Annotated in this window: 61 protein-coding genes (2 of these 61 only partly in view); 6 read left to right on the forward strand and 55 right to left on the reverse strand. The window is 40.9% G+C overall.

Going from position 1 to position 57,671, the window contains the following annotated elements; translation table 11 throughout:
- A protein-coding gene (gene scfB / locus ABN764_RS20085; protein ID WP_446672880.1) for a thioether cross-link-forming SCIFF peptide maturase crosses the window boundary here: on the forward strand, positions 1-1,327 show its 3' portion. Its footprint begins 53 nt before the window's first position; only the last 1,327 of its 1,380 coding nucleotides appear in the window; its start codon lies off the left edge, out of view; the stop codon is at positions 1,325-1,327.
- A gap of 110 nt (positions 1,328-1,437) precedes the next feature.
- On the opposite strand, the gene ABN764_RS20090 is transcribed toward scfB, so the two are convergent.
- The 30 genes from ABN764_RS20090 to ABN764_RS20235 all read right to left on the reverse strand — a co-directional run bounded on the left by ABN764_RS20090 (position 1,438) and on the right by ABN764_RS20235 (position 29,476).
- Positions 1,438-1,974 carry an SMI1/KNR4 family protein gene (locus ABN764_RS20090; RefSeq protein ID WP_446672881.1) on the reverse strand — a complete coding sequence of 179 codons (537 nt, stop codon included), beginning with the start codon at positions 1,972-1,974 and terminating at the stop codon, positions 1,438-1,440.
- A 29-nt stretch (positions 1,975-2,003) separates the two neighbouring features.
- Positions 2,004-2,486: an SMI1/KNR4 family protein gene (locus ABN764_RS20095; protein ID WP_446672882.1), complete on the reverse strand. Its 483-nt coding sequence runs from the start codon at positions 2,484-2,486 to the stop codon at positions 2,004-2,006.
- A gap of 18 nt (positions 2,487-2,504) precedes the next feature.
- Entirely contained in the window at positions 2,505-3,593 is a 1,089-nt protein-coding gene (locus tag ABN764_RS20100) for a serine hydrolase domain-containing protein (RefSeq protein WP_446672883.1), read from the reverse strand.
- A 45-nt stretch (positions 3,594-3,638) separates the two neighbouring features.
- Entirely contained in the window at positions 3,639-4,262 is a 624-nt protein-coding gene (locus tag ABN764_RS20105) for a DUF8309 domain-containing protein (RefSeq protein ID WP_174807925.1), read from the reverse strand.
- 173 nt (positions 4,263-4,435) lie between these two features.
- Positions 4,436-5,299, reverse strand: coding sequence for a hypothetical protein (locus tag ABN764_RS20110; protein WP_446672884.1), 864 nt, complete (start codon positions 5,297-5,299; stop codon positions 4,436-4,438).
- 29 nt (positions 5,300-5,328) lie between these two features.
- Positions 5,329-5,982: a DUF1963 domain-containing protein gene (locus tag ABN764_RS20115; protein ID WP_446672885.1), complete on the reverse strand. Its 654-nt coding sequence runs from the start codon at positions 5,980-5,982 to the stop codon at positions 5,329-5,331.
- A gap of 274 nt (positions 5,983-6,256) precedes the next feature.
- The gene (locus ABN764_RS20120; RefSeq protein WP_446672886.1) at positions 6,257-6,640 is read right to left on the reverse strand and encodes a hypothetical protein; all 384 of its coding nucleotides are present in this window, start codon (positions 6,638-6,640) and stop codon (positions 6,257-6,259) included.
- Between the two features lie 298 nt (positions 6,641-6,938).
- Positions 6,939-7,196, reverse strand: coding sequence for a hypothetical protein (locus ABN764_RS20125; RefSeq protein WP_446672887.1), 258 nt, complete (start codon positions 7,194-7,196; stop codon positions 6,939-6,941).
- A gap of 60 nt (positions 7,197-7,256) precedes the next feature.
- On the reverse strand, positions 7,257-8,000 hold the full coding sequence (locus ABN764_RS20130; protein WP_446672888.1) for a hypothetical protein: 744 nt from the start codon (positions 7,998-8,000) through the stop codon (positions 7,257-7,259).
- Positions 8,001-8,038: 38 nt separating this feature from the next.
- Entirely contained in the window at positions 8,039-8,449 is a 411-nt protein-coding gene (locus ABN764_RS20135) for a hypothetical protein (RefSeq protein WP_446672889.1), read from the reverse strand.
- A 40-nt stretch (positions 8,450-8,489) separates the two neighbouring features.
- Positions 8,490-8,870, reverse strand: coding sequence for a hypothetical protein (locus ABN764_RS20140; protein ID WP_446672890.1), 381 nt, complete (start codon positions 8,868-8,870; stop codon positions 8,490-8,492).
- A 39-nt stretch (positions 8,871-8,909) separates the two neighbouring features.
- Complete coding sequence (locus tag ABN764_RS20145; protein ID WP_446672891.1) at positions 8,910-9,599, reverse strand: hypothetical protein; 690 nt, start codon at positions 9,597-9,599, stop codon at positions 8,910-8,912.
- Positions 9,600-9,704: 105 nt separating this feature from the next.
- Complete coding sequence (locus ABN764_RS20150; protein ID WP_446672892.1) at positions 9,705-10,274, reverse strand: SMI1/KNR4 family protein; 570 nt, start codon at positions 10,272-10,274, stop codon at positions 9,705-9,707.
- A 314-nt stretch (positions 10,275-10,588) separates the two neighbouring features.
- Complete coding sequence (locus ABN764_RS20155) at positions 10,589-11,449, reverse strand: MurR/RpiR family transcriptional regulator (RefSeq protein ID WP_021252872.1); 861 nt, start codon at positions 11,447-11,449, stop codon at positions 10,589-10,591.
- Between the two features lie 132 nt (positions 11,450-11,581).
- Positions 11,582-12,523, reverse strand: a complete 942-nt coding sequence (locus ABN764_RS20160) for an ROK family protein (RefSeq protein ID WP_446672893.1) — start codon at positions 12,521-12,523, stop codon at positions 11,582-11,584.
- 47 nt (positions 12,524-12,570) lie between these two features.
- The gene (locus ABN764_RS20165; RefSeq protein ID WP_446672894.1) at positions 12,571-13,275 is read right to left on the reverse strand and encodes an N-acetylmannosamine-6-phosphate 2-epimerase; all 705 of its coding nucleotides are present in this window, start codon (positions 13,273-13,275) and stop codon (positions 12,571-12,573) included.
- A gap of 142 nt (positions 13,276-13,417) precedes the next feature.
- Positions 13,418-15,013 (reverse strand): FAD-dependent oxidoreductase, encoded by a 1,596-nt coding sequence (locus tag ABN764_RS20170; RefSeq protein ID WP_446672895.1) that lies wholly within the window; start codon positions 15,011-15,013, stop codon positions 13,418-13,420.
- Positions 15,014-15,089: 76 nt separating this feature from the next.
- Complete coding sequence (locus tag ABN764_RS20175) at positions 15,090-16,628, reverse strand: DUF4127 family protein (protein WP_446672896.1); 1,539 nt, start codon at positions 16,626-16,628, stop codon at positions 15,090-15,092.
- A gap of 15 nt (positions 16,629-16,643) precedes the next feature.
- A complete protein-coding gene (locus ABN764_RS20180) occupies positions 16,644-17,474 on the reverse strand; it encodes a carbohydrate ABC transporter permease (protein ID WP_065292848.1) in 831 nt (276 codons plus the stop codon).
- A gap of 12 nt (positions 17,475-17,486) precedes the next feature.
- Positions 17,487-18,392 carry a carbohydrate ABC transporter permease gene (locus ABN764_RS20185; RefSeq protein ID WP_446672897.1) on the reverse strand — a complete coding sequence of 302 codons (906 nt, stop codon included), beginning with the start codon at positions 18,390-18,392 and terminating at the stop codon, positions 17,487-17,489.
- A gap of 84 nt (positions 18,393-18,476) precedes the next feature.
- Positions 18,477-19,781 carry an ABC transporter substrate-binding protein gene (locus ABN764_RS20190; protein ID WP_268624950.1) on the reverse strand — a complete coding sequence of 435 codons (1,305 nt, stop codon included), beginning with the start codon at positions 19,779-19,781 and terminating at the stop codon, positions 18,477-18,479.
- Positions 19,782-20,154: 373 nt separating this feature from the next.
- Positions 20,155-23,490 (reverse strand): family 10 glycosylhydrolase, encoded by a 3,336-nt coding sequence (locus ABN764_RS20195; protein WP_446672898.1) that lies wholly within the window; start codon positions 23,488-23,490, stop codon positions 20,155-20,157.
- Positions 23,491-23,837: 347 nt separating this feature from the next.
- Positions 23,838-24,341, reverse strand: coding sequence for an SMI1/KNR4 family protein (locus ABN764_RS20200; protein ID WP_268624948.1), 504 nt, complete (start codon positions 24,339-24,341; stop codon positions 23,838-23,840).
- 83 nt (positions 24,342-24,424) lie between these two features.
- The gene (locus tag ABN764_RS20205) at positions 24,425-25,159 is read right to left on the reverse strand and encodes a leucine-rich repeat domain-containing protein (RefSeq protein ID WP_268624947.1); all 735 of its coding nucleotides are present in this window, start codon (positions 25,157-25,159) and stop codon (positions 24,425-24,427) included.
- Positions 25,160-25,264: 105 nt separating this feature from the next.
- Complete coding sequence (locus ABN764_RS20210) at positions 25,265-26,119, reverse strand: hypothetical protein (RefSeq protein ID WP_446672899.1); 855 nt, start codon at positions 26,117-26,119, stop codon at positions 25,265-25,267.
- A 53-nt stretch (positions 26,120-26,172) separates the two neighbouring features.
- Positions 26,173-26,574 carry a DUF2750 domain-containing protein gene (locus ABN764_RS20215; RefSeq protein WP_446672900.1) on the reverse strand — a complete coding sequence of 134 codons (402 nt, stop codon included), beginning with the start codon at positions 26,572-26,574 and terminating at the stop codon, positions 26,173-26,175.
- A gap of 46 nt (positions 26,575-26,620) precedes the next feature.
- A complete protein-coding gene (locus tag ABN764_RS20220; RefSeq protein ID WP_446672901.1) occupies positions 26,621-27,079 on the reverse strand; it encodes an Imm44 family immunity protein in 459 nt (152 codons plus the stop codon).
- A gap of 38 nt (positions 27,080-27,117) precedes the next feature.
- Positions 27,118-27,666, reverse strand: a complete 549-nt coding sequence (locus ABN764_RS20225) for a DUF6630 family protein (RefSeq protein ID WP_446672902.1) — start codon at positions 27,664-27,666, stop codon at positions 27,118-27,120.
- Between the two features lie 35 nt (positions 27,667-27,701).
- On the reverse strand, positions 27,702-28,556 hold the full coding sequence (locus tag ABN764_RS20230) for a hypothetical protein (protein WP_446672903.1): 855 nt from the start codon (positions 28,554-28,556) through the stop codon (positions 27,702-27,704).
- 182 nt (positions 28,557-28,738) lie between these two features.
- The gene (locus tag ABN764_RS20235; RefSeq protein WP_090513406.1) at positions 28,739-29,476 is read right to left on the reverse strand and encodes an intradiol ring-cleavage dioxygenase; all 738 of its coding nucleotides are present in this window, start codon (positions 29,474-29,476) and stop codon (positions 28,739-28,741) included.
- 253 nt (positions 29,477-29,729) lie between these two features.
- Here ABN764_RS20235 and ABN764_RS20240 point away from each other — a divergent pair, with 253 nt between their 5' ends.
- A complete protein-coding gene (locus ABN764_RS20240) occupies positions 29,730-30,017 on the forward strand; it encodes a hypothetical protein (RefSeq protein ID WP_446672904.1) in 288 nt (95 codons plus the stop codon).
- Between the two features lie 70 nt (positions 30,018-30,087).
- On the opposite strand, the gene ABN764_RS20245 is transcribed toward ABN764_RS20240, so the two are convergent.
- The 5 genes from ABN764_RS20245 to ABN764_RS20265 form a co-directional block, all read right to left on the reverse strand.
- Complete coding sequence (locus tag ABN764_RS20245) at positions 30,088-30,936, reverse strand: GIY-YIG nuclease family protein (protein WP_446672905.1); 849 nt, start codon at positions 30,934-30,936, stop codon at positions 30,088-30,090.
- A 52-nt stretch (positions 30,937-30,988) separates the two neighbouring features.
- Positions 30,989-31,621 (reverse strand): hypothetical protein, encoded by a 633-nt coding sequence (locus ABN764_RS20250; protein WP_446672906.1) that lies wholly within the window; start codon positions 31,619-31,621, stop codon positions 30,989-30,991.
- A gap of 205 nt (positions 31,622-31,826) precedes the next feature.
- Positions 31,827-33,047 (reverse strand): amidohydrolase, encoded by a 1,221-nt coding sequence (locus tag ABN764_RS20255; RefSeq protein ID WP_446672907.1) that lies wholly within the window; start codon positions 33,045-33,047, stop codon positions 31,827-31,829.
- A gap of 36 nt (positions 33,048-33,083) precedes the next feature.
- A complete protein-coding gene (locus ABN764_RS20260) occupies positions 33,084-34,307 on the reverse strand; it encodes an amidohydrolase (protein ID WP_446672958.1) in 1,224 nt (407 codons plus the stop codon).
- A 35-nt stretch (positions 34,308-34,342) separates the two neighbouring features.
- Positions 34,343-34,807, reverse strand: a complete 465-nt coding sequence (locus ABN764_RS20265; protein WP_446672908.1) for a nucleoside deaminase — start codon at positions 34,805-34,807, stop codon at positions 34,343-34,345.
- Positions 34,808-35,006: 199 nt separating this feature from the next.
- Between ABN764_RS20265 and ABN764_RS20270 the strand changes: the two genes are divergently transcribed.
- Positions 35,007-35,921: a LysR family transcriptional regulator gene (locus ABN764_RS20270; RefSeq protein WP_315746919.1), complete on the forward strand. Its 915-nt coding sequence runs from the start codon at positions 35,007-35,009 to the stop codon at positions 35,919-35,921.
- Positions 35,922-36,073: 152 nt separating this feature from the next.
- Here ABN764_RS20270 and ABN764_RS20275 read toward each other — a convergent pair whose 3' ends face one another.
- Positions 36,074-37,261: an MFS transporter gene (locus tag ABN764_RS20275; RefSeq protein ID WP_446672909.1), complete on the reverse strand. Its 1,188-nt coding sequence runs from the start codon at positions 37,259-37,261 to the stop codon at positions 36,074-36,076.
- A 409-nt stretch (positions 37,262-37,670) separates the two neighbouring features.
- On the opposite strand from ABN764_RS20275, the gene ABN764_RS20280 reads away from it, so the two are divergent.
- Positions 37,671-38,534 (forward strand): alpha/beta fold hydrolase, encoded by an 864-nt coding sequence (locus ABN764_RS20280; protein ID WP_446672910.1) that lies wholly within the window; start codon positions 37,671-37,673, stop codon positions 38,532-38,534.
- A 153-nt stretch (positions 38,535-38,687) separates the two neighbouring features.
- Here the strand turns inward: ABN764_RS20280 and ABN764_RS20285 are convergent, their stop codons facing one another.
- The 13 genes from ABN764_RS20285 to ABN764_RS20345 all read right to left on the reverse strand — a co-directional run bounded on the left by ABN764_RS20285 (position 38,688) and on the right by ABN764_RS20345 (position 50,943).
- Positions 38,688-39,362, reverse strand: coding sequence for a hypothetical protein (locus ABN764_RS20285; protein WP_446672911.1), 675 nt, complete (start codon positions 39,360-39,362; stop codon positions 38,688-38,690).
- A gap of 273 nt (positions 39,363-39,635) precedes the next feature.
- Positions 39,636-40,223, reverse strand: coding sequence for an ATPase (locus ABN764_RS20290; RefSeq protein ID WP_446672912.1), 588 nt, complete (start codon positions 40,221-40,223; stop codon positions 39,636-39,638).
- The gene (locus tag ABN764_RS20295) at positions 40,216-40,392 is read right to left on the reverse strand and encodes a hypothetical protein (protein ID WP_197035287.1); all 177 of its coding nucleotides are present in this window, start codon (positions 40,390-40,392) and stop codon (positions 40,216-40,218) included. The genes ABN764_RS20290 and ABN764_RS20295 overlap by 8 nt, the downstream gene beginning before the upstream one ends.
- 218 nt (positions 40,393-40,610) lie before the next feature.
- Complete coding sequence (locus ABN764_RS20300; RefSeq protein WP_446672913.1) at positions 40,611-41,675, reverse strand: DUF8371 domain-containing protein; 1,065 nt, start codon at positions 41,673-41,675, stop codon at positions 40,611-40,613.
- A gap of 107 nt (positions 41,676-41,782) precedes the next feature.
- Positions 41,783-42,298 (reverse strand): HNH endonuclease, encoded by a 516-nt coding sequence (locus tag ABN764_RS20305; protein WP_446672914.1) that lies wholly within the window; start codon positions 42,296-42,298, stop codon positions 41,783-41,785.
- Positions 42,299-42,679: 381 nt separating this feature from the next.
- A complete protein-coding gene (locus tag ABN764_RS20310) occupies positions 42,680-44,014 on the reverse strand; it encodes a hypothetical protein (RefSeq protein WP_446672915.1) in 1,335 nt (444 codons plus the stop codon).
- A complete protein-coding gene (locus ABN764_RS20315; protein ID WP_446672959.1) occupies positions 44,015-44,320 on the reverse strand; it encodes a hypothetical protein in 306 nt (101 codons plus the stop codon).
- A gap of 518 nt (positions 44,321-44,838) precedes the next feature.
- Positions 44,839-45,405 (reverse strand): SF0329 family protein, encoded by a 567-nt coding sequence (locus tag ABN764_RS20320; protein ID WP_446672916.1) that lies wholly within the window; start codon positions 45,403-45,405, stop codon positions 44,839-44,841.
- A 175-nt stretch (positions 45,406-45,580) separates the two neighbouring features.
- The gene (gene phnX / locus ABN764_RS20325) at positions 45,581-46,399 is read right to left on the reverse strand and encodes a phosphonoacetaldehyde hydrolase (RefSeq protein ID WP_446672917.1); all 819 of its coding nucleotides are present in this window, start codon (positions 46,397-46,399) and stop codon (positions 45,581-45,583) included.
- The gene (gene phnW, locus ABN764_RS20330; RefSeq protein WP_446672960.1) at positions 46,392-47,492 is read right to left on the reverse strand and encodes a 2-aminoethylphosphonate--pyruvate transaminase; all 1,101 of its coding nucleotides are present in this window, start codon (positions 47,490-47,492) and stop codon (positions 46,392-46,394) included. The genes phnX and phnW overlap by 8 nt, the downstream gene beginning before the upstream one ends.
- A gap of 27 nt (positions 47,493-47,519) precedes the next feature.
- A complete protein-coding gene (locus tag ABN764_RS20335) occupies positions 47,520-48,512 on the reverse strand; it encodes an extracellular solute-binding protein (RefSeq protein WP_446672961.1) in 993 nt (330 codons plus the stop codon).
- Positions 48,513-48,578: 66 nt separating this feature from the next.
- A complete protein-coding gene (locus ABN764_RS20340) occupies positions 48,579-50,198 on the reverse strand; it encodes an ABC transporter permease subunit (protein ID WP_446672918.1) in 1,620 nt (539 codons plus the stop codon).
- Complete coding sequence (locus ABN764_RS20345) at positions 50,191-50,943, reverse strand: ABC transporter ATP-binding protein (protein WP_005543084.1); 753 nt, start codon at positions 50,941-50,943, stop codon at positions 50,191-50,193. The genes ABN764_RS20340 and ABN764_RS20345 overlap by 8 nt, the downstream gene beginning before the upstream one ends.
- Before the next feature lie 226 nt (positions 50,944-51,169).
- On the opposite strand from ABN764_RS20345, the gene ABN764_RS20350 reads away from it, so the two are divergent.
- Positions 51,170-51,931: a DeoR/GlpR family DNA-binding transcription regulator gene (locus ABN764_RS20350; RefSeq protein WP_446672919.1), complete on the forward strand. Its 762-nt coding sequence runs from the start codon at positions 51,170-51,172 to the stop codon at positions 51,929-51,931.
- A gap of 124 nt (positions 51,932-52,055) precedes the next feature.
- Here the strand turns inward: ABN764_RS20350 and ABN764_RS20355 are convergent, their stop codons facing one another.
- The 3 genes from ABN764_RS20355 to ABN764_RS20365 are packed head-to-tail and all read right to left on the reverse strand — an operon-like array spanning position 52,056 to position 53,662.
- Positions 52,056-52,691 carry a GAP family protein gene (locus ABN764_RS20355; protein ID WP_446672962.1) on the reverse strand — a complete coding sequence of 212 codons (636 nt, stop codon included), beginning with the start codon at positions 52,689-52,691 and terminating at the stop codon, positions 52,056-52,058.
- Between the two features lie 17 nt (positions 52,692-52,708).
- Entirely contained in the window at positions 52,709-53,482 is a 774-nt protein-coding gene (locus ABN764_RS20360; protein ID WP_446672920.1) for a MerR family transcriptional regulator, read from the reverse strand.
- Between the two features lie 30 nt (positions 53,483-53,512).
- The gene (locus tag ABN764_RS20365; protein WP_021254963.1) at positions 53,513-53,662 is read right to left on the reverse strand and encodes a hypothetical protein; all 150 of its coding nucleotides are present in this window, start codon (positions 53,660-53,662) and stop codon (positions 53,513-53,515) included.
- Between the two features lie 225 nt (positions 53,663-53,887).
- On the opposite strand from ABN764_RS20365, the gene ABN764_RS20370 reads away from it, so the two are divergent.
- Positions 53,888-54,538, forward strand: a complete 651-nt coding sequence (locus ABN764_RS20370; RefSeq protein ID WP_446672921.1) for a DUF4097 family beta strand repeat-containing protein — start codon at positions 53,888-53,890, stop codon at positions 54,536-54,538.
- A gap of 251 nt (positions 54,539-54,789) precedes the next feature.
- Here the strand turns inward: ABN764_RS20370 and ABN764_RS20375 are convergent, their stop codons facing one another.
- The 3 genes from ABN764_RS20375 to ABN764_RS20385 all read right to left on the reverse strand — a co-directional run.
- Positions 54,790-56,091: a DUF4261 domain-containing protein gene (locus ABN764_RS20375; protein ID WP_446672922.1), complete on the reverse strand. Its 1,302-nt coding sequence runs from the start codon at positions 56,089-56,091 to the stop codon at positions 54,790-54,792.
- Between the two features lie 522 nt (positions 56,092-56,613).
- Entirely contained in the window at positions 56,614-56,763 is a 150-nt protein-coding gene (locus tag ABN764_RS20380) for a hypothetical protein (protein ID WP_446672923.1), read from the reverse strand.
- Between the two features lie 561 nt (positions 56,764-57,324).
- Positions 57,325-57,671, reverse strand: partial view of a hypothetical protein gene (locus ABN764_RS20385; RefSeq protein WP_446672924.1) — the 3' portion only. It continues 118 nt past the right edge of the window; only the last 347 of its 465 coding nucleotides appear in the window; the start codon falls outside the window, past its right edge; it ends in the stop codon at positions 57,325-57,327.

Genomic DNA, 57,671 nt, shown 5'->3' on the forward strand with positions numbered 1-57,671 from the left:
TGGCTCTGTGCATGTTGTTGATGACCTGGCGTATGAGATCATTGCGCTGTATGAACAGGAAACACCCGAACAAATCCTATCATTAATGAAGGAAAAACAATATTCAGAAAAAATTATTCGAGAAACGATCTTAGAGGTCGAGGAACTTATTAAGAATGAGCAGCTTTTTACCGAGGATGCGTATGAGGAGCTGTCTATTCATTTAAAAACACGTAAAACGTATGTAAAGGCGCTCTGTCTCAATGTCGCACATACTTGCAATTTGTCGTGCGAGTATTGCTTCGCCAGTCAAGGGAAATACAATGGTGATCGAGCAATTATGAGCGTAGAGGTTGGACAAAGAGCTATTGATTATCTGCTCGAAAATTCTGGCCATCACCGAAACCTCGATATCGACTTCTTCGGCGGGGAGCCGCTTATGGCTTGGAAAGTTGTCAAAGAGATTGTAAAGTACGCACGAAGCAAAGAGAAGGAATGGAAGAAAAAATTCCGCTTCACCTTCACAACCAACGGCATGCTGCTCAACGATGAAGTTACTGAGTTTTTAAATCAGGAAATGTACAATGTCGTCTTAAGTCTGGATGGAAGAAAAGAGGTTCATGATCGGCTGCGCACCACCGTTACCGGCAAGGGCAGCTATGATTCTATCGTACCGAAGTTCCAAGAATTCATCCAAAAGCGCGGAGATCAGGAATACTATGTACGGGGAACGTATACGCGGAACAATGTCGATTTCACCAATGACATCTTCCATATCGCAGATCTTGGTTTTGACAAAATCTCGATGGAACCCGTCATCTGTGATCCACGGGAACCCTATGCGCTTACCGAGAAGGATCTCCCGGAGATTTATAATCAGTACGAAATTCTCGCCAAGGAAATGATAAAGCGCAGCGAACAAGACAAAGGATTTACATTCTATCATTACATGCTAGATCTTTCAGAAGGGCCTTGTATCCAGAAGAGAATCACGGGCTGTGGATCAGGCACAGAATATCTTGCCATTACGCCATGGGGCGAACTATTCCCTTGCCACCAGTTCGTCGGGGATGAAGCGTACAGCATGGGCAACATCTGGGATGGCGTCACGCGTCCTGAGCTGCAGTGCCAATTCAAAGAGAGCAACTGCTACACGAAGCCGGAGTGCCAGAATTGCTGGGCTAAGCTCTACTGCAGCGGCGGGTGTCCTGCCAATGCCTTGCATGCGACGGGCTCCATCAACGGAAGCTACGAGTTTAGCTGTGACGTGTTCCGCAAACGGATCGAATGCTCCATGATGGCCAAGGTCGCCGAGTCGATTAGAGAGATGGAAGAGAGTGAAGTGTAGATACATGAAAGAGGGGCTCACCGCCCCTCTTTGCTATTGCCGCTAATCATTCTCTGTCATATTAATCTGAATCAATTTGTGAAACATACTATGTGGAATGATAACATCATCTATTCCCTACGTTGTGCCTGAATGTGCTTGCAAAATTCCAAGAAGGAAGGTGCTACAACGATTGCATCATCAGGGTCGTAACTCTCTTCGTAATCCATATATTTAATTTCCCCAGTTTGGATATCAATCCAAAAATCATTATCCGCATGATTGTCGGCAAAAGGGATATGAAATAGAGTGAAATTTTCAAAATCCTCAGAATAATCTGCCCTTCTATCTTTTGCTCTTTCCATAGACATCGTGTAATAAGAATCCTCTTCGTCTTCAATTAACGGGATATGAAAGAAGCTCCCAATCTCTATCGATAAATAATCCTTGTTTGTTATATCATAAAAATGATCAGGATAAATATATGCTCCTTTAGTAAAAACCCCGCCATTATTAGCAAGGTAAAACGCGATAAAATCTTTTTTACCTGGAAACTCATCAGATACAACTTCATTTATTTGGGATACTGATATCGTCTTCCAAGATTCCTCAAAACAAATATCAGGATTCAGAAATTGATTATTGTTTCCTTTAGAATGGTTGTTCATGTAAGTTCCACATCCTACTTTGGATTCTTTTATGATATTTTTGAGTAAGTTTCGATTAATAATTCTTCCAACGAATAATATAATAACTCCACTTCTCCTGAGTCATGCAGAAAAATAAATATTTCTCCACGTTCGTTCATTAGGATTGGATTCCCAGAACCATCATCTGAAATAACATAAGAATTTTTCAGTAAAAACTCTACACTTTCGCCTTCAAATTCTATGCCATTAAAATCATATATTTCTCCTTCAAATATCCTTCTAAATTTCAAAGTAAGATCCACTACTGTTGACTTTCCAATTAAATCTCCATTGTTAAAAGCACGGATTGTTAATCCACCATAAGCCCCACCAAATAATTTAATAAACTGTACATATTGATCATTAAATTTTACATGTAACATCTTTTCTGCATTTTTTATCTCTTGTATACTCGCAGGTTTACCAATAAGACTGCAATTTTCTTCTCTATTTAAAAAATTCTCTATCTTATTAAGAAGCTCTTTATTCATTTTAATCATTCTCCTTGTTTAAAGTTTCTCCTCCCATATCCAAATCGGCTGCTGAAGAACGATGGATGTAAGATTACGGTTGATTTTTTTGGAATTCATCGTCATCTCATTGCTAAGAACGATCACTGTTAATTCCTCGTCAATCAGCCGTGTAACATAATGACGGAAACCACTTGGATATCCACCTGGATGCCCAACTGCTTTTCTCCCCATGACATCTTGCGTATACCATCCATATCCATATTGAGACGGAAACTTTTTGGCATGGGTCATACTCATCAGGTCTGATGATTCTTTGCTTATCAATGCATGATTACGCAGGGCTCTGTCAAACCGTTCTAAATCTTCAACTGTAGAAATGATATCCCCGGCTGCAAACGCTGCAGAATTATGCATTACGGGTCCGATTTCCCCCTTTACTTGTCCTTCCGCTTTTGGTGTACCAGCCGAAACCGTAAACATAGAATTCAACATGTTGCTTGGCTTAAGAATATGCTCTTCTATGTAATTTGCATATGACTGTCCGCTAACTTTTTCAACGATAAGTCCTAACATCACATAACCAGTATTACTGTAACTAAAGCTTGTACCTGGGGTAAACTCTAATTCAGAACTGCTAACGGTTTTTACAATATCATTTGGATTCCATTCTTTGCTGTAGTCAAATTTGAAATTCGGCTTTAGATAGTCTGGAATTCCCGAGCTATGACTTAGTAGATGACTTATTGTTATGGACTCTCCATTCGGAAAGTCTGGGAAGTATTGCGAAATAGGATTGTCTAAGTGTAGAAGTTCCTTTTCTACTAGCTGCATGACTGCTACTGCAGTGAATGTTTTAGATAATGAAGCAATCTGATAGAGCGTGCTTGGGCTATTAGGTAAATCAGTGGCTGCCAAGCCATAACCTTTTGTAAATAAAATTTCACCTTCCTTTGCAATTAGGACGGTTCCCTGAAATTTTTCATTGGTCAAATATTGATCGATTTTATCAGAAACGCTTCCAGATAAATTACTATGGTTGTTACGTCCAAATAATAGCAAAGCCCCTATAGACACGATTACAATAACAAGAATAGCAATAGAGAAAATCTTTAAGAATTTTTTCATATGTATACCTCTCAGTCCATTATTGAACCTCTTATCAAGATTGTTTTATGAAGAAATAATATCAATATAGTCTTTATATGCTAAAGGAATTGGTTTATCAAAAATCAGATCTTTTAAAGGATCTACGTTTTTCCCAAACTTATAACAAAGATACAATCGTTCATTAAATTCTGGATAAACCCGGACATTGGTTAGCTCATATTTATCTATGGTCTCGTTATCTGTAACAGGAATTGAAGGCATAATTATTTTCGTTTTATAGCTACCTGCAGACATGTCTTCTTCTATTAACCTGCCTCCACCTTGACCCAGTATCAATACTTTCCGCTCATCTGTTGTTCCTTTCCATACCGTCACCTGTCTACTTCCCATACCTAAAGAATCTATTTTATAATTAGGAAGCTTGTAATTTGTAAGGGGTTTCATGCTTTGGTTATAAATATTACTATTTTTAATAAACTGTCTTGTTACGGACGTACTAAATAAAATTGGAACTTCGTTTAAATCAACAGCTCCCCAATTATTATCGTCACTGTATAAATCAAAAATCAGCAGTTGGGCTTTACTAATCATTTGTGCTAAAACATAAATATTATTCTTCCTACCTTCGTCCTTCAAACTCGTCTCTATACTAATCACTTGATTAGCTTTCCAAACATTTTTTGTCATGATTATCAACCCTTCACTTTACTCACCTCAAGAACATTTCACTTTTGCATGATTATCTTTTCTAACAAAAAAACATATGTAAAGAAAGAACTTAAAACGTCTTCTTCATATATGTTTCGGACACTTACATGGTTTCAAATCTTCAAGCACATATCCTCGATTACCAAGGACAACTAAATGGAGTTCCTTTCTTGCAACAGACTATTTATTTCATCTTTTTTGTGAGAGTAATGTCTCTTCTCAGGGTGAAATGAAACCTCTCTTAGTGATGGACATTCTAACAATGGCGATAAATCTCCATTTTTACAATTCCAAAAGTTTATTTTATGCAAATTATTCATAGATTTCACAAACTCAAGAGAATCAACATCTGAGACCTGTAATTCTTTTATCGTACGATTGCCTGTCAAAAATGTTAGATCAGTAAGTTGTTTGCATTTTTCGATTTGTAGTCTTTCAAGTCCTTTTAGTTCACTAAGAGCATGTGCATCCTCTAGATGATTTAGATACTGGAACCAACACCATTTCAAGGAGTCTAAATCCTCCATCCCAGTCAACGAAATTAGCTTAGTTGAGTAATCAATACGTAAAAACTCTAATGATTTTAGTGAACAAAACTCTTTACAATCTGGTTTCATATATTTAATTGCGTATAAGCTTTTTACATTTACTAGTTTATCTAAGTTTAGATAGTGATCTTTTTTAACAACAACCTCCTCCAATTTTTTAAAATAGCTCAAATCAAGATTTATTGGCTGAGCTAATGTGATTTCTGTAAGATTAGTTAATGTAGATAAAGCTTCAACATTTTGATACTTGGATAATTTAAAATTACTGCTAATCAGTAATCTATTGATAAATGTTTTGTTGTTGAAAGATGCAAAATCTAAGTGACATTTCAAATCTACTTCGGGATTCAAATTACGGATGCGAATGGAATGGTAATTTTCCTTCTCAGCAATCTGTACTCCTTCCTCAAGGAAAAGTGGATCTATCTCAAAATAGCCAATACTATCATTAAATGCATAGTTCATCATTATTACACCCGCCTTTAAAAGTTATTCTTCTAAGTACATTGTGTAAAAAATACACCTGCATTATTCTGATCCACATCTTTATTTACAAACAAATATCCGGTCGAGTCAGTGACGCAAAATATATCATGAAACCCTTCAGGGAAATCGCCGCCATAAATTTGTAGGCAAAATTGATAATCAGCCAGACCCAAGTCTTCTATTTGTAATAGAGAGGGGGTATGGCCAATCAACGAACCACAGTAAATCTCTCTATCATCCAAATCCTCTCCATCTACTTCTTCTTCTTCTTCTAAATCTAAATTCAATTCATCCCCTAAAATGAACTCTTGTGCTGGTATGAGGAACTCTGATTCATTTCGAATATTACCTGCTTCGTGTAATAAAACTCTCGTGTATCCTTTTCTAATGTTTTGTAACTCTTCGTTATCACCATGAAAAGTGATTACATCTAAAAAGTAATCATCTTTGTTATACGTTGTAAACACGGATAGTACATGTTCTTTTGGCAAGTTTACATCTAGCGTTTTATTAAGGAAATCTGTTGGCAAGCTTAATATGAGCGTTAATTTATCTCCATCTGGGTTTAATGGCCAATCCATATTTTCAGGCAAGAAGCTATATCCGCCAAGCCGAGGAACAACGGATTCATTTTTAGCATCTTTTAAAATAATTTCAACTGACATCTTTACAACACCATCCTTGTCGTTCTTTAAGAATTTTTAAATCTCTCATGTTAATCCCCTGCTATTCACATTCCTATATAATTACGTCCTGTTCATCCTTCCACCATACTTCGACATATTTCGAGTTAAATCCTACCATTAAAATGAACTGTGTTTAAAACGTCAAAAAGCCTGCCCAAAGGCAAGCTTCTTTATTTGAGACATGTCTATATCGTATTATTGATGGCCCTTGCGACAGTTGAGTAGCATCCAGGCCACCTTTGAATTCAAACCATTAAAGCTCTACTTCACCTGCTAGATCTTGCTCTAAATGAACAAGTGGAACAGGAGAATAAATAAACGTATCCCCGTCGTCTTCAAGCTTATACATGATACAGAACAAAGCTGAACCTCGCTGATCACCACTCGGTATAGAGAAAATCATAGCTGGACAACGAAGCTCAGCAGAATGAACGCTTGCACATAGATCTTTATAAGTCATAGCAGCGAGGGTGTCGATATCTACAAGATGCTGTTGACAATCCCCAATAACTTGCATGTAATACGCTATATTCTGATTATACTTGTTCACAAAGTTCTGCTTATACTCTTCAATGCTAAGAAAGCAACACTCCCAATCCAAAGGTGGGATACTTAACACATAGCGATAGAACTTCAATTTCCTGATTCCTCCTCTTTTCGAAATCGAGCTATTCAGAATAATTGAAAAGGTAATTTTTTCGATAGCCCCTTTTTAACCTTTTCAATTTCTTCAATGGCTTTTTGTTTCCAATGCTCCTTCAATCTAAAATCTTCATCATAAAAATTTTCGTTATGAAGTTGAGAAATTAAATCTGCTAATTCAAACCACTCTAATATATGTATTGAAATATTCTGCATATTTTCTGGACTATAATCTTCAAGATCATGATCATAAAAAAATACTGTTGGGGGTGATTGAATATCATCAAGATCGATTATCCAAAAATCGCCTCTGCCCGTTTCGGCGAATATCCAATGGCTTTCTTTAAGTTCACTAAAATCTGCGTGATACTCTTTATTATATTGTTTTGCTTTTCATAAGATAAAAAAACATGATCTGCCTCGATACTATTATCGGCAAGTTTCTCATATAAAAATAAACAATCCTTCCTTGTAAACTCACTGATCTTTGGACTTCCATTTCGATGTTCTAAACTATCCATTATTTCATCAAATTTTCTTTTCTTTATCATGACATTCACTTCTTTCTACATGGATCATTTCTTTCAATTTTCTCCTATTTAACTTTACTTCTAATTGAAAATAAAATTGGTGACATATTCTTTTATCTCCTCAAGCTCGCCTTGTAGCAATATCTCTTTCTTATTTCGAATAACCAATACATTTATACTTAATATTGAAATGTGAATATATTCATTCTTGTAATTTTCAACTTCAATAAAAGAAGAATCTGTACAGTCTTGTAAACTATTTAGTTCATGTGAAAGGTTATTCCATTTATCTAAATATAATTTTCGCCCAATCGTGCCGCTTTTGGTTTTATTATTTTTATAACGAAGCTTAATTTTTGGAGATTTTTCTCGGTTCCAATTTACAGTTGAAACAATATCTTGTCGCAAAAATTTAACTGTATCAGGAGACTCATCCCCACTAAATTCACAATTATATATTGGAAATACATCTATGGTTTTTTGATGGAGTCTATCGCTATAAGTTGCAAAACTAGTATGATACGATGAAGGTATACATAGCATTGCATCAAAATTAGTTTCCTTGTAAGCAATATTAGTTATCTTAACTATTCTATCGGTACAATCGGCAGTTATGAATTTTTTAATGGACATTAAAAACTCATCCAGCGCTTTTACTTCTAATTCACCTCTTATTGAGACTTTTATGATCTGCCCTTCTAACAATGAAAAGTTTAAGTAATGTGTAAAAATAAAAGCAGGCGTTTTGTTAGAATAGCAATACCAATCTTGAATGCCTTTAAGATCACTTATTTCACAATATTCCTGTAGCTCATCCAATAACATGTTTAATCACCTTCTGTTTAATCAAGGTTTATCATTATTTAAGTCAAGCAGCTTCTCAAATTTCCTTTAATCCAACTAATGATTATTTCTTTTATCTTTTCTAAGTTATTATTATTTAATGTACAAACTATCACCAATTCATTCTGGCTCCTATTGTCCATTGAACTATTTAACCAATAAGAAAATAAAGCCCCATTCTTAGAGCTTTCTTGAATAATTCTTATTATTTTATTTTTTTCTTTTGATTTCGCCGAAAATATAGGATTTCCATCCATCATTTTTTTCCCATTACTAAAGGTGGTGTTATAATAAGGACAAATCCAGTCTCTTCCATCCACATTTGCTTTATGCAACAACATAAAAAACATATCAATCCAATATTTTTCTAAAGCAGAATACACATCTTCATCATCCAAATAATTATCAAAATAATGAAGCCTATTTTCCATGACACTTACCTCCAGCATATATAACACAAACTTATGGCACTCAATGTTCTAATGAATCTAACAAAGTATAATATTCTTTTTTTTTTGGATTACTTTCATCATTACAAAGACGTTCTAATAAGTGAATGGTATACTCTTTAGGTTTACGTTGTAATGATTTTACTAGTATGTCTTCATAACCATTATGATAAAACGTTTCTAAAAAACTCCCGAATGGCCCTGGACCGCCAAAATCAATATCTGGACTTCTTTCAATTAATAAAAATATGGGCTCTACAAATTCAAATGCATTATCTAACTCTTCAATTTCTTCCATGATTTCACATGCTGGGTCTTGGAATAAGTATTTATCGTTTTCCTTATCAGCTCGTTCTATTAATTGTTCTAGTTCATAAATATAATCTTCTATTTTCTTTTCCATAGAAACTCCTTTGTATTTGTTCTCGTCTATATTACTGTTCTACTTGATTTTTTTGTTCTTCCACCTTAACTGTTCGACATCCACCTGATTTTGTTTCATTTGTTTTGAATATATCAATATACCTTCATCAACATACTCAAATCGAAATGTTGTAGTTGGTATACTATTTTTATTTTCATGATAGAAACCATTTCTAATAATTGTATCAACTGCTTGATTGCTATTATACAAATACTCATCCACCAAAAGTGTTTCTTCGTTCAATTCCTCGTCTCCGTCCAAGTCGACGTCTTTTAAATAGAATAATACTTTTTCTATCACAGTCTCTTTCAAAACTACACAATATACTTGCTCCAAAACGATTTCATCATTATCGTTATTTAGAAACCTTAGATATAGTTTCATTCCATCTTCTTTTATTACAAAAACACTGCCCCACCCCTTATTTTCTTTATTATAAGAATAGTACAGTTCACCATCTTTTAACTTATTTACGATAACTCCTTCATTAGATTCAGGCTCAGTTTTATAGATTTTGGGCTTCTTTAATTGATTTAGTGCATTTTGATATGGAAAAAATTCTAAAAATGAATCACTCCAAATAACGGTATCTTGTTCTACATTTTTAGCTCTGTTAAGCATTTCTTCGTATGAGTCATAATATTTTTCAAAAATTCTGAGCAGCAAATCGTATTCTTTTTCTATCGCTTTGTTCTCTATTTTTTTCATGTAATCGCCCTCTCACGTCCTAAGCCTGTATATAATCAAAGATCATGGCCAACCGTCCATAGGGCTGCTAATAGGCAACCCTATGGGTTGAATTCTTTGTCATGCTTAAAGTTTTAAATAGCGGAAATCAAAATCAATACCCTCGCCATCCAACAAGTTTCTTTTATACTCTATTTCTTCCTTAGAACTATCAAAAGTAACTTCTGCATACAATTTTTGAATTTCAATTATCTCATTTAATAAATAGTCATTGAAATCTTTATATACTTTAGCCCTTTTAATCGGATCATGAGAAAATAAATAAATCTCCCCAGTATCCCTTTTAAAGCAAATAGGATCATTGCTAGGACTTTCAGCAAAAACAATATATTTATCTGTTTCATCTTGTTGAAAATACAATGATACAAATTCCCATATAGAATTTGTCAATGCTTCCCACTCATCCATTTTCTTAAGGTTGTACATGAAATCAGAGCTTTCTATACCACCGAAATGTAAGAAATAATCTTTCGTTTGTGAGGGAATTATCCAATCTAGATATTGCTCTGTCTTTTGAAAATTTTCAGTTTCTAATGAAATCACTTCTACATCCTGATCCTCAAGAAAGCATGTCAGGTTTTCAATCCAATTGTCTTCCCCTATTTGTCTAATTGGTAATATGGGCTCTCTATTCATCTTCATACATCCTCCTTTAATGATAAGATTCTCTCGTCTCTTGGCCGGGTTCATTGTCTGCAGCGCTGCTTCTCACCATACTTCGACATTAATCGAGTTAAATCCTACCAGAAAGGGAGTTTAGCAGCATGTCATAGCAGATGCAATTGCCGGCGCCGTGCAGAGCTGATACGCAACCGTGCCACTAAGGACCGGATACACCAACGTTGCCTTCAATGCCTAATATTTGGCCATAGAATGACAAAAAGCTCACCATACGATGGAGAGCTTTCTCATTTTATCGACTAATATAATTGAAATTAATGATGTAATCATTAATACAGTTTCTCTGAGATTGATTTTGCCGTTATCTCGCGGTATTTCATAGCTTCATCCTTAATTTTTAAAGAAACCCCGACATTCAAAATATCAATAACAGCTAGCTGAGATATCTTTGCAGCAAGTGAGCTTCCTTGTAATGGATTTTCTCTAGCAACCATTAACAGTTCGATATCTGCCAGTTTGGTTATAGGGGAACGCGCATTACTGGTCATAACGACTATTTTGGCGCCCGCTTTCTTGGCTAGGCTTAAGTTCTCCAGCGTATCTTTGGTGCTTCCCGAAATGGATATCCCAACAGCTACATCTCCTGGATGCATTAATGCAGCTGTCATGGCCTGAAAGTGTGTATCTGTCTTAGCGAAGCTCTGCTTGCCAATCCTGGTGAAGCTATGCGCGGCCTGTAACGCCGTCAATCCTGAAGATCCGACTCCAAAAAAGTGAATATGATTAGCTGCAGTCAATAGATCAATGGTCTTCTCCAACTGATCTGAACTAATAAGTTCCGAGGTTTGTTCCAGCGTCTCAATATGCATAGATATAACCTTACGGTTTAAAGTCGCTGCATCATCCTCTTCCGTAACTTCATTATATAAGCGATCGGAAGGCTTAACCATATCTTGTGCCAGTGATAATTTAAAATCCTGAAAGCCCTGGAATTTCAGTTTCCGGCAGAGACGAATCACCGTCGTCTCACCGACGTCCGCTCTCTCTGCAAGTTCAGTCACCGAATGATAAATGATATCCTGAGCGTTTTCCAGAATAAAATTTGCAACTTTTTGTTCTGTTTTGGTTAATCCATTAAAATGACTTCTTATGGATAACAACGTCTTTCCCATCCCCTGCTCGTTAGACAAATCCATTCTCCTTTCAGGTTGCCTAACAAATAATGAACCTGTAGACTAACCTACTATCTAGGATATACACAAATTCCTTCAAAAGGCAAATTAGTATGCTATAACAAGCTACATTACAATGTAAATTTAATCTTAAATAAAATAACCCGCTACAGCCCCTACTACACCTCCATTATCTCCTAAAGAAGCCGAGACTACCTCAATTTCCCGAATCCTCTCTCTATAAACAGGAAGCAGCTGGCGCAACAGACTTTCACGAACCGGATTAAGTAAAAAATCGCCTTGCCGAGTAATGGCCCCTCCAATGACAATCCCCTCTGGATTACATGTATGGACCATATTAGCCAGACCAGCAGCAATATACTGAGTATATCTGCTCAGCACGTGAATAGATGCTTCGTTTCCTTCCTGCGCAGATGCGAATAGACTTTCCGCGGTACTAATCCCTTCTAGCTCTGTCCCAGCTTCTTCTGCCATTCTCATCAATCCTGTAACAGAAGCATACTGTTCCCAACAGCCTCTTCTTCCGCAATTGCATGGATAACCACTGTACTCAATAACATGATGGCCGATTTCTCCCGCAAACCCATCCCGTCCTTGATACGGCCTATGATTAATAATCAGGCAACCGCCCACTCCCGTTCCCAAGGTAACACAGATGAAGTCGCTCCATTGTCTGCCAGACCCTACCCACGCCTCGCCGAATGCCATGGCATTCGCATCGTTATCGATCAATACAGACAAACCTATCATGGAATGCAGCCGATTTCCAAGCTCCATTCCGGCCCATCCCGGCAAATTAGCTGTGGCCCCCATTACAACGCCTGTCCGACTATTCACTTGACCAGCAGTCCCTATGCCGACACCTTTTACCTTCCATCCTTGACTGCTTGAATACCTTTCTAATTCCTTCGTAATTTCGGCAATTCGATTTATCAGTGCTTCCCCACCTTCATTTGCCTTCGTCGGACAATTCAAATGGTGAATGACCACTCCCTCCGCATTTACAATCCCCGACTTTATGTTTGTTCCACCGATATCTAGACCTATAGCTACCTCCCCAGTATGTCCCATCCATAGAACCTCCTCGCTTAAAGGCTGCTGCAACAAAATAATAGAGACTACATTTCAGGAACGTTATGATATTGATGTATAGCATCCGTATATTTCTTAGTAATCAATTGCGGCCTGGTAATGGCTCCGCCAATTACAACGGCGTAAGCTCCGGCCCGAAGACACGCAACAGTCTGTTCAGGACTTTGAATTCTCCCTTCAGCTAATACGGGAACGCTAACCTTTTGATTTAAATCAGCAACTAATTGAATATCTGGTTCCTCGCTCTGCGGGCTGTAGGCTGTATAACCAGATAGCGTAGTAGAAATAAGATCAAAACCCAGTCTATCTGACTCTACTCCTTCTGCTACAGAAGATACATCTGCCATTAATAGTACTTGGTGCTTCTCCCTTATTTCTTTAACCAAATCCGCAAGACAAACATTGCCCGGCCTATTGCGCATTGTAGCATCCATAGCGACAATATCGGCTCCAGCAGCGATTATACCTTCAACCTCTGTTAAGGTAGGAGTTATGTAAACGTCAGAACCGGTATACTCCTTCTTCCATAAGCCGATAATCGGCAAATTCGTCACCTTTTTTATCGCTCTAATATCTTGAGGCGTATTCGCCCTGATCCCTACCGCCTTGCCCATTTCAGCCGCTAGAGCAAAGCGGGCCATATAATCACTTCCGTAGAATGGTTCTTCCTCAAGAGCTTGACAGGAAACAATAAGTCCGCCTTTTAAAGTTTGAATCATTGAATCTACCATAGTGCCCACCTCCATAAATAAACTGTTCATTGAGTAATAGGTAGCTCATAATATGTACTCTTTCATTTCCTTAGAATCAGTAACAGCCACCCCTTATTATCAATAGAGTGGCTGTCTGCTGAGTTTTTCTACTCTATCGTTGTTATAGAACCAGATCGTCCGGCCAGTGGATTTGGATCCCTTGTCTTTGAATCAGCGCTTGATAGGCCTGAAGATGCTCCGAATTGGCGTGAACCTCATGCGGCGTCACTTGATTCTGCAGCGCATAGGCCGCTAAATAACCGACCGATTCCCCAATGTTCCATTCTGTCGGGTGGAGGCGGTAGCATCCGTTCGTGATCTGAGTGGTGCCGATATTTTTACATGCGGGAAGCAAATTCTTGACCCGGATCGGCAGTAACGCACCAAGCGGAATCTCATACGGATAGTTCGGAATATAGAACGTCCGGTTCGTGACGGTCGTCAGATGAACATCCAGATGATAGCTGCCTACACCGACGCTATCATCGTAACGGCGAATTCCTTGTTCCCCGCGGATTTCCTTACTAACATCCTGCTCCGTAATGGTATACATCGCTTGAATCCGGCGCGACTCGCGAATATACGGGTACTTCGCCATTCCGTCCTCTGTACCCAGTACATCCGTACGCAGCCGGATGCCTGGATACCCTCGCCCTCCATCCGGACGAGGCGTCTCGGTCTGGAGCCAGTAGATCAGTGAGAGGCTTAACTGTCTAGCACTCGCCAGATGCTCCTCCCGTTCTGCTTCAGGAACGTCAATAATTGAACCCAGAAAATAATCGTTCTGCGGCCAATTGATCAAGGTGATATCACTCTCATATAGCCCAGGCTCAAATAAAGCCGGGTCGATGACACGACGATACGTCCACAGCGACAGTAGCTCCCGTCCAGAAGCGTCCTTGCGTTCACCTGGAAATAGGGCGAACTCCTTCATTTTCTCCGCGTCATCCGTATCGTTCGCATACCAGCTTAATAGCGGAATATTCGTATGCTTCGGTACGAACTTGCGCCAGAAATCATATTGCTCAGGCGTCTCAATCGTGAAATCGCCACCCTCTACATAATCGAGGGCAAACACATGGGTGATCGACTGCACATCGAGCGGATTTGCCTCTTCCAGCGCATGCGGCTCCCCTGTCTCATGCCTGGACTCCGCACCTATTACATATTCAACCCCCGCTAACGGCAGTATGTCTCCACATTCCGTAGCATCGAGGAAATATGATCCCCTTAGTACAACTTCTTCACCTGAGCTTATATGTGTAACGGTTACACTCTCTATCTGATCCTCGTTCACTGAGGCTGCAGTTGGTCTGAAATGATACAATACCGTGATACGGCCGCTGTTCACATACGGGGCCAACATATCCTCGATGACGCGCAGCGCCACCTTCGGCTCATGGCATAAGCGGCTTACCCAACCGTTGCCGGGATTAAACAGTTCATTATTCTTCGCTTCCTCTGACATTGGATAGTTCTCTCGATAATAAGCACGCACCCGGTCTCGAAACTCGCGATACGTCTCTGTGCAGCCGAATTCCTCGATCCACCGATGTTCATCCGGCGGAACCGCCTGACTTGTCAGCTGACCGCCGAGCCAATCCGTCTCCTCTGTCATGATTACACGCACGCCCATTTTGGCTGCAGCCAATGCGGCCATGCATCCGCCCAACCCGCCGCCTAGGACGGCGACGTCTGTCATTCGCTCGTTATGCATCTCTCGCTGGCTCCTTCTCCGGCGCTTCCAGCATCCACCTGAGCTGTTCATGCGCCTTTTCTGTTATTTGCGTACTTTATTGTCCTTGCTTCGTATCACGGACATGGGTCTTCAATCCGACCTCAAACATCCGACTCCAAGGCATATAGCAATCGTCGATCACAATCTCATAATTATTCTCTGGACTATACAAGTGCTGCTCGATGAACCGAGTCAATCCAGCTCTGACCTGCTCGGCGATTTGTCCCCGCTGTCCGTCGATCGAGAAATAATTGTATCCCGTACCAGGCAGCACTCGATCGCTTACATCCCTGCGTACGAAGGCACAATAGCCCCCATCCTCGACATAGCGCAGTGACAGGAAATCGCGATGCTGCGGCGTATTGCCATTCACGGCATAGATCATACCTTGAGCAATGCAAGTTCCGAGCGTGTTGCCACTTGTATTCCAGCCTGCATAACCGGCCAATTCGAACAATAGCTTCTTATCGCGAAGCAGCTGCAGCAGTTCAAGATCTGCTCCGTTGGCATAGGCTACATCGGCGATAACACAAGGCTTGCCGAGACGATGAACAATATCATCAGCCATCTCTACCAGTTCAACTAGATTCCGGTATACCTGATACCCTAAAGATGGCTGCCCTTGATCATTCGACTCCATCATGCTCTCGCCGGGTGAATTGATGCATAGGGCCATATCGGCTTCTGCCAGGGAAGGCGACATTAGTCCTCCGGCCGCCATAATCTGATATTTGACCGATTCATAGAGTACGCGGTCTTCATACAGAGGTATCACTAACGGCCCTTGCACACTGGCAAAATGAACATGCACCCGTGGCTTGCGACGCTCAAAATGATTGATCATGCGGGCAAGTAGTGTACACCCCACTTCGTCGGCCCCGGGATACATATAGACGGACAGCTGCTGCTGACACTTCTTGACATGCTCGCGAACGTGCTGCTGATCCACCGCAGTCAGGCCATAAGGAGCCGAGTCATCCTGTGGGATGATCATGAAATCGACGGCCCCGTCCTGCACCAGTTCGATTGCTCTCTTATTCGCTGTTAAATTAACAGCACGGCGCTCTGTGTAGTCCTGCCACATGGATTCAGGCAAAACGCCCTCAATCTGCTGCAATTCATGTTGCTCTTCTTCTGTCGCGATGCCCAGCTCCAACCGGTGGCGGATATATCCGCGCCGGAAAATCTCCCTGCCCCAATTCTCGTAATAATCCGGTTCTTCATCACTGCTGGAATAGCGCGGGCAGCGCATAATGAGCTGATAAGCAAATACATGCAAAGCCGGGTTGATCCGCTTCAATTGACGGAGCTTCTCCAATTGCTCCCCGCATTGTTCCTCCGTCATCTCATGCAGCCGCGAGGGGATGATTCCTCCGTATAGCAATGTGTCCAAGGCCACAATCGCTCCGTCTGCATCGCGCGCCTGCTCGAATAGCCAGGCCCATAGCTGTTCGATGTCTCCAGGGCGCTTCTTCAGCCCCATCATGCTCAAATCCGGACGAACGACATAATAATCCGTTCCCGCGGCAAGAAGTGCCGGAAATTCGTAATTGCACGGACGCTCGTCCAGCGGAATATATATAATTTTTCTCATGTGAGTCGTGTCCTCCTATCCTTTAACTGCTCCGGATACACCTTCCATGTAATATTTCTGGGTGCACAGGAACACGATGATAATCGGTATAACCGAAATAACGGTTCCGGCGGCAATCCAGCCAAAATTATAGGAAAATTGGCCATTTAAAAAGCTGAGCGCGGACGCGATTGGATACTGCTTCGTATCATTAAGTACAATCATCGGCCAGAGGAAGCTATTCCACATCCCCATGAACTCCAATAGACCAATAACGGCGATCGCCGGCTTCACAATTGGCAGCGCCAATTGCAGCCAAATACGAAATTCGCTGGCACCGTCCACTTTGCCGGAATCGCGCAGCTCATGCGGCATGCCCATAAACGCCTGTCTCATTAGGAATACGTTGAACACGGTAACCGCTGAAGGAAGCACGACTGCAAGAAACCCGCCCATCAAGCCTAGTGCTTTTACCGTCAAATAGTTAACTACCATGCCGGCTGCAGCGGGAATAATCATCGTCGCTATCAGTAGTGTAAAGATTAGATCCCGGCCTTTGAAACGGAATACGGCAAGCGGATAGGCTGTAAGACAAGAAAAGAAGATGTTCATTACAACGCCCATCAGCGCAATGATAACGGTATTCATTAGGTATCTTGGAAAGTCCATGTAATTCCACACTTGGACGTAATTATCAAAGTCGATAAATGTCGGGAAGATCGCCGGCGGAGAGCTGAACACATTCTTGCCAGGCATGAGCGACACACTTAATATCCATAGGAATGGTCCCATCATAAAAATGGCAAACAGAATCAAGGCTCCATACAACAATAATAATTTCACTAATCGAAGTGGTTTTTTTCTCATATCATGCATCCATTAATATGGATTGACACCACCCTTCCGGTTGAATCTGAAGATGACGATACTAAGCGCACCAATCATGACGCTGACAATTAAGCCAAGTGCCGAAGAGTAGCCGAAATTAAATTGCTGGAAACCCTGCTGATAAATATACAAGCTCGATGTTAAGGTAGCATCCCCTGGTCCACCCATCGTCAGGATGAACACTTCATCGAACACACGGATTGCCGCCATTAGTGAAATAAGCGTGCAGAAAAAGACATACGGCCTCAACAGCGGAATTGTAATTTTACGAATCGTCTGCGCCCGGCTCGCGCCATCAATCATCGCAGCCTCTGTCAGATCCTTCGGAACGGATTGCAATCCGGCCAAATAAATCATCATATAGTAGCCAAGGCCCTTCCACATCGTAATGAACATCAGTGTCCACAGTGCTGTATCTTTGTCGGACAGCCAGGTAATTTTCTCTTTCATTAACCCTACATTGGACAGCACATAGTTTATGACCCCATTCTGGTTGAGCAGCCAGCCCCAAATAAGCGCTACCGCGACCATAGAAGTAACTACGGGGATGTAATAAGCCGTACGAAATAATTTAATGCCTTTGACATTGCTGTTGACTAGAATCGCCATAAGTATAGATATAATCTGAATAAATGGTACAACAATGACGTATAGCAATGAGTTGAGCAGTGACGTGATGAAGCTCTTATCCTGCAACGCCTTAACGAAGTTATCCAAGCCAACAAACTCGGTCTTGCCTATGACGGAGTAATTCGTCAGCGCCAGCGGTACGCTATAAATAATCGGCCAGAAGACAAATAGGGCCAGTAGAATCAAACCCGGTGTCATGAAGAGCCAAGCCACTGCCGCTTCTGACTTGCCGAATCTAGCAAAGAAGGATGTCTTTTTCTTTTTCATGATAGTACTCCTCCACCACCTTTATTAAAGATAGTTCTATATATAAGAGAATCGGGCAGGACAAGCCTGCCCAATTTGAAGTATTTAGTTGCCCAAGATTTTGTTAACATCGCTCTCTGCCGTAGTCAATGTCTTCTTCACGTCAGCACCGTTCAAATAAATTTCCTGCAATGCTTTGGTGATGGTCTGATTAACGTCTTTAGCACTCTCAACGCCGATGTAGAAATCCTCAGCTTTATCAAGGCTGACTGCAGATACGGTCTTAGCCACCCCTTCTAGAGTTCCGTCATTCTCCGAGAAGAATGGATCTTTGGCACTCTCTACCGTGGAAGGCAATGTATTAGCGATCTTGGAGAATTCCACCTGATTGGCCGCATTCGTGACGAATACAGCGAAGTCAACCGCTTCTTTCTTATGAGATGTTGCCGAAGGCACGACGATGTTCATCGTGTTGGAATAGCGGATGCCCGCTTTGCCAACCGGACTTGGAACGGCAAGCATTTTGTTGTATACATCCGGCGCGGCTGTCTTGATCTTGTTAATAAATGGCGAGCTGGATAAAGACATGGCTACTTGCTCACTCGCGAAGTATTGCACTTGTTTATCGTAGTTGATAATGTCTTTTGGAATGACGCCGTCTTTTAACAGTTGTACATTCTCATTGACATACGCTTCCACTTCCGGTGTATTAAAAGCTGCCTTCTTATAATCCTCAGTCAGGAACGGCAGGTTCTCTTCTAACAGAGTCCGTGCTTCCATCGTGAATATGTAGCCGTAGGCGCCGGTTTTCTCTTTGATCTTGCGACCCCATTCGTTCAATTCCTGTTTCGTCTTCGGCGGATTGTCCGGATTCAGTCCAGCTTTCACCACCAGATCCTTATTCATGAATAGGACAGGCAATCCAGTGTACCAAGGGAGTGCGAACGCTTTGCCGTTCATTTCTGTTGAGGAGTAGATTCCTTGGAAATATGCTGCCTTCTGGTCCGCTGTCAGCTCTTGGTTGAAGTCAACCAATGCATCCTTGGTTCCCATCTGATTGGCCAGCTCCGTATTAAGGTTCACCACATCTGGCGCATTACCGCCAGCAATATTCGTCATGAGCTTGTTCAGTACAGCATCGTAAGGGTAGTCCTTCCAATCTATCTTGACATTCGGATTCTTCGCTTCATAATCCGCAATCAATTTGTTGAAGTAATCATTGAAGGTCGGCTGCAATGAGATTGTCCAGAATTCTACCGTGACTTGTTCCGCGGGCTTCTCGCTATTGTTGTTTCCACTTGAAGCAGCCCCCTTGTTGCTCGATGAATCCGAACCACAAGCCGCCAATAACCCCACCATCATCATTGATGCCAATAGTAATGAAATCAACTTTCTACCTTTGAAACTCATGCCACAACACCCTCTCTTCTTTATAAACTCTCTCTCAAAGCTAGGAGAAGAAATGACTATAAGTCCGAAAACGGTAGCGCTTACAAAAAAGCCTTATTATTCTACGCTATATCTGTAATTGCTCCAATCCATGAGTTGTTTCGGAATAAGAGTCGTTCCTGCCACCTTTTCCCTTCTTGCATGTTCATTGTAGCACGCATTAAACAATTTCTCCACTATTTTTAGAATAATTGGAGATTATATTCTTCATGTGCTGATATAGCACTCGGTTTTACAAAAACTAAAAAATTCGGGGTGCCAAAATCGATCTGCGACACCCCGTGAATTCATTAGAAATTGATGAAGCCTAAATATTGCAGTTTCGACTCTGTCGTTATTCTTCGTAGTTCCCTCTATCATTACCAGCGCGCTGAATCGTCACCGTGTAGTTTTTCATTCGTCCATCTTCGGACATCACTTGTAACGTAACCAGATTCGAACCCACTTGAAGTGGTACGGGAATGACCGCATCATTTTCAATATGCTTGCCACCCACGGAAATAACTGAATTCTGATTCCTTGTACTCGCCGTAATATTTAGCTCCGTAACTGAATGCCCGACCTTTACCTTGTAATCATACGTCGATGGTGTGAAGGAAGGTGTTACCTTCATTACCTTCTTCCCCGAGCTCACCGTCAATTTACTTAATTGCGTTTTCGCTGTTTTGGAGAAATAGATGTCTATCATTCTGCTTCCATAGTCCAAATCACGCTTCATTCGATTCTTTACTTCTTTATGAATCGAGCTGCTTGCTAGAAGTTTGCTTATGCTGTCGATCTTCTGTTTCACGTCACTTGCAGTCTCATCTGTCATAGTGGGATTCACGTGTAGATCTTTTACAGCGGATTCAAGTTTCTGTATTAGTTTCTTGCCATCCTTATGGCTCATCCCTTGGAAAGGAACGTAAATCTCATTGATTTTACGGATCATTTCTTCCATCACGGTCGCTAGAGGCTTGGTCGTATCATATTGAGGCAAAATTGCCTTATTACGATACAACCCAATCTTCAGCACCTTGTCATACTTATAATTAAATAGTCCTTCGTATTCAAATAATGCGGCTCCAGCTCCATCATTCTTTGTCGCTTCGGTAATTTGATCCACAACAGCCGATGTAGGATTGCCTTGGAATGTGTCTAGACCCGATGAGACGAATGCATTGTCTCCCGCTAATGCCATCGAGTTTCTCAAGTCCGTTACCGTTAATTCCGAACCTGGTGCATAAGACATATGGAACAAGTGATCGATCAAATTATGATCCAACCAGTATTTCGCTTCTTGTGCGTGCGATTTCGGCGCTTCCTCATAGTTTGGCCATACCGCAGTTGTAATTTGTAGGTTTGGTTTGATCTGATGCGCCTCGTTAACTACCCGAACGACCCAGGTATTGATCATGTCCGCACGGAATTGCAGCCACTCATCCCAGTAACGATCTCCTGGATGAAGGTCAAGCGGATCAACGCCGTATTTCTCGCTGAACAAATCGCGGGTATACATGTCGTAACCAAAATCATTCGTGTAATCTCCGGATCCTGGATACCTCGCATAATCCAAATGCAGCGAAGCTATGTCATATTTCGTGACGAGTTCATCGTATACAGAAGCAACGAAATCTCTAGCTTGCGGGAGTGCTGGATTAAGCCAATACCACTTGGCATTGTGACTGCCTTCTTCATAATCAATACCTTTTCTGCTTTTCATAAGCCAATCGGGATGATTCACCACAACCGGCCCGCCGACAAAGAAATTCTCCACCCAGGCATGAATTTCAATCCCCTGTTTTTTGCCTTCCTCAATAAATGCTCCAAGTACATCGAAGCCTTCATACAAAGGATTTAATTCGGTATCTGGCAAAGACGTTGGCCAAGTGGTATATCCATTCCACCACGTTTCTAGATAGATGGCATTAATACCGGTCTCTTTGATTTTCTTCACATGATCTCGAACCTGCTCCACGTTCTTTTCCTTCGGCCTCATCCAGAGACCTCGAGTCTGTACTTTCGGAGATTCAAAATTCATGTAACTTGCTTCCGTAACTTTCTGATCCAAGTCATTCAGTAGATCCATCAACCCGTTGGTACCGCTTTCATTTAAGCGCTGTTTGACCAACTCATAAACGCCCTTCGCTTCTACAATCTTCTGTTCAATATCGGCATAAGGCACATCCATAAATTGATTCTTAGATAACTGGAGCGCCTTCTCTGCGCTATCGATACTTATCGAGGCTTTATCTAAGTAAGATTCCGGCGTAAAAATAACCAACACTTCTTTTTTAACAAAATCCAGACTCAATTTGGCTCCGACCAGTGCATTGTTCTTTAACCATGTGTTTTTAACCCCATGACCGGATAATACATAGCCGCCTTCAGGAATTTTACTGTTGTTCCCGCCATTGTTCGTCACATATCCGTCCGCATTAACAATCACTTCATTGCCCCATGGGTTCGTGCCAGTCTCCGTGCCATAATTACGATCATAGACGATCAACTGATTCGATCCACGAAATCCTGGATAAGGCACATTGCCAACATTGTCCCAGCCTCCGGGATTATCTTCTTTTACTTTCGGATTAAATGCATCAAACGAAGTTCTAGCCGCTTGGTAAATTAAACTATCCGTCACGAGCTCAACCTCTGCGCCGATACGAACTTGACCCGCTAGTTGGTTATAGAATGGACTTGTCGATTGAATCGACAGTACATATCCATCCGCTGGAATGGAGGAGTTGTTATCAAGGTAAGCCCCTGTGTTGGGATCGTATACAATTGCCACAACGTTGGCTACCTTATTGCCAACGACTGTAAGCTCCATTCCCCAAGCATTCTGATTGGTGGTTGCGCCATAAGTAGGCTGGTACAACACCACTTCTCCCGCTCCACGCGGCCCATTTATTTTATCAATGCCTACCGCAATACCATTCACTTTCAAATACTTGCTAGGCAGAATAGGAATATCTACGTTAATCGCTTGTACGGACTGTCCCACCTCCAAATTCAAAGATGACGCAGCGTTGCCAGAAGCCGAAATGACATAACCGTTCGCAGGAATGTAGGTGCCGCTCTGACCATGAACACCATATGTGCTTTTCACGACCGACACATCATTGGTGATGATATATTGAACGGTATCTTCAGAGAATGGTCTTGTCATCTCACCAAAATGACGTGTATAGACGGCAATGGTGTTCGCCGGTTGATCCTGATCAACAGCGTCGATTGGTATGGTGCCCTGCTCTGTGATGAGCTTCGGACCTCCGACTACCGGTGCAGGCAACGTGTAGCCAACAATCTCAACCGGGTCTCCCGGACTCATATTGTCTTTAATCCACTGTTCACTCGATCCGTGACCAAACAGTACAAAACCATTCGTCGGTATTTGTACAGCACCTTCACGATAAGTGACGTCCGTAACACTGTAAGTGCCTTCATGGTAGTCCACGACTGCAGCAGCCGCATAAGGGTTCGAATCTGTAAGCTTACTACTATTTTCTCGGGTAAATAGAATCATTTCATCTGAAGCTCCGATGGCTCGATTCACTGCTGTAATGCTGATGGTATTGCCATTTGCAGCTTTCGCCGTGATAGCTTCATTGGCCAACACAGTCAACGTCGTCCCTGAAAAAATGAGAGCAAAACATAAGATGAAAGACAGCGTATTCTTTAATCTCATTTTCAAACCTCCCCATGGGTTCATGAAAAAACAGCTTCCCAAGCACTCCATCTTATGTACAACTAATCTCATCTATAAATCTATTTTTATGCCGAGTTTTCTACAAGCATCACCTCCAACAATCGTTATAGGGTATTCCTCTTGATCATAACAGACAACTCACATTCAAGGAAGGATATTTCCTCTTATTTTATAAACAATATTAAATTATTCCTCCATTTTATTTTTGCTTTATATGAACTGAATCCATCCCTCCCGTAAAATGGAAGCCGAAACGCAAAACGAGCCTTAGAAGCGATGCTAAAGGCTCGTTTTTGTGCAGACTTTATTGTTGATGTTTTTTACAGTTACCTGCCATCATAAGCATCCCCATACGACTCGAAATTGTCAGCCAACCAAAACCAATTTTCACCTTTACTAGCGTATAAATGCTCTAACAGCTCCGTAAAGCTTTTAGCAATAATCTGACTATCCCCTGGTGTTGCATGGGTTTCCAAAAAACTATCATAGCAATAGCCTAAATGAGAATCGCTTAAGTCAATGCTAATGTACTGGTTTATTTGTTCAGATTCAGCAATAAGATACCACTCATTACTAATATCTCCTTCGAGTTCCTCCCAAATAACATCATCCACTGGGTAAAGCCTCTTACTAGTTGGAATAAACTCATTTGAAGAAACTATTTTTATCCCATAGGGCTTATCTGAGAACATTTGCAAGGAATCATAATGGCTAAAGAAATAATTCAAATCTTCTGGAAGAGCGAATTCATTTGTGAAATCTGTAGTCCGCTTCACAAGTCTGCAATTACTATCCTGTTCAATTTTCTGAATAATCTCTATTATCTTCATAATTACTCCTTTAATCTCAAATTTACTTGCATGTTGTATATGTATCGCTCCATGTACATCAGTTCTTCACTTCTGTTCTTTTCCTATTCGAAGTCTTGTTTGTTCAGCAAATTTGGAAAACTGGCTGTAATGGTTTCCTTCATTCCCTTTGTGTGTCGCGGCAATAGATGAAGTTTCCTTATATTTTTCAATTTTAGAATAGGCGTAATATCTCGGCTCTTATTCTCTAATGCCAGCATCAATGATAAATACTCCAATTCCATTAATTCTCCAACAGGCTCAAAGCTTTTAACTGGCTTTCCCGTCCCACTCATTCGTCCATGATTAAGACTTAATTCCTTTATATTCGATAAAGTGGCAAGAGCCGTTAAATCGTACAAGTGATTCATACCATAGATATATAAGGTTTTCAGGTTCTGTAACCCTATCAGAAAATTCAAATCTTTTACTTGAGGCAAATTTGCCAGAATCAACACTTCTAAGCTATGTAAACATGACAAATTGGGGAGGTCCCCCATTTTTCCAGAGGAAATTTGCAAGTACTTTAAATTCGGCAATGTAGAAAATATTCGTAATCGTTCTTCATCTAGATCAGTAAGGTAAATCCCTTCTACCATTTGATTACCGACCAGCGAATCATAATTCACATATTGCTTCTTATATTTTTTCAGAGGCGTAAATAAGTCAACAATCCGTGTATCTTCTTCCAATGTAGCAAGATCAAAGTTCTCTACTCTCCGCGTCCCCTCCATAACGCCCAAATGAGCATAATAGGAGACAGGAGATTTCTCGTCCAGCAAATATCGCTCCCAGTTCATCTTGTTCGCTCACATCCTTCTCAAAGACGACCGTGCTGCATGAACACAGTCTCAGATTAAACTTCTGAAGAAATTTGATTCTTTGAATTTCACAATGAAATGCCTTTAACGTATCATTCGCTGCGAATCAGGCACTTTTTCATTTTGAATTACGAATTGCAATATCTCATCCTCATCAATTTTGTACCCTGGTTTATCCTTTGGAATTTCGGTCAGAGGTGTTTGAAGCAACGGATGCTCTATATTAGGGGTAGCTAGTCCCTCTTTTTCTCTAATGAATCGAATGCAATAATAATCGTAAGGAATACAGTCAAACGATAAAATTTCACATGATTTATCTGGCGTGTCGCTTAGACTATAGATGTGAAAATCACATAATTCATACAGATGCTCTCCAAAATGATTTGTATCGTTCCAACTGCTCATTAATTTGTGGTAGACATGATCTTCTAGTAAAATATCAAACAATTCAGGCATGTCTCCCGTTTTCCATTTGTGATATAGGCATGTCATAAAGACATGATGCGTATTATTCTCGGCATAAAAATCTCGATCTTTCGTGAACATATTCGTTGCATATTTGTAGGTTAGCTCTGCAATATCTTCATAACCCCACAATAAGGATAGCCCGATAAGCCCTCCTATTTGACTGTCCGATACACTTCCTCTACTAGGATTGCTTTTGATCAATTGAATCAGCCAAAAAAGTTGCTGCTCTAATAAAATCCATGCTGATGGTTCCCCATTTAGTATTCTATGTTTTGCATTCATTTCAAGGTGAACACCTATTCCCATTTTTAAGCGATCCGCTAAACGATTTCGTTCGTTTTTGTCAATTAAGTCCTTCATTTCATTCATTCTATTATCTCGTAATTCTTTCACTTCTTCGTCTGAGATTTCTCGTTTTTTGTACTCTTTCATTGCACGATCAAAGTACTTCCAATATTTATTAGTGCGCATTCTTTCACTTCCTTTCTTACTTAACTTGTAGCATTAGAAGTCGGGTAAATATATTATTCATATTGAGAACATTCATACAACAAATTATTTTTAAAATCATCCGCAGATACTCTCACAACGTCTGGATCTTCCGGAACTTTGAATACAACTATATGCGTTCCCTCTTCTGACAGGTTAGGCAATATCTCATCTAAGAGTATATCTAAACGTATTTTTTGTGCTTGACAGTTCTCCCATTCATCTTCTATGCATTTCATAGCATATTCTTTAAATGGCCAAATCGGCATAGACAGATTTCCCTCTTTATCTGAGGTTGTAACAAACCCATCCTTTAATTTCAAAGACCACGCCTCTTCCCAGTCTGCAATACGTTTTACGGAATAAATATATCGATCTCTAGCTGATCTTTTTATCATGGCTTTAAACTCTGGACTTGATTCAAATCCTTTACTCATCGTAAACTCCTCATTTCTTCTCTATTAAGCCAGCATCAAACTATCTTTATTTATCAAGATCTACAGACCAATCAATCTCTTCTTTAAACCAATTGTTCAATTTTGTTGAACCATTATCCATTTTCAATGGGATTTCTCTTGCCCACATTTTAATGTCATCTATGAACATCTCTTTATCAAGTCCTTCAAAGTTGTGTTTCTTTAGCGCAGTGTTTAGGAACTCTAAAAATAGATTTCCCAAATGATATCGTTGCTCTACTTTATACATTTTTTCATATTCTTCTACCTTGACTGCAATATCGATTGTCAGATAGTTATCTTTTTTCGTGTATCTAATAAATGACCTTCTTCCATAGGACTCAGGCAAGCATCTAAAGGCTATCCCGATCGAGACATCAACATGACCATATTTTGAGTTTATGTTAGATTCCAATGCACTACTTAATTCACTTGCTAAATCGCCAACTCTCGCACCTGCAGTATCTGAGACTATTGAAAAATCCATGCAGCGCTCCTCCTACTCAGAAATGATTCCTTTCTTTTTCAGGAACAAAAGCCATTCATCTTAGTTACGTCTTCATCCTCTACTTCAAAAGAATCTTGAATTCTGTAACCTGCTTTTTGTGCCAACTCCTTAATTTCATTAATGTCAGTTGATGGAACCGTGATTAGAACGTAACAGTCACTTTCGATATCCAAACATGCCAACGAGATACCCTTTTCCCTTAGCCTTTTGGAAATTTCATTTAAACACTGAGATGTTGGCAGTTCATCAAGTTCTCCATCCTCAAAATCTTCCCAGCTTATGCACGCCATTTCCTTTCTATCAAGCAATTCATCAACAATATCACATAGGTATAAACCTGATTCTTTCCAATCGATTTCAAATGCCAAATCATGTTCAAGAAGTGCGTCGACCAACGAAATCCATGCCAATTGATTAATCGGGCTATCGATCCCTCTTTCATCCAGACGATCTTTGAACTTCTCGAAATAGGCCTCTGGATTTTCTAAAGCTAATGAAACCTCTGAGAAAATTTGTTCTTCCACATCACATGCAAGCCTTTGCACAAGCAACAACATTGCATTCATATCACTCACTCCTTTTCTACCTAACAGTTGAAGGTTTAACGTATGATGCGCTGCGAATCAGGTACTTTTTCATTTTGAATGACGAATTGCAAAATCTCATCCTCATCAAGTTTGTACCCTGGTTTATCCTTTGGAATTGCAGCCAGAGGCGTTTGAAGCAACGGATGTTCTATATTAGGGGTAGCTAGTCCCTCTTTTTCTCTTATGAATTGAATGCAATAATAATCGTAAGGAATACAGTCAAACGATAATATTTCACTTAATTTATGTGGCGTGTCGCTTAGACTATAAATGTGAAAATCACATAATTCATATAGGTGCTCTCCAAAATGATTTGTATCGTTCCAACTGCGCATTAACTTTTGATAGACATGATCTTCCGGTAAAATATCAAACAATTCAGGCATTTCTCCCGTTTTCCATTTGTGATATAGGCAGGTCATAAAAACATGATGGGTCTTATTTTCCGCATAAAAATCTCGATCTTTCGTGAACATATTCGTTGCATATTTGTAGGTTAACTCTGCAATATCTTCATAGCCCCACAATAAGGAAAGCCCGATAAGCCCACCTATTTGTCTGTCAGATACACTTCCTCTACTTGGATTGCTTTTGATCATTTGTATCAACCAAAAAAGTTGCTGCTCTAATAAAATCCATGCTGATGATTCCCCGTTTAGTATTCTATGTTTTGCATTCATTTCAAGGTGAACGCCTATTCCCATTTTTAAGCGATCGGCTAAACGGTTTCGTTCGTTTTTGTCAATTAAGTCCTTCATTTCATTCAGTCGAGCATCTCGTAATTCTTTCACTTCTTCATCTGAGATTACACGTTTTTTGTACTCTTTCATCGCTCGATCAAAATACTTCCAATATTTATTGGTACGCATTCTTCCACTCCTTCACATTAAGAATATTGCCAATAGCTTTGTATGGGGTTCTCAATCGAACCTTACCGTCCTGCCCATCTTCTCACCATACTTCGACATTTATCGAGTTAAATCCTACCAAAAGTAGAGGGACAGCTGTGTTTAAAAACGTCAAAAGCCCGCCAAAAGGCAGGCTATCGTTCTTAATTGGATTTTGGCGATGGCATCAACGTGTTACCGTAGTCTACTCCGATGGTTAACGTCCCCATATAATATCTCTCTCCCCATTTCGTAAACTTAGGCCACCCTCCTTGAACCCCATGAGACAGCGTAAGAACGAAATCATTTTCGTTGATGTAGGGACTGAGCTGTCTTGAATTGTATGGTGGCAAGGATTCAATTTCATAGGTAAGCTCTTGAGGGAAAAATAATTGCGTTGTTAATATTTCTTTTAAACCATCAATTATTTTGATGTGAATATGAGGCGTTCTAAGATGATACCAAGCAGGAATTATGGTCAGAAACTCAACCATGCCATTCACGTCTGTAAACTGGCGCCCACGTAGAAATGTTTTATGGTCTGTCGGTGTGGCAGTTTGTCCTGGAGCGAAGCTACTATTTTCGTACCCTGAAAATCCTGAATAAACACCACAGGCGTTACTATTCCAAATATCAACGGCCAATCCACAGATGGGTCTGCATCCCTTAACATCAACCACTCTTAATCGAAGTAAGAGGTCAACCCCATATTGGTCTTCTCGAACATCTTTTCGAATCATGGAGTTCTTCAGATAAAAGGGCCCTTCACTCGTGGAACTCGTAAGTAGACATCTATCTGTATCTTCGAAACTATAGCTTACAATACAAAATTCGTTATACTGCTGTTTCAGGATATTTTTCTTGACCCATTGATTACACGGATTGTTCATATCACGGAACATACATGCGGTTCTCCTTTGGGTTTCTGATTATATCCTGAGCATATGCCTATATTCCGTAAAAAGTGCAATTTGTTTAGGAAACCACAACATGAAGCTTCGACTAACACCAAAATGTATTTTCAAATTTCAAACCTTTAGAAACATATGATTATCTATAGCGTTTATATATACAGAACAATACGAACTTGGAAGAGGTGAAATTATGAAGAAATTAGACGGCCTCTAGCCCCACAAGGAGGGAAAATAGAGCCGAATGAGCAATAGTATGAAAAAATCACCCGTATGGACAGACCACCAAACACCTGGTACCCGCTGGAGCAAACGACAGGCAAGCAAAGCTGTACGCCGTTTTACAGATGATGTTCAAAACGGAAAACGGTACAGAAAGTTGTTCTGTTCCTGGGATATTTGCGACTACCGCTTTTATAAAACAAAGCAGCAGGCGATTCATGAATGGGAAAGATCCCGATGTCTGAGGGAACGACAATTGACTAAAGCAGAAGTTATAAAAGATTGGGAAAAGTTCTATAGAAGAAAATAAGCTCAAGCGTCGGTCTGGGAAGCCCGGCGCCTGAACTTCTATAAGGGATTATTGCTGTCGCTCGATCAATCTAATTCGAATTTAAACCAAAAGCGCGTGTCCCAAGTTTTAGCTTATACTTATTTTCAACATCGATCACTTCCTGCATCGTTAACGTCTTCGGAAGGGTCTGCAAGATCGTATACTGAAACTGATGATAGCGAGATGGATTTTGTGCTAAAAGCGCCATAAGTCTAACATTTCCACCACTAGGATTTCTAGCGTACTCCTTCCACCGCCCCAATATGCCATCCTTGCCATAGGCACTTCCTACATACTGTGATCCATCGACTAGGTCTACAATTAGATACACTCCTGCTACGTGGGATAACATATCGTGCCATATCCGATTGGAATGCGGATGTTCTATGATTTTCTTCATTTCATGATAACGAAGCATAATTTCATCATAGCCGTGAAAAGGCTTGGCAAAACCTTCTGGCCTAATTTCAAAGATAGGAATAGGTGCTCCTGCACTCAACCAACGATGCCATATCCGATTGGGATCATGAATGACAAGACGATCTATGTATTTCGCTAAAAATGAAACCTTACGCAAGGTGTAGTGATGTAAAGGTTGTGCTAGGAAATCAGGATATGGAAAATTATCAGGTACATCATGTTTTGCTTGATTAAATGGTGAGACTCCCTGTACTTGATAAGCCCCCATGAAGATAAATAAATTATCACTTTCACCGATAAATGACAGAATATAATCGCAATTCCGGAATACTTCTCTGCTCTGTAGCGATTGATAAAATTCAATGAGATCTAATTGCTTGAGTCTTTCCAAATCTACTTCGCCCGTTTTATGCTTTACTACCTTAACTCTTTTATTTCCCAGCATTCCCTTCCAGTTAACGAATTCAGTTAAATTCAACAGAATCCCCCCCTTATCGCGCTCTCTTTGCTCCATCATATCTTTTTGTTTGCTATACAATCTCGCTTAACCAAACATCTCCAACTCTAACATTATAGACAGTATCCTCACCGACACTTATTTTTACAGTTGCGCACTTATATGCTTTGTTTTTTATATCTTCAATATCCTTACCACTCCTAAATCCCAAACAAATATCTTCTTCTAGGCCAGAAAGCCAATAATCATCTGAATCTATAGCAAGTTCCCAGTTTAATTCTTGAAGACCAGGTATGTCCCCATACAAATGTAAGGGAAATGCCTTTTTATCGTTGCTTTTATCGAATGTATTATCGTAATAATGTAAACATTCACGAAAAGCGACAACAATTTGTGAATTAATAAAGTTCGGATTATAGAGCCAAATTTTTAGATAGAATGGTTCATTTAATCTTTTCATCTGCCCGAACCAAGATCGGTAAACTTCTATCATTGCCTCAAGTATTAAACGAGAATACCATATCGGAGGATTGCGTCTAGTAAACCGGTAAAAAGGGTCAATCCCCCACAACTTTACATAGTCTCTTTTGTTTTGACATAATTGTTCTATGTCTAAATCAATATGACGTTGTTTCCATTGTTCAATTTGCTTCATTCTACGCTTCCAACCACGAATTTTCTTTTTGTTTGAAAGTGGATTTGCCATATTATCTCCCTTTACATTCCGATTGTTCACTCTACATAAAAAATTCCACTCAAAAGTGAAAAACCCTTCCAGTCAAAGGAAGGGTCTGAGCATCGATACATTTTATTTATCTTTCCGTACCAACAGTGAAGAACACTCCAAACTACCTCACAAGCGAAGCGTGTTCACCATCGGAAGACTGCGCACACGCGATGCGTATTTCACATTACACTGAACCGGATACGATATTGCCCCGGAACATCGTAGCGACACGTTTCGAACTTCTTGCGATGGCTTCAGCCGAACAAGAAGCTTCGACTAGCACCATATTTGCATCGTCTCCGACTTTGGGCCATACTCTTTCGCCATTATCATTTAATGGTGTCTTGCCATCGGTAATAAATTGTAGCGTCCGGGCTAATGCCCGCTCATCGGACCATCCGTACATTTCCGCCAAACGACCAGCGCGTTTCAAAATATCCCCATCTCCAAAAGGCGACCACACGTCAAAAATATTATCGCATCCGACAGCAACCGTAACACCTTTCTGATGTAATAGACCGACTGGCGGAAACTTTCGGTTTATCGGTACGCTAGTAATAATGGAGACCCCTGCATCCGCCAGAAGCTCTCCCATGACTTCCGCTTGAGCTTGAGAAATATCCCCCAACCCAAAGGCATGGCTGACGGCAACCTTGCCTTGCAATCCTGCTTCTTTCGTTAGCTGGGCCAATCGTTTGATCGTAAACACACCAAGATGATCGGCGTCATGCAAGTGCAGGTCAATGCCCGCATTTCCTTCTACGGCTAGCTCCACCATTTCCTGCAAGGAGGCTTCTAGATCACCATCCACCGTGGCTGGATCGACACCACCTACGAAGCTTGCTCCTTGGCGAAGGGCTTCCCGAACCAACTGCTTCGACTTGGAACGCAATAAACCGTGCTGTGGAAAAGCAACGATTTCGTAGGTCAACTTCCCGTCAAATGTTTGCAATGCTCGCTTCACTTGTTCCAAATTCCCCAATCCAACCTCAGGATAAACATCGACATGTGTGCGCACATGCGTTACACCAGACTTCACATAAATATCGAGCAGCTGTTCCGCACGTTCTTGCGTCGTTGTTTCCAAAGAAGGAAGTACTTGCTTCTCGATGTCAAACCGTTCAAAAATATGGCTTGCAGGTGTTACCGCACGCCATCGATCACCAAGCAATGTTTTATCCAAGTGACAATGTTTTTCGATGAATGAAGGCAGCACCAGACGCCGTTTCGCATCTTCCTTAGGGAGTTCATCCTGAACGGGCTCAACCGCTGGGACGATCTTCGCCACTTTACCCTCCTGGATCAAGAGATGGTAGCATTCGGTTTCAGTACCCGTAATCTCACCGTTATTTTCCTGAAATCCCGTTTCCAACAGGACATTCGTTAACCAATAAGCAGTATTCAAAGAAGCTCATCCTTTCTACGTTCTATGATAAAAGCTCTAAAGTTCTCCGGCCGCCAGATTCCCCTGAAAGATAACCGCGACCCTTCTTGCTCTTCGTGCAACCGCTTCGGCTGAACAACTTGCATCAACGAGGACGAGGTCGGCAGCGTCTCCGATATTAGGCCAGATGCGTTGTCCGTCTGTATTTAAAGGTGTTACGCCGCCTGTAATATACCCCAGTGTTTGTCCAAGGGAACGTTCGTCCTTCAAGCCGAATCGTTCCGCTAATGTACCTGCTTTTTCAAGACTATCTCCTTTGCCAAAAGGAGACCAGTGATCCGTGATGCTGTCATCACCGAGGGAGATTTGCACACCCTTTTCGCTTAAAAGTGGAATCGGAATTGTTTTTCCAATCGGAACTGAAGATGTAATCGTAATCCGCTGATCAGCTAACAGGTCTGCAACTTGACCTGCCTCTTCCAGAGAAATATCGGCCAACGCCAGAGCATGGCTGATGTTGACTCTTCCTTGCCACCCGGCTTCCTCTGTTAACGCGGCCAATCGTTGAAAGGTAAAAATGCCAAGATGGCCTGGATCATGGATATGAAGATCTATACCCGCATCTGCTTCCACCGCAAGCTCCATGACCGTATACAGCGACTTCTCGATATTGCCGTCAATGGTTGCAGGGTCAACGCCGCCAACGAGAGCAGCACCGCTTCTCAATGCTTGTCTTACGAGAGAAACAGACTCACTGCGTAATAATCCATGCTGGGGAAACGCCACAATTTCAACCGAAGCTTTTCCTTTGTAAGCTTCTACGGCCTGAAGCGTGGCTTCCAAATTCCGCAATCCTATGAACGGATCGACATTACAATGGGTACGAATACGGGTCGAACCGGCATGGGTCAGCAATCCCAGCAAGTTCTCCGCTCTTTCCTTGGCAACAGGCAACAAGCGCGGGAGTAATTCCTCTTCTTCCTCCAGCCTTGTCAGAAGTCCTTTACGTGGAATCGTTGGCGCTTTCCATGGGCCACTGTAATATGTCTTATCAAGATGAATATGCATATCGCGGAAAGAAGGAAGCATGAGATATCCATTTGCATCCCGTATAGGCATATTTGTTTCTAAAGTTTGATCTGCGGGAACGATCTCGCTGATTTTCCCATCTACAATCTGTACATGAAAAAGCATGGTTTCTGTTCCTGTTACGGTGCCATTCTCATATTGATAGCCAGTTTCCAACCGCACATTCGTTAACCAGTAAGCATTGTCCGCCACTTCCGTCTCCTCCTTCGTTGTAACTGTTCGACTTATCAATGGTTTAATTCACTCCAGCGCTCATATACCTTAATCGCATCTTCGTCTTTATGCTGAACCATAGGCAATCTACGTTGCTCAATCGGTTTGGAGTATTCATCATAGAAAGTTTCCAATTCAAAATACTTCCGATTATCTTTATAAAAAGGAGCGTAATCTTCCCGTGTTGTAATATAAACCACTGATTTAGGACTGCAATAATAGAGAGCTCCCAGACACATTGGACATGGACTCGCAAGAATATAAATGTCACAATCAGTCAAATGCTCGGTTTGCAGTTTTCTACATGCTTCTCTGATGGCAAGCACCTCTGCATGAGCTGTCGGATCATTGGTTTGTGCTACAAGATTCGGACTCTCCGCAATGATTTCTCCATCTCTAACAATCACAGTGGCAAAGGGTCTGCCACCTTCTTCAACATTGGTAAGAGCCAGTTGTATCGTACGTTTGACAAAATCCACAATAATCACCTCATGTCGCATAATCCATTTCCAAACCAGCCCGTAAGACAAGCATTACAAGCAGCAAGAGACGAGACGTCGCTCGGTCTCCTTTAACGTTCTTTAGAAATATGCTAACATGAAGGCGATCAAACGAAAAATATATAATAAATAAGTTATATATATGTTTTACATATATGAGGAAGGAGTCTATGCAGCGATGGATATCAGACAGCTTCGCTATTTTATTGCGATTGTGGAGGAAAGAAGCATATCAGCCGCAGCGAGAAGACTTCATATTTCTCAACCGCCATTAAGCCAACAATTGAGAGCAATGGAAGAGGAACTCGGCGCAGTATTGTTGGAGAGAAACGGGAAACACATGGAAGTAACGGATGCAGGCAAGACCTTATATTCCTATGCCTTGCAAATGGATCAATTAATGCAAGAAGCTAAGATGGAAGTGAGTGAGGTTGAAAATGGGGTAAACGGCCAATTGACGATAGGTGTAAATACGTTTTCGGTTCCTGATTTGCCTGAAATCCTCCATCAATTTCAAAAGCACTATCCAAAGGTAACGTACAAAATCCAACAAAATGAGTCCGCTCATCTGTGTCAGTTAGTCCGGGATCGGGCTGTCGAATTAGCATTCATACGCTTACCGCTTGAATTGGACGATTTCTCAGTTCTTCACCTGTATACCGAACCGTTTTATTTGATTACATCCCAGAAACAGAAACGGTTTGAACATGAAGTAACGCTTGCAGACATGGCTAACGAGCGGCTCTTATTGCCAAGCACGCAGGGATTAGGTGTACACTATTTAATCTTGGAGGCATACTCAAGGCTTGATATGCATCCCCCTGTTGTCGGTGAATGTTCCGATATAGCCCTGTTGATGGAGTTGGTTTCCACTGACTTTTGTTCGTCGATCGTTCCAGAAACATTGCTTCATCGGCATAAAGGATTTTCGATTCATGCATATAAAATTTCTTCTACAGTTGGAATGTCCTCTCCGCTGGGGCTAATATGGCTAAAGAATCACCGTTTATCCAACACGGCCCGGAATTTTATCGATTTGTTCAAAAAAGAAGGAAGGTATCTTCAGCATCATGCGCATAAAGAAACGGATTGATTGAATGGATTGATTCAAGTCCTATTGTGAAGTTCATTTTTATGGCATGTGGAAATAAAAAAAGACCCTCGGATCATGACGATCCGGGATCTTTTGGGTCATCTTCAAACGAATGATTTCGCTTTTTTGAAGCAAATCTTATCGAGAGCATATCAGCCGTATTGAGGAGAATTTAGATTTTTCAGTCGACTTCCCGTGAAGATACTGCTCACGAGCAATACGAATCCGCCAAACAGATAGGGCAAGTCGAAATGGACTTCAAACAAAATCCCTGCCAACAACGGTCCAAATATCGTACCAAGACTCGTATAGGCATTATTCATTCCTGCCACAAACCCTTGTTCATTCCCGGCCACTCTGGACAGTAGCGTATTGATCGTGGGACGCAAAATATTATTGAACGTAAAGAATAACATCGTGATTACCATGACATAGAAGAAATCGCCAGAGAATAATAGGAATACAAGGGATACCGCCGATAACAACAACATGGCAACAATAATCTGTTTTTCCCCGAATCGTCGTGTAATCCGGTCAGTCAGCAACAGTTGATTCATCGTGCCGATGAGCGAACATACGGTTAGTAGAATAGCGATTTGACCCGTCGTGAATCCGTACACCTGTACGACAAAGAGTGGAAAAATCGCTTCAAAATGCGTCAGACCGAAGGTCATCGTGAAAACAATGAGCAACATGACAAAATAGCGAGACCGAACCGAAAGTGCGATTTGCCGGAACACATTGTCCCTCTTTTCCTTCACTTGACTACGCATTTGGCGAATGTTCGCCGACACCGATTCAGGCAATCCCCAGAAACTGCAGAGCATTGCCAGCACTCCTACACATGCGGATACATAGAATGGCATCTTGATGCCCCATTCCGCAAGCAATCCACCGACACCCGGTCCGATAATAAACCCAGATGTCATCGACGCACCCAACCATGACATCGACTTGCTGCGCTGATCATCTGCTGTAATGTCAGCAATATACGCAATAATGGACGGGATTAAGGCTGCTGAGCCTATTCCACCAATCAATCGCGATGCGAATAATAAAGTTAGATCACTTGCAAATGCTGCAAGCAGGTTGGAGAGTGCGAACAACACCAAACCAATGATAATCATTGGTTTACGGCCGTATCGATCTGACAAATTGCCTGCAATGGGTGAGAATATAAACTGGGTCAAGCCGAAGCAAGAGACCAAATATCCTGCCGCCTGTCCGCTTGCCGAAAACTCCTCAAGAAGCTCCGGCACGATCGGAATGACAAGCCCCATACTTAGATTAGCGAGAAACATGTTCAACAGCAGTAATGGAAACGCTGACTTCGTTAACATTTATGACCACCTATATCGAATTGATGAAAATTACGAGTCGGGAACACTGAATGCTCCCCTCTCTATTTGCATTTGTATATGTTAGCATGCGGCTTTCTTCAATAAAAATATGAAAAACATATAGGGACTTAATATTTTTGATATACATAACATCCTTTGTGGATTTTGACCGTTCATTATTGCTTGATTGATGAAATTCGAGGGAATATGCCAACTATCAGAATGTCGATGAAAGTTAATTATTGACACCCACAATCGTATAGGTTATTTTTAACCTATGTTACTTATAACTTAGTGTAGTTATGTAAATCCAATCAGCAATATTAGGCTTACTGAGTGGGAAGTCCTCAACAGGTGATGAACCAAACAAGATTTTGAGGATTCGAAAGAGAAGAAAGGGAGATATATCATGGAGAATATATATAAATCAGAAGTAGGCAAACGAGAAGTGTTAGGACAGTACCGAAAAATACTTGCTAGCTGGCCAGTGGAAAACCACCAATATGAAGTTGAGACGAGCTTTGGATCGACTTTTGTCATTGAGTCAGGATCAAAGGACAATCCCCCACTAATTCTTCTGCATGGAAGCGTAGCGAATTCTTTTGCTTGGTATGGCGATGTAGCTTCTCTTTCACAAACTCACAATGTTTATGCAATCGACATTATTGGAGAAGCAGGATTATCAGCAGCAAGCCGACCAAGTTACCAGAGTGGTGCATATGCGCTATGGTTGAATGAAACCATACATGCATTTGGATTAAGCTCCTGTTCCATTATAGCTATGTCATTAGGCGGCTGGATGGCATTGAGCTTCGCTACCACTTATCCGGAGAAGGTTGACAAGTTGGTTTTGCTTTGTCCCGGAGGGCTTGCACATGAAAAAGCCAGTTTCCTATGGAAAGCAATCTGTTTCTCCCTTCTTGGAAAATGGGGTCAGCTGCAAATACTTAAATTAGTGGGTGCCGGTAATATTTCTCCATCATCGTTATCCGGATTAGAAGTAGATCTAACATTCGCATCACTAATATTCAAAAATTTCAAACCGCGAACTGCAAAAATGCCGCTATTTAGTAATCAGTCCCTTTCACAATTAACGATGCCGATTTTCATGCTTTTTGGCGATTCTGATCAATTAATACCTGCTAGCAAGAGTATGAATCGACTTAAACAATTTGCACCACAAGCTAAGATCGAGCTGCTGCCTGATACGGGCCACCTCATTGTCAACCAAACAGATAGGATACTACAATTCTTGAACCTCCAAGACAGTTGATAGGTTATGCAAACAATAAAAGGGTTTCCCAACATTAGCACCTCCCGCCTAACAGCCGAGAAACTCTATGTCCGGAAACCCTTTGTTTATAGGCATTTTCAGCCTTCTATTTAGCTATCCTTGACATCAATATTGCGCACAGCGTTGAAGAAACTATAAAAAGCCATTCATTCCACCAAATATCCTACCGAGAACATTAAAATATATGAAAAGAAGAGATAATCCAATCGTTATCAAAAGTGTCAAAAACAAATGTTTGCCTTTTTTTGCGATAGAGAGAAACAAAATGATTATCATGAGTAAATAAATTCCCTGCATCCATGGAATTAAATAATAATGTGTATGTATAGGTAAGTACGCATTACGTAAATTATACCCTTCTGCAAGCAACACCGCCGCCGGGAGGGATAACACCGTATTGGAGAACAATCCGTTCCCACCCGAGTACCACATAATATATGCACAAATAGGTGAGATCACCGCGCATATGCTCCAAAAGATAATGACTTTTTGCGGGAAAAAATGCAGTATGAACACTGTATATACATAATAAACGGTAAGTAGAGCCACAAAAAACGTAAATACTTTTAAGGCCGCTTGCTTGGGCGAATCACTAAAGACCGATAAAAGCGTTGCTACAAATATCCACATGCCAAGCCGCGATCCAATGTGGTCAAGTATAGGATTTACGCCGGGATCATCCACAAGTTTCGCTGCTAACCCCAAAACAGCTCCTAAAATAAAAGCATATACGATTGAGAAAGTGATTTTTTTCGTATTTGATTTTATCGGAGCTCTAATCCCAGTTAACTTGTTGGATATCGCCATGATCTAATATTACACCTCCCAATTATATTCGAACTGCAAAAAGCTTTAGAAGCAAGAAAAGACCTGAACGAAAAGTTTCAAGTCTTTAAGGTTTATCCAAAAATTGAAGTGTTCGAGGGTAGAAAGATTAGTCATTATAATCCCCCCCCTCTCCCCTTAGATTAGATACAGTTTATTGAACTGTATCTTTTCCTTCAAGTCTCACTGAACACTCCGCATGTGTCGTCTTGGGAATAGGAACATGATTCACTCCTGTATATCGTATGACCTCAATCACTTCAAATATCTCTTTTCAACTTGTTCTACCCAACCTGGGATTGAATCTAAGCGATGTGTAATTGAGCCATGGCTAATCTGAAGCACCATATCACCTTTATCGCTACTGTTATCAATGACAATTAGATGATCGATTAGGTGCATGTTGTTAAGTAAATTCTGAATTGAAGTGTCATGCCTTCTGATAATGTCCTCAGTTGGAATATGATGTCCGCCATTTCTAACTCGCGCTGCAACTCGTTCTATATTTAAATGATAATCACCCAAACCTACATAAAACATCGTAATTTCAAACTTATTGGCCTTAGCATCCCGCATGAGACGAATAGCATTGCCACCTGCCAATGTAGTTTCAACCGAAAAGTCTCTACCATGACGAATACAGTCTCTAGCCAATTTGATGGCCTCTTTGCCTGCAGATACTTTTCGGCTTTCAGGATGCAAAGAATCTATCCCTCGTGCCAAAGCATCCGGATCAATGTTCACACTGATTCCTAGTCGATCAACGATCAGATTTCGAATCGTACTTTTACCGCTGCCATTATTACCAGCAAATATATACATAATTGGCGTTGGTTCATGCATGAGAAGCATCCGAATTGACAACAGGAACAATATCCCCATTGTTGTATTCCTTCACAATTTGACCTTCTACAGTTTTGTATACAATGTAAGTATCATTTGCTTTTGCGTCCAGCTTGGCACGATCTCCGGTGAGCTTAATAAGCTTCTCTAAATCATTAAATTTATCCATGGGCTTCACCTTCCCATCATCAGTATCGACGTTGAAACTAAATTATAACACAGCAGAACGATTTGACGTCACACCTTGATTGCATGTCAGTATTCTTCACCTGCGATTCTTCATGAAACAATCTTCGTTATCCAATTCAACTTGGCCTAACAACTTGGAAATTTAGTGAGAAGAGATATTTTTATTCTCATAACACATCTCATCTCATTTTCGGGTCATCATAGAATTGAAGCAGGCTTACGTTTTCTAAAATCTAATAGGGATATATTTATGTACAATTGAATTGTATCAGTATAAACATGTTCTCTAATGAATCGCATACTTTTATCGTACTCATCATCTGTGAAACAAGCAATTAAATAAAAAGCATTCTTATATTTGGTAGATCGCATATAATCCGTTAATTGCTTTTCATATCCTTTTTTTAAATAAGAACTGCTTGCTCTCTTTATTTCTACTAGAACCTTTTCATCTTCGTTAATATTTTTATATAACTTAAAATCAACTTTCCCATTTCCCAGTGCAGCCTCTCTAGTAATTTCTACTTCTTGATTATAAAAGTAAGCATCCATTATATTTTCTAAAATTAGCTGTATACGTTCTTCTTTTACTGGAACATCGTTCTCCCAAAATAATTTATATAAATTTCCGTAATGTATTCTTTCTGTGATATATTCCAACATTGAAGAAACTTCACCGGTAAGTGTAATATGCTTTGTTTTATATTGCTCTTGAATATCAAGAGGGAGTAATTCAAAATAGTAGTCTATGTTAATACCCAATCTTTCTTCTATGATTGTCTTTCCAAGTTTACGATTATTATATACAGAATCAATAAACAGAAAGTCTGTATCTGTAAACAAAGAATCTGAATAATAAAAGATATCGTAAAAGTGACTCTCATGTTCTTCTATGGAAAACTCACAACATTCTTCAAATTCTGCTTGACTAGCTTCTTGAATTAATAAATGACATCTTTCATCAAAATAAATTTGATTAAACTCCGGCAATTCCTTTTGCAAATCTGCCATATAATCAATGAATTTATACAAAACAAATTCATGAATCGCATTCATTTGATGATAAAATGTGTCTCCTGTCCAGTAGTATAATTCTTCAAGTGTTTTTACACATTTATGATATTGTTCTCTGTATAAATACTTTGGGAGAATTTCTTCAATTATATCCCCAATATCCGTTTCTTCATTAAATACTTCCACCTTTAAAAAATGGTGAACTATATAATTATATACGTCTTGGTAACCAGTCTCAAACAGAATCACCTAATTACCTCCCTTCAATTACCCCGCCCTATTTATTACCCGATCTGCTCCAAAAGCAAATTCTTTACTTCAAGTGCTTGTTATGTCTCAGTTCGCAAACAATTTAATTAAGTTTCTTCATACTTTTTCAACGAAATTCTAAATATACCCGCCAATGTTGCAGAATTTAGATACGGCTGTCCAAAATGATATGTTGTATTTAGAAGTTGCTCTCCTACGATTCGATTAAACTTACTAACATCGATTATGCTTCTATCTTCCAATTCCTGTTCTACAGATTTCCCATATATGAATTCATATTCCTTCATCCCTTGTTTCAACCAAAATGTATCATAAAATGACGTACTATATGCTCGAAGCCAATCCCACATGATATCCTTATCTGCAATATTCGGATTCTCTAAATGACATCTGTGACATAGCAGTATAAGATTTGAAGCCTCATCTTTACCACCCAAAGCTTCAGGAACAATATGACAACGTTCTAGTGAATTTTCGTACCCACATCTCCAACATCTTTCATGCGCTTCAGATGCATCTACACTTAATTCACACTCATCTACAATCGAAAACCAATAATCCACAATGTCCTTTTTTGAAGTTTTAATATTATGATTTACCATGTTCATGCTCCCTCTCATCGTAAATAGTGTTTTGGATCGGCTACACTTAGTTGGACAGAAAAAATAAGGGCTAGTAGAATAAGAGCAATATGACAAGGAGCGGATCTACTATGCCAAGACAAAGACGTTCATTTACTCATGAGTGAATCGGCTACACTTAGTTGAACAGAAAAATTAAGGGCTAGTAGAATGAACACATCACAACAAGAAGCGGATTTACTATATCAAGAATAAGACGAACATTTTCAGATGAACTTAAGAAACAGATGATCCAGCTATACGAGAATGGGAAATCAAGAGCAGAGCAAACATTGTAAGTGAGTATGAGCTGAGTGCATCTGCATTGGATCGTTTGATTAAACAAGCCCAGCCGCACATCGCTTAATTACGTAATTTCTTTAGTTTTCGAATTGCAAACTTTCTTGTATCCTCGTAGCTGTCATGCAAACACTCTTCTAAGATCTCTTGGGGGAGAACTTTTCTCTTGGACATTCTGTGAATCAGAGTATAACGACAATATGAACACAGTGTTTGTCTATAAATGTAGATAAATACATCGAGATTGATTTTAACTGATCGGTTATCTAATAAATCCTCAACGTCCATAAAGACATCATGCCATTCGCCTTCCACATATGATACTGTCAGACTTTGAATCCCTTCGAGTAGAACAGTTTCATCTTCAGACTTATAGCAATAACATAGGAGACTTAGAGCATTTGCGAGTTCTTTCTTTTGTTCAAGAAGATTTATCGCGTAGTCGTGAATCCTATCTGGCGGTAAATGCTTCATCATCTCAAAAGCAACATCACGTATTGATTGATTATCACTTTCAGCAAGTTCGAAAATAAATTGTTCATCCAATGGGAAACGAACTTTTCTAAAAGCCCAGAGTAATTCTAACTTTATTTCTAGATTTGTTTCTTCGATGGAGTACTTCGCTAATTTTAGCAAATCATCCTCTGAAGCAATTTTCGCAAAACGAAGTGCAAGCCCTCGGCTACGTTTTTCTCTTGATGCTTTTATCAGTTCTTCTAATGTGGGCGAATCAATATTTTTTCTATTTTGAACCGTAGTGTGTGAAACTGAGTTTAGAAAGGCTTTTACATAATCAGATTTAATCGCATTGTTTTGCAAATATCTATCGACACGTTTATCCCCAAACTTATTTTTCGCGTTTGAGTAGAACCAATCCATATCAACGGTAACACTTTTTCTTAAGGCATACTCACCAAGCTGTTTTACAATGCTCTTGAATGCAGAAAATCCATCTAGTGATGTTAGCCATACACAAAGCCATTCTAAGTTATCCTTATCTAAACGATTGGTGCGATGTGAAAGTAACCCGAGCAATGTATTATGTTTTTCATATAATGTTTCCCTTGCTCTAATACTACCATCTACTGAAAATAGATATAAAAGCTCGCACAACTGATCGAATAACCATGTATCTAGATTCTTTTGCTGCATAAACTTTTGGATTATTGCCTCTTCAAAGAAGCTCCTATCTTCGAATAGACAAATTGCATTATATAAAAAGACTCCACGTCCACCTTCACATTGCATGTCATAGCAAGTGTTACGAAGACAAGACCATAGGACAATATCCTTGTACTTTTCACGATTTTTGCTCTCTTTTAACTCGATATATGAATTACCTAGCCCCCGTTTGAAAGCCTCTTTGAATTGGGTTTTTGTAAGTTCTCTTGCCTTCAATTAATGATCCCCTTTTCTGCTCCAAGTTTCTACATCATACACATTGGATTCTTGGCTAAACCCCTCTGCTCTTATTAAGCCATTCTTCGTTGTTCCAAAGTACAGGTAATGCTCCCAAAGATTGAATATGTAACTGAGGGTCACTAGAATGCAAAAAGCGATCAACTTCTTTTGATTTCCGACAAGTAATTTCCAAGAATTATTTTGGATAATGTCAAGCACATGATACGCAGTGTCTTTATCTCGTGCATTGAATTTGTCGAAGTTCTTGAAAACAAGCACAAAGCCTTCACCACTAGGGACAATATCAGAGAGGCAATCATTGAAAGCATCTGGGTTTTTTCCGTAGTAATCTGGGAACTAAAGAGTATTGCCTATTTCCAAAAGACAACTGTTCTTATCCCATGATTCACAATCAAAGATATAAACGTCGAATCCTTCTTCTCTTATATTTTCAATATACTTTTCTAATATGCTTTGCCTCCAAAACATAACAATAGAACCGTTAATCATCAACGACTTCCATAGAACTTCCCGTAGCACTTTTATTTCCCCCCAATCATTATCAGAACAATGACCTAGGTATACTATACCATATGCTGGTATTTCACTTTTGTATCGTTTCTAATTCATCATTTAGCTGTAAACCACCCCCGAGTGTCCTATGGCATCCAACTCCCGCTACCATGTGAAAACAAAAAATACCCTCTCATTGAAGAGAGGGCAATCCCAATTTCGTTAATTCAGTTCCAAACTAACAGTGAACAACACTCCACATATGTCGAGTGTTCAGTGAGAACAACCCTGACACGATATATTTATTATCATAACGTACTACGTCGTAGCTCATAAAAATACTGCACAATGGGATGCTTTAGCTTCATCTTCTCAGTCATATTTAAAATTCGCTTTTTCCCAACTCGTCTGTCCACCAAAGCCAGAATATTCAATAAGATATCGTCGCTCTCTATGCTTTCCTCTATAGAAATAGTTAAAAAGTGATTCGCCACAACGTTAAAATTTGATTTACTTAATGATGACTGTGCCGACAAAAGCTCTTTTGCATATCCGGACATTTTTCTACTTCTAGCAATGACGATTAGACGATCCTCAGGAGCGCCCTTGGTATCCTTTCTAACTGCTTCAATTTCTTCATTGCTGATCGGAATTTGGATATCTGAATCATTCTTAATTTCCTGCTCCGTTTGATACCATTTGATTAAGCTCGTTTTATCACTCATATTGAATACATTCTTTTTATCTACCGAAATATAACAAATACCTGCTTTATCAGGTAAATAACGATAGCTCGTTGCACGGTATTCGACCCTTCCATGTAACGCAGGACAGAGAAAGCTCTCCAGTTGTTGCTTCAATTTGCTCCAGGACATGTAATCCCCCTATATTCTACTAGAATTCCTTCCCCCATATTATCACATCTTTATTCGATTTTTAGTACGTGTATATTGCAAATGTCCGAAAAGGCTGGACAACAAAAAGCCGCCTCCCTTATTGAAGAGGCAGCTCGTTCTATTCCAAACCTTACTCAACCCATTCCATATTCCTTTATATCAAACACCCCGGTCTCTTTCCATCCGAGATTAACTGATTGATCGCTTCGATTAATTGCGGAAGCTCACGCATCGTATCAATCGCGAAATCTGCACCATATTGCATAAAGTTATGCTTTGTCTTCGAGATCATCTCGGCTTGTTCTGCCTCAGATAGGCTTTCGAATTGCTCTTGGCTGAGTCCCATCTCGGAGCTGCCGACAGCAACACCAACCGACCACACGCCAGCATGGACTCCCTCTTTCACATCCGATGCCGTATCGCCCACTTTGACCACTTTCCAGCATGCGGAGAGCTTGAGCTCCTCCATATTGCGATGGATCATGTAAGGGTATGGTCTGCCATAAGAATCCGTCTCACTAGGTGTGACCAGATGATCGGGAATGTACCCCTTTTCCTTCGCAATAGGTACGATCACATCCATCATCGTGCGGGTATAGCCCGTTGTAGAGCCAAACTTCAATCCTTGCGCTCGTAAGGTTTCGACGATTTCCATTACACCAGGAATCGGATCTGTGTATTCAGCTAGTGAGGACATTAACGCAGGCTCAAATGCCGCATAGAGCTGCTCCACATCCTGTTCTGTAAATGGCTTGCCATACTGGTCTTCCCATAATGCCGAAACTCTGGGCATCGACAGCATCGCCCGGATATGATCGATTTTCAGCATCCCCATAGGTGCTCTAGCCTCAGCCATTGTCACCTCGATACCTGCCTGCTTGAAGATATCGATGAATACATTCACAGGTGCGAAACATCCGAAATCGATGGCCGTACCCGCCCAATCCAATATGATTCCTTCTACTTTATTCATGGTTGCAATGCTCCTTCATATATTGCTCAATTATACGGCATAGCTGATCAATGTCTTCCTCATAGATTTCCCCAATGTTCCCAATACGGAACGTATCCAAATTCGTCAACTTCCCTGGATAAATAACATAGCCTCTTTCTTTCACATATTGATAGAATTCGGCGAACTGAAATTGTTCGCTTGGGAACAGAAAGGTCGTAATAATAGGCGACTGGTAGTCCGCTTTAATGTAAGCTGTCATGCCAACCTTCGCAAGTCTCTCCCTGAGCAGCAGGTTATTGTGCTGATAGCGAGCTTGTCTTGCTGCGACTCCACCTTCTTCTTGCAGTTCATCCAACGCCTTGGAGAATGCAGCAACTACATGAGTTGGTGAGGTAAAACGCCATTTCCCGTCCCTGTCCATACACTTCCATTGATCATAGAGATCAAGAGCCAAGCTGCGCGCAATACCTTGACATTGCTGCAATTGATCAAGCTTAGCAATAACAAACCCAAAGCCAGGAACACCTTGAATGCATTTGTTCGCACTGCTGATTACATAATCAATATGAAGGCCAGCAACATCGATCTCAATACCGCCAAAGCTGCTCATCGCATCCACAATGAACGTTTTTCCATAAGCTTTGGCCAGCTTCGAGACCAAATCAATCGGATTCAGTATCCCTGTCGTTGTCTCGCAGTGGACCATTGCAATATGAGTAATCTCTGGATCAGCTTCAAGCATGACCCCCAGTTCCGTCATATCCGGATACTTATCATAGTCTACCTTATGCTCGACATACGACAGCCCTATCACTTGTGCCATCTGTATCATGCGTTCCCCATAAGCGCCGTTGGAGATGATTAGAACCTTATGTTCTGGAGCAATCACGGATGTCATCACCGATTCTACGGCAAAGGTTCCGCTGCCCTGCATCAATACAACTGTATACTGTTCCGAATCTACTCCTGCAATCGTCAATAACTGGGATCTTATTTTCTGCGTAATCGATTTATAGTCATCATCCCACGTGCAGCGATCTAGCAGCATTTCCTGCTTAACGGATCGGGTCGTCGTCAACGGCCCTGGGGTCAATAATTTGTAGTTATTCATCATGATCCTACTCCCTGTAGTTATGAATTATTTAGCATCTTTAAAAAACTGCTGATGTTCCTTCAATAACTCCACGGTTAATGGCTGATCGAACTTCATCGGTTTCGCTGGCTTATTGACCACATCTGTGGATTCCCCTTTATACAAGGCAACAGGATAGTTCGTAATCAAATCTTTTCTCGCATCCTTAATAATTGCCTCAGCCATTTTCATTGCAAGATCCGTCACTTCGTTGTTCTTATTGATTACTGCAATGGACTCTGTCAACGAATAATTTCCTTCGATGGGATCAATATAATCAATCGGAGCTCCTTTTTCGTGTGCACGCACCGCCTGATGACGAAGTCCAAATCCAGCAGCTACTTCTCCCGCTTCCACTTTCTTAATCGGTCCGGAACCGGATTTTTCTATATGCTGGCCTGCATTGGCAATGAGATCATGGAGTACAATCTTCCCTTCCTCTGGTCCATAAGCACTGATGATAGCCTGTATAAGCAGCCAAGCTGTAGAGGAATCTAATACATTTGGAATCGACACCAAATCCTTATATTCAGGCTTCGTCAAATCTTTGATCGATTGGGGAGCCTGCAGCCCTTTTTGCTTCAATACTTCTGTATTCACAAAGATAGAGCCTGTATTTGCCAAGATCGGCGTGTAGTAGGACGGATACGAATCCATAGCTCCTGTCTCAAAGGCTAAGTCTTTATACATCTTATATTGGCTCTGTGAACTGTCTAGGAAATACGAGCTCATAGTTACAAGATCAGCCTCAATCTTATCCCCTTCAGCCATCAGCTTGCCGCCTAGTTCTGACGTCCCCATCGATTGGAATTGATACTGCCCTTCATAGCCTGCGGATTTCAGTGAAGACTCCATCGCTGTTACTGCTTCTTCATCTGCGTTGGTATAGATAATCACTTGCTTCGATTCCTTTGCACCACCAGCACCACAGCCTGCCAATACCACCAACATGCTTATTGCCAGTAATGACAAGAGCACCATCCTGAACCTTTTTGACATTCCAACCATCGTAATCCCTCGCTTTTACTATTATTTAGGCCTATCATAGATAAGCATTAAGCCTGTTTAACGATGAATCGAAAATCTCTTTTGTCCATAATCACATAGCAGTTTCACAAGCATATTGGTGAAGAATATCAGCATCGACAATACGAAAATTTCATTGAATTTGGCAAAATGCTGAAGCTCCTTGATTTTACTAGCAACGACAGCGGTTTGGGTGGAGACGAGAAATATGATGCCGCTGATCGTAACCATCGCATTGAGAAAATAATATCCCAGCATCTCGATCACCGTCGCAGCCGAATTAGGCAGGACTACCCGATAGACCGTCTTGAACCAGCTATCTCCGAGCAGTTCTCCCGTCGTTTCCCAGGAAGGATTCATCTTGGAGAGCGAGTTCTTCGCCATCAAATACGGTGTTGTAAAGAAATGCACAATATTACACAGCACGATGATCGTCACGGTCCCTTTCAAGCTGCTTCCATTAAACAAGAGCAAGTAAGAGATACCAAGCACCATGCCAGGCACCGTATTCGTGATCATGGAAGCCATATCGGTGAGTGATCTTGCCCTTAATGAAGTCCGTACATTGAGAAGCGCAGCACAATAAGCAATCAACGTACCAAATACAGAAGTTAACACAGCAATCCAAATCGAGTTCCGATATACCTTCGTTAAATCACTCGATTGAAGTACGCTTAGGACATGTTTACATGTAAAAGTAAGATCATAAGGATATCGGCTCAACCACGGTGCAATAAACATAATGGCGAATATCGACAGCATCATAAAGACGATGACAGAAGACACGGTCACGAAGCTAATATCGCGCACCCGATGTGTCGGCAGCTCGATTTCTCCAAGTTGATCATAGTGAAAGTTAAGCTTCTCTAGAGACCGCAACAGCCATATTGCGAATATCGCCGGCACAAGCATGAGCACCGCGATGACAGCCCCCTGATTCAGATCAGGAATGGAGCCCAGCATGACTTGATACAACTGGCTGGCTACCACCGAATAGGTTCCTCCCACCGATGCCGGTATCCCAAAGTCCGTGAAGCTTAGGATAAAGGAAAGCACAAATGCTCCACCCAATGCCCCTGCCAACGGCCGAACAATCGTATTCGCAAAACTTCTTAATGGTCTGTCGCCCATCAGGTGAGACACGATAATAAACTTTTTATCGATGTATTTAAATGCGTTATGAATCATTAAAAAGGCTGGTGGAAGTGTATAAATGACATAACCGATCAGCAATCCATTAAAGCCATAGATATCGAACAAATTTCGTCCTGCAAGCTTGGTCAGCAATCCCTGATTGCCAAGTGAATACATCATGGCAAATCCATACGTAATTGTCGGAAGCAGCATGGGAAGAACGATTGTCATCTTCAGCATGCCTTTGAAGATCCGATGAGCACGTGTACAGTGAATCGTATACGCTGGGATGAATGCCAATATCGTTGTAATAATTGCGGTCACCGTCGATACCTTCATGCTGTTCAAGGCAGCTATCATCATCTCATCATTCATCCAAATCGAGCTGTAATTGGCAAACGAAAAGCCTTGCTCTGTCTCGAAGGATCGAATAAATAGGACAAGCAGCGGCAAGAACAAAATAACGGTTAACAAAAGGAATATGGCGATGAGCAGAACCCGCATTTCTGGCTTTACTTTATGCATATCGCTCACCAAACAGATTGAATATATTCTGCCGCTTAATCTGCAACTGCTTGATAATAAACTGTTTTACAAACTCATTGCTCGGCTGCCCGATAATCTCTCTCGGCGTACCATATTGCGAGATTGTGCCTTGATTGATAATCAAAATTTTATCGGAGAGGGTTAATGCTTCCTCCGGGTCATGGGTAACAATGATCGTCGTGAGCTTGAACTCCCTGGCAATCGATTGGATCCGTTGCTTGATCGATTCTTTAATGACTCCATCCAATGCGCTGAGCGGTTCGTCTAGCAGCAGAATCTTCGGCTTCGTAACCAAAGTTCTAGCTAAAGCCACTCTCTGCTTCTGTCCGCCTGATAATTCACTGATTCGCTTGCTCAGATGCGGCTTCAGTTCCAAAAAATCAATATAGTCTTGAACCTCCCGCTCACTCACGCTTCCTTTCTTATTGCGCAACCCATAGATGATATTCTCGTAAGCATTCAGATTCGGAAATAAAGCATAATCCTGAAATACGATATTAAAGCCGCGCTTTTTCATGGATACATGAGTCATGTCCAAGCCGTTATACATAATGCTGCCATGATCCAGCTTCGTTAGGCCAAGAATAATATTAAGCAGTGTCGTTTTCCCGCTCCCGCTAGGGCCGAGAAGCGATACAATCTCGCCAGAACCTATCTCTAAGCTGATATCTTGGAGCACCATTTTGCCGTCAAATTGTTTGCTGATATGTTGCAGCTTAAGCAAACGGCTCACCTCCCTTAGTCACACCCCCATTATATAAATCAATGATCAAATCAAATGCACTTTTATGTAAATGTTGAGTAAATCATGCATATATACTTCATATATTTTGCATATATTGTGCGCCATATTTCATGTTCAGTTGAAATATATAGTCAAATTTAATTGAATGTGAACGGTGCAGTCGTTACACTATAGGTAACAATATCAATCGATAATAGGTGAACTTATGCTGCCACTTGAAAGACAACAGAAGATTATAGAATTGCTTACCATCAAAAAGGTTCTTAAACTGCCTGAGCTGGCAACCGAATTAGCGGTCTCCGTGGATACACTACGACGAGATCTGAATCTATTGACCAAGCAAGGGAAGATCGAAAAGATATATGGCGGTATTAAAATCGTGGAGTCGAAGTATGGAGAATCCTCCATGGATGAGCGAATGGTTACCTTATTTGAGGCAAAAGAAAACATCGGTAAAATATGCAGCGAGATGATCGACGATGGGGATTGCATCTATATTGACAGTGGCTCCACCACCTATCACATAGCCAAGTTTATCAAAGGCAAGAACAATCTCACGGTGGTCACCAACTCCATTCCCGTGATCAATGAGCTCATGAATACCGATGTTGAACTGATTATTATCGGAGGAAAAATCCGCAAAGAGGAACATTCCGTAGTCGCGTACGATTATATTTTCAATTTTCACGAATTGAATATTCGAAAAGCGTTTATCTGCTGCAGCGGCATTACGATGGAACGAGGGATCTCAGATTACAATATGGAGGAAGCAATTACACGCAAGAAGATGATCGAACTGTCTAAAGAGGTGTATATCGTGGCAGACAGCACCAAATTCGGAAAAGACGTTAAGATTGCCATTACACCACTAGATAACGTGGACGCCATTATTACCGATGCGAATATCGATCCCAGTTACCCGCCGCAGTTTACGTCGATACGAACGAAGCTTATCATTGCAGAGTAAAGTGAACCAACTGGCTTATTTACCATCAGGAGAAAGATGGGTCATGGAAACTGCATGCTTATGTATGGAATCAGGTAATCATGAAAAAGAGGGGCCATCGCCCCTCATAGGTTTATAAAACTCCCTACAGATAATCCAAACTATAAAAAATCATAATCGCCCCCACGATACACATCACCCACGAAACAGCCGATCCCGAATGCTTCGAAAGCTTGATTTGAAGCCTTTCTAATGGCCTTTTCATCACTCGCCCTAATAATAAATGCAATGTAAATAAGATTAATGGCGGGAGAACCATTATAAAATTATAACCTACCATAATTGGGAGCCACTGAAAAACAGTTAAATTTGAGGTATTCATAAGACCAATCGCAGCAAAATACGGAAATGCTGCACCTACCTCAATCAATGATGTCGTGAAACCGAGTGCAATCATGGATGTCTTGCTTTTTGACTTCGGCCTTGGCAATTCCGACTTTTTACTCTTTGGATAGTAGAAGCTGGCTATAAACAGAATTCCCCCAATAATCAGCATAGCCCAACTTACAATCCGATTTTGAAAAATGGAAGAGAAACTAGCCAGAAACACATCCAGACCTAACATGAAAGCAACGCCTACTGAAAAATAAATGACTGCGACCGTCAATAAATAAATCATTAAGCGTGAACCTAATCGCTCTTTTTCAGTCAACAGCAAATATACGGTTACTCCCAATGTTGCAGGGCTAAGCGTGTCTAATAAGGCTAATCCCCCTATCATAGAAAGGAGTTCAAGAGTCACGATTCTCCTCCTTGCTCTATGGAAGAGTTCTGTATGGAAGACATGTGAATATCATAGGCTCGCTCCATAAAATCAAGAACTTCCTTGTCTATAGGATACAGTCCGAGACTCTCAGATTGCTCTGGGGATTTCCTCAGATCCCATAGTTTATTCACAAACTCGTCTTCTCCTTTGAATTCTTCCAGTTGTTTTTCTATCATACGCCGTATTATGTTTTGCACTCGTGATGAAGCAGGATCACCTTTCGTATATCGTTTTATCTGACCTAGTAAAGCAATCCACTCCATAGAATCAGGGTCTTCTCCACTCATTTTTGGGAGTTTTGTCCAAAGCTCTATTTCCCTATCGTTAAACATGTTCTCCTTGATGGTCGGCAATCTTTTTTTATGCTGATTCGATAACTGAATAAGTTTCTGTATCGCAAGTCGTTCATCCCCGTCTTCAACCGCAATCCCGGTTATCAATTCCCGCAGTGACGACTCTATACTCCTTAATCTTTCTTGCTCTTCAAGGATATAGGCTAACTGGTTTTTCAAACTGTTCGTCCAATTCCATTTAGAGTCGTATAACATACTTTTAATCTCTTGCAACTTGTAACCAATTCCCTTCAGAAATTGGATGTATTGAAGCTTCTTCAGTTCCTCTTCTGAATACAGACGATGTCCCCCTTCTGTTTTGGACGGTGCCGTCAATAATCCAATCTGATCATAGTACCGAAGTGTTCTGACCGTGATATTCGTTTTTTTTGCAACTTCTTTAATATGTATCAATTACAGACACCTCCGACAATTCAGATAAGATCAATTTTCTTGATCTTTATATAAACCATGTTTGATTAAATATCCTAATCCTAGACCGACTAATACGCCTGGAAATGCTTGATCAATCATAAGTCCAATTCCTGCTCCTATAATTACACATGCATAAATAATGATGTCTCCTTGTTTCATATCTACTCTCCCCTTTTATAATAAATCTCCTCTTCCCCTTAGCCGACTTAACAACATAAGTGATGAAGAGCTTACCCATTGGCTTGATTATACAAAATGACGCAACGTCACTTTCAAGTGTTTTCATTAGAAAATTCTTTGATTGCACAAGTTAACTTGATGTTGACGCAACGTAATCTTATATAATCAGTTCACAATCATGAAGAATAGTGATGAGGTGAGTAAATGAAAAAATACTGCATTGGTTTACTTTTGGTGGGGATGCTTATTCTTAGTGCCTGTAGTTCTTACCAAGAAAATGCTGCACACGCTGTGTCATTAAAGGGGATAGAAAACATCCATATTGACCACGGCAGCACAACATTAATAGTAGAATCAGCAGATATAGAGTCACTTGAAGCAATTAGTAATGGACCTGAAATTGTTATAGATAAGGAAAAAGACAACATCAAAATTCGGCTTAAGAGTGATATTAGAAACATCGTAAATATCGGAAAAATGCCTCAGCTATCCGTTCGTATTCCAAACAATTATGAGAGAAAAGTAACGTTAGACGGTTCTTCCGGTAATGTAAAGATAATCAATCTGAGCACACAGAAACTCGATATCCAAGGAAGTAGTGGAAATGTATCGCTTGACTATTTAAAAATAAATAGTGACATCAATATTTCTGTCAAAAGCGGCAGCATCCTTTTAAATCTGGAAGACAAGGACTCCAACATAAACTGGCTTTTGCAATCTGGTAGTGGCAGACGAGCTATGGGTATTCCTTTGAATCATTCTCAACAAAATAACAGAAAGACACAGGGACAGACGGGGGATGGCTCATTTCATGTGAGTCTCCAAACAACTTCCGGAAATATAACGGTTAAATAAAAAAACGCCTCAGATGTGATCTCTGAAGCGTGATTATTTGCAAAACATATTTATGTCATCTAAAGCTGAATGAGCAAGCCCTCTAAACAAACTTACCCTCATCATTCCATGCATCATTAATAAGTGGAGTAAAATTAGTTCCCTATGAATGGTTCTGTGTATTATCGCATGGATTTTCTAATAATTGAGCAATGGTGTATGAATTCTCTTTTAACTTTTCTATTTATTCATCGCGGATAGGTAACTGCTGTCTACGACTGCTCTGCGCCTTGACTGCCGGCATAATAAGGCTCTCCCGGATCTATATCGATAACAACCCGGTGCGGTGCGGCCAGCCCGTATTGGTGCTCGCAGCGCCAGCGCATCTCTTCGGTGAAACCAATTGTTTCCCCGTCGGCAATAACGTCCCCGCGGTCGAATAAATAATAGGCGATATTAAGCAAATTTCCGGCTACTTCATCAGGCTCCAGATCGTAATAGTGACACTGAACATCCGGAATGCCAAGCGCGGCAAGTCCCAATGAATCCATCAGACCTTCAGGGCGCCCGCTGCCTGTGCCTTCAACATTATAAAAACGAATGTTCAGCGCACCATATAGCAGTTCTCCTTCTTCAATCGCCGCCAGATAAGCGCTAGGTTCGACGAGCTTATCGCTTTCCCGGAAATAGATGGCGTCGCAAGGCGCCGTTTCCAGCACCGCCCGCAGCGAGCCGGTGAACAGCTGCAGCCGCGATTTGGGATCTAGTCCCGATGCCATCATGTCGATCAACAACAGCGAGTGCTCGCAATCACTCACGACTTGAGCGGCTTCCCGCCAATGCCAGGACTGCTGAATGGCCGACTCGTAGTCCGTAACCGGGCGGTTTTCTGTATCCATTAGGCTGGTTTGTGCCGGCATTTCGCCTTCAGTATATTCAACCATATAATTCAAATGGAAAAAATGCAGCAAATTCTGATCTTCCTGACCGTTCGCTTCCCACACAGCAAGTCCCGCGGCATCCGGATGATGTTCTCCGCGATCAACCTTCCCCGTGTAAAGTTCCATCTTCTCGCAAAGCATGTTTCGATCCAGCTTCGGCGGCTGCTTGTATTTTAACTCCACAGCGTACACCTGGGCAAAACCAAAGTCCTTTTGCTGTTCAAGCCTCTCATTCGCCTTAATATCATTCTTCTCCGCATCAATTGCGTTTGGCTGCACCTCTTGATGGTCTGTTAGGCCAATCTCGTGACGGCTCCACTTCAATAACAGCAAAGTATCTTCATCCTCGGGATCAAGTTTATTCGCCATTTCGAATGCTGTTACTGCCTCCTCATATTGCGATAGGTAGTAATAGGCATAACCTACACGAAAATGCCAAAGAGGGTCGTTCTCGCCTTGCGTTTTTATCGTCGAAAGTTGGTGTAATGCTTCATCGTAACGTTCCAGATTATTTAATACTCTCGCCAAATGGCTAACTATATCATAATCTCTGTCCTGTTCGGGAATTTCCGCAATCTTGTCTACTATTTTTTCGAATTCGTCCTCTTCATGCCAGAGGTTAAGCTGTTCCAACAAGTCTTTTTTCATCACATTACCTCCTTAGCTTCTAAAAAGCCTCTTCGATGTTTTTCTAGTTTTATTTCGGAAAACCTCCTTACTTCACTAATAGGAAACGAACAATATCCGACAATTAACTTTCAAGACCGTTTTCCGAAACATTTGCCCCTCTATAGGTGAGTAAAGCGTATAGCCCAACGATAATGGGGAGATCATTTACGGTTCTCTTCATTTCCGTAAACGTCAAAAATAAAAAAGGTACTATTTTTGATAGCACCTTTTTAAATCATTATTCTATTTTCGTTCCCACACTAGTACTTGAAATTAAGGATTTCCAGCTTTACTGTCTTCGTAGCAAAGCAACCGACTCCACATGTGGAGTCGACAGTAACAGAAACGGCTGAAACCCTTTTTAACAAGGACATCCAGCCGTTTCTCTTTTTGTTATTTGTCATTCAAATGAACAGCCTTTACTGGATCGCATCACAATTGTAAGACTCCATGCTGTCTTCGTAGATAGTATGTCATTAACAATCACTATTTAATAACTTCAACCTTTTTTTCCCCTGCTGTCTTCGCCGGCTGAGTACCTTGGGCATCGACTGTGCTGCTGGCTGTAAGCAACATAGTCACGACTAGAGCTGTGCTGAGGGCTGCGGAAATCATTTTTCTTTTGCGATTGACCATGACCATACCTCCAATATCTATCTTTTGATAAGTCGATCATGCTGTCTGATAATTGAATTATAACGTACTGGTAGTGGTTGTAAAGAGAGTTTTTCCCTTGATGAGCACAGCAACGACTAATCGACTTACCGCTTCAATCAACTCAGGGATTTTCTCATCTGTAATACTCTCCAAAACCACTCCACTACTGCATTCTCAGCTATCTGTGCCATTCCTCACCAGCAAAGCCACTCATCTAAATACGGGTATCGGATTAACGAACATGATTTACTACAATTTTTTAATTATGAGAGGGTTGAGGACTTTAAAAAGTTAAATACCATTAGTTTAAGCCGCCGAGAAGTCGGCGGTTATACATATTCAGAAAACATAATCGGCTTTGACCGTGGCTACAGGAGAACACGTTAAAAACTGGCTCGGCTTTCACCAGTCAATGTAGCCCCGCGAGCACAACGGAGCGGAGTGAACCCTCTGAGCGAAGCGAAGCCTTGACCAAGCGAAGCACAGGGCAAGAAATAAATAACCACCCCACGGGCGGGAAAGGCAACAGAAAGTAAAGCTCTATATTCCACAATGGTATAAATAAAAATTACCTTCGGACAATCTATCAGAAAATGAAATTATCTTTTCGAATTGCTTAATGATTTCAAGTCGATTATAAACTAACTTTTCATAATGACCCGATTGTACTCCACCCTCAACCATAACAAATTCTCCTGTAAGCTCTAGTACTGTCGGTGAGTTCAGAAATAAGTCTCTCCAAGAGGAAAATACACTTTTTAAGTTCCTAGCAGAAACCTCATCAAAAAGAGTCACGCCGTGATAGTTAATCCCTGCACTAGCTGGTGTCCCATGTAAAGCTGGATTTCTACTCGGAATCCATTTTAATGTATCACTAACGTACAGAA

This window comes from Paenibacillus wuxiensis (genome assembly GCF_040195695.1).
Taxonomy (GTDB): domain Bacteria; phylum Bacillota; class Bacilli; order Paenibacillales; family Paenibacillaceae; genus Paenibacillus_B; species Paenibacillus_B suaedae.

Coding starts and splice junctions, on each gene's coding strand:
- ABN764_RS20090 (WP_446672881.1), bottom strand. CDS start 1,974: ATGAACAACCATTCTAAAGGAAACAATAATCAATTTCTGAATCCTGAT.
- ABN764_RS20095 (WP_446672882.1), bottom strand. CDS start 2,486: ATGAATAAAGAGCTTCTTAATAAGATAGAGAATTTTTTAAATAGAGAA.
- ABN764_RS20100 (WP_446672883.1), bottom strand. CDS start 3,593: ATGAAAAAATTCTTAAAGATTTTCTCTATTGCTATTCTTGTTATTGTA.
- ABN764_RS20105 (WP_174807925.1), bottom strand. CDS start 4,262: ATGACAAAAAATGTTTGGAAAGCTAATCAAGTGATTAGTATAGAGACG.
- ABN764_RS20110 (WP_446672884.1), bottom strand. CDS start 5,299: ATGATGAACTATGCATTTAATGATAGTATTGGCTATTTTGAGATAGAT.
- ABN764_RS20115 (WP_446672885.1), bottom strand. CDS start 5,982: ATGTCAGTTGAAATTATTTTAAAAGATGCTAAAAATGAATCCGTTGTT.
- ABN764_RS20125 (WP_446672887.1), bottom strand. CDS start 7,196: ATGATAAAGAAAAGAAAATTTGATGAAATAATGGATAGTTTAGAACAT.
- ABN764_RS20130 (WP_446672888.1), bottom strand. CDS start 8,000: ATGTTATTGGATGAGCTACAGGAATATTGTGAAATAAGTGATCTTAAA.
- ABN764_RS20135 (WP_446672889.1), bottom strand. CDS start 8,449: ATGGAAAATAGGCTTCATTATTTTGATAATTATTTGGATGATGAAGAT.
- ABN764_RS20140 (WP_446672890.1), bottom strand. CDS start 8,870: ATGGAAAAGAAAATAGAAGATTATATTTATGAACTAGAACAATTAATA.
- ABN764_RS20145 (WP_446672891.1), bottom strand. CDS start 9,599: ATGAAAAAAATAGAGAACAAAGCGATAGAAAAAGAATACGATTTGCTG.
- ABN764_RS20150 (WP_446672892.1), bottom strand. CDS start 10,274: ATGAATAGAGAGCCCATATTACCAATTAGACAAATAGGGGAAGACAAT.
- ABN764_RS20160 (WP_446672893.1), bottom strand. CDS start 12,523: ATGGGACATACTGGGGAGGTAGCTATAGGTCTAGATATCGGTGGAACA.
- ABN764_RS20165 (WP_446672894.1), bottom strand. CDS start 13,275: ATGGTAGATTCAATGATTCAAACTTTAAAAGGCGGACTTATTGTTTCC.
- ABN764_RS20170 (WP_446672895.1), bottom strand. CDS start 15,013: ATGCATAACGAGCGAATGACAGACGTCGCCGTCCTAGGCGGCGGGTTG.
- ABN764_RS20175 (WP_446672896.1), bottom strand. CDS start 16,628: ATGAGAAAAATTATATATATTCCGCTGGACGAGCGTCCGTGCAATTAC.
- ABN764_RS20180 (WP_065292848.1), bottom strand. CDS start 17,474: ATGAGAAAAAAACCACTTCGATTAGTGAAATTATTATTGTTGTATGGA.
- ABN764_RS20185 (WP_446672897.1), bottom strand. CDS start 18,392: ATGAAAAAGAAAAAGACATCCTTCTTTGCTAGATTCGGCAAGTCAGAA.
- ABN764_RS20190 (WP_268624950.1), bottom strand. CDS start 19,781: ATGAGTTTCAAAGGTAGAAAGTTGATTTCATTACTATTGGCATCAATG.
- ABN764_RS20195 (WP_446672898.1), bottom strand. CDS start 23,490: ATGAGATTAAAGAATACGCTGTCTTTCATCTTATGTTTTGCTCTCATT.
- ABN764_RS20200 (WP_268624948.1), bottom strand. CDS start 24,341: ATGAAGATAATAGAGATTATTCAGAAAATTGAACAGGATAGTAATTGC.
- ABN764_RS20205 (WP_268624947.1), bottom strand. CDS start 25,159: ATGAACTGGGAGCGATATTTGCTGGACGAGAAATCTCCTGTCTCCTAT.
- ABN764_RS20210 (WP_446672899.1), bottom strand. CDS start 26,119: ATGCGCACTAATAAATATTGGAAGTACTTTGATCGTGCAATGAAAGAG.
- ABN764_RS20215 (WP_446672900.1), bottom strand. CDS start 26,574: ATGAGTAAAGGATTTGAATCAAGTCCAGAGTTTAAAGCCATGATAAAA.
- ABN764_RS20220 (WP_446672901.1), bottom strand. CDS start 27,079: ATGGATTTTTCAATAGTCTCAGATACTGCAGGTGCGAGAGTTGGCGAT.
- ABN764_RS20225 (WP_446672902.1), bottom strand. CDS start 27,666: ATGAATGCAATGTTGTTGCTTGTGCAAAGGCTTGCATGTGATGTGGAA.
- ABN764_RS20230 (WP_446672903.1), bottom strand. CDS start 28,556: ATGCGTACCAATAAATATTGGAAGTATTTTGATCGAGCGATGAAAGAG.
- ABN764_RS20235 (WP_090513406.1), bottom strand. CDS start 29,476: ATGTTCCGTGATATGAACAATCCGTGTAATCAATGGGTCAAGAAAAAT.
- ABN764_RS20240 (WP_446672904.1), top strand. CDS start 29,730: ATGAGCAATAGTATGAAAAAATCACCCGTATGGACAGACCACCAAACA.
- ABN764_RS20250 (WP_446672906.1), bottom strand. CDS start 31,621: ATGGCAAATCCACTTTCAAACAAAAAGAAAATTCGTGGTTGGAAGCGT.
- ABN764_RS20270 (WP_315746919.1), top strand. CDS start 35,007: ATGGATATCAGACAGCTTCGCTATTTTATTGCGATTGTGGAGGAAAGA.
- ABN764_RS20275 (WP_446672909.1), bottom strand. CDS start 37,261: ATGTTAACGAAGTCAGCGTTTCCATTACTGCTGTTGAACATGTTTCTC.
- ABN764_RS20280 (WP_446672910.1), top strand. CDS start 37,671: ATGGAGAATATATATAAATCAGAAGTAGGCAAACGAGAAGTGTTAGGA.
- ABN764_RS20285 (WP_446672911.1), bottom strand. CDS start 39,362: ATGGCGATATCCAACAAGTTAACTGGGATTAGAGCTCCGATAAAATCA.
- ABN764_RS20290 (WP_446672912.1), bottom strand. CDS start 40,223: ATGCATGAACCAACGCCAATTATGTATATATTTGCTGGTAATAATGGC.
- ABN764_RS20295 (WP_197035287.1), bottom strand. CDS start 40,392: ATGGATAAATTTAATGATTTAGAGAAGCTTATTAAGCTCACCGGAGAT.
- ABN764_RS20305 (WP_446672914.1), bottom strand. CDS start 42,298: ATGGTAAATCATAATATTAAAACTTCAAAAAAGGACATTGTGGATTAT.
- ABN764_RS20320 (WP_446672916.1), bottom strand. CDS start 45,405: ATGTCCTGGAGCAAATTGAAGCAACAACTGGAGAGCTTTCTCTGTCCT.
- phnX (WP_446672917.1), bottom strand. CDS start 46,399: ATGAATAAAGTAGAAGGAATCATATTGGATTGGGCGGGTACGGCCATC.
- phnW (WP_446672960.1), bottom strand. CDS start 47,492: ATGAATAACTACAAATTATTGACCCCAGGGCCGTTGACGACGACCCGA.
- ABN764_RS20335 (WP_446672961.1), bottom strand. CDS start 48,512: ATGTCAAAAAGGTTCAGGATGGTGCTCTTGTCATTACTGGCAATAAGC.
- ABN764_RS20340 (WP_446672918.1), bottom strand. CDS start 50,198: ATGCATAAAGTAAAGCCAGAAATGCGGGTTCTGCTCATCGCCATATTC.
- ABN764_RS20350 (WP_446672919.1), top strand. CDS start 51,170: ATGCTGCCACTTGAAAGACAACAGAAGATTATAGAATTGCTTACCATC.
- ABN764_RS20355 (WP_446672962.1), bottom strand. CDS start 52,691: ATGATAGGGGGATTAGCCTTATTAGACACGCTTAGCCCTGCAACATTG.
- ABN764_RS20365 (WP_021254963.1), bottom strand. CDS start 53,662: ATGAAACAAGGAGACATCATTATTTATGCATGTGTAATTATAGGAGCA.
- ABN764_RS20370 (WP_446672921.1), top strand. CDS start 53,888: ATGAAAAAATACTGCATTGGTTTACTTTTGGTGGGGATGCTTATTCTT.
- ABN764_RS20380 (WP_446672923.1), bottom strand. CDS start 56,763: ATGGTCAATCGCAAAAGAAAAATGATTTCCGCAGCCCTCAGCACAGCT.